Origin of the sequence: Bacillus sp. MYb56, from assembly GCF_002976445.1 — a bacterium.
Classification (GTDB): Bacteria; Bacillota; Bacilli; order Bacillales; family Bacillaceae_G; genus Bacillus_A; species Bacillus_A mycoides.
Genome location: NZ_PCOH01000002.1, coordinates 230,687 through 288,357 on the forward strand (window position 1 = coordinate 230,687; position 57,671 = coordinate 288,357).

At 36.2% G+C, this 57,671-nt stretch carries 46 protein-coding genes, 3 pseudogenes and 3 other annotated features (1 of these 52 cut by a window edge); of the genes and pseudogenes, 13 read left to right on the forward strand and 36 right to left on the reverse strand.

Annotated features, from left to right (window positions below; translation table 11 throughout):
- Positions 1 to 102: 102 nt before the first annotated feature.
- The 14 genes from CQ058_RS33040 to CQ058_RS03810 all read right to left on the reverse strand — a co-directional run bounded on the left by CQ058_RS33040 (position 103) and on the right by CQ058_RS03810 (position 20,854).
- A complete protein-coding gene (locus tag CQ058_RS33040) occupies positions 103 to 1,197 on the reverse strand; it encodes a hypothetical protein (protein ID WP_105589468.1) in 1,095 nt (364 codons plus the stop codon).
- A 125-nt stretch (positions 1,198 to 1,322) separates the two neighbouring features.
- Complete coding sequence (locus CQ058_RS03740) at positions 1,323 to 1,532, reverse strand: hypothetical protein (RefSeq protein ID WP_105589470.1); 210 nt, start codon at positions 1,530 to 1,532, stop codon at positions 1,323 to 1,325.
- Positions 1,529 to 2,200, reverse strand: a complete 672-nt coding sequence (locus CQ058_RS03745; RefSeq protein ID WP_105589503.1) for a hypothetical protein — start codon at positions 2,198 to 2,200, stop codon at positions 1,529 to 1,531. The genes CQ058_RS03740 and CQ058_RS03745 overlap by 4 nt, the downstream gene beginning before the upstream one ends.
- Positions 2,201 to 2,909: 709 nt before the next feature.
- Positions 2,910 to 3,890, reverse strand: a complete 981-nt coding sequence (locus tag CQ058_RS03750; protein WP_105589472.1) for a tyrosine-type recombinase/integrase — start codon at positions 3,888 to 3,890, stop codon at positions 2,910 to 2,912.
- 453 nt (positions 3,891 to 4,343) lie between these two features.
- Complete coding sequence (locus CQ058_RS03755) at positions 4,344 to 7,460, reverse strand: MMPL family transporter (RefSeq protein ID WP_002192828.1); 3,117 nt, start codon at positions 7,458 to 7,460, stop codon at positions 4,344 to 4,346.
- A 273-nt stretch (positions 7,461 to 7,733) separates the two neighbouring features.
- Positions 7,734 to 8,300: a TetR/AcrR family transcriptional regulator gene (locus tag CQ058_RS03765; RefSeq protein WP_002013443.1), complete on the reverse strand. Its 567-nt coding sequence runs from the start codon at positions 8,298 to 8,300 to the stop codon at positions 7,734 to 7,736.
- Positions 8,301 to 8,486: 186 nt separating this feature from the next.
- Positions 8,487 to 9,650, reverse strand: coding sequence for a GNAT family N-acetyltransferase (locus tag CQ058_RS03770; RefSeq protein ID WP_002189972.1), 1,164 nt, complete (start codon positions 9,648 to 9,650; stop codon positions 8,487 to 8,489).
- Between the two features lie 289 nt (positions 9,651 to 9,939).
- A complete protein-coding gene (locus CQ058_RS03775; protein ID WP_002189974.1) occupies positions 9,940 to 10,446 on the reverse strand; it encodes an STAS/SEC14 domain-containing protein in 507 nt (168 codons plus the stop codon).
- A 17-nt stretch (positions 10,447 to 10,463) separates the two neighbouring features.
- Entirely contained in the window at positions 10,464 to 11,753 is a 1,290-nt protein-coding gene (gene aroA / locus CQ058_RS03780) for a 3-phosphoshikimate 1-carboxyvinyltransferase (RefSeq protein ID WP_002189975.1), read from the reverse strand.
- Positions 11,754 to 11,769: 16 nt separating this feature from the next.
- Positions 11,770 to 12,870 carry a prephenate dehydrogenase gene (gene tyrA, locus CQ058_RS03785; protein WP_002189976.1) on the reverse strand — a complete coding sequence of 367 codons (1,101 nt, stop codon included), beginning with the start codon at positions 12,868 to 12,870 and terminating at the stop codon, positions 11,770 to 11,772.
- On the reverse strand, positions 12,863 to 13,963 hold the full coding sequence (hisC, locus tag CQ058_RS03790; RefSeq protein ID WP_105589473.1) for a histidinol-phosphate transaminase: 1,101 nt from the start codon (positions 13,961 to 13,963) through the stop codon (positions 12,863 to 12,865). The genes tyrA and hisC overlap by 8 nt, the downstream gene beginning before the upstream one ends.
- Positions 13,964 to 13,981: 18 nt before the next feature.
- A complete protein-coding gene (gene aroC, locus CQ058_RS03795; protein WP_002013434.1) occupies positions 13,982 to 15,154 on the reverse strand; it encodes a chorismate synthase in 1,173 nt (390 codons plus the stop codon).
- A 53-nt stretch (positions 15,155 to 15,207) separates the two neighbouring features.
- Positions 15,208 to 15,427: a binding site (T-box leader), on the reverse strand.
- A gap of 9 nt (positions 15,428 to 15,436) precedes the next feature.
- Entirely contained in the window at positions 15,437 to 16,513 is a 1,077-nt protein-coding gene (locus tag CQ058_RS03805) for a bifunctional 3-deoxy-7-phosphoheptulonate synthase/chorismate mutase (protein WP_002189979.1), read from the reverse strand.
- A 194-nt stretch (positions 16,514 to 16,707) separates the two neighbouring features.
- Positions 16,708 to 16,942: a binding site (T-box leader), on the reverse strand.
- A 54-nt stretch (positions 16,943 to 16,996) separates the two neighbouring features.
- Positions 16,997 to 17,233, reverse strand: a binding site (T-box leader).
- A 108-nt stretch (positions 17,234 to 17,341) separates the two neighbouring features.
- The gene (locus CQ058_RS03810; protein WP_002189980.1) at positions 17,342 to 20,854 is read right to left on the reverse strand and encodes a DUF4020 domain-containing protein; all 3,513 of its coding nucleotides are present in this window, start codon (positions 20,852 to 20,854) and stop codon (positions 17,342 to 17,344) included.
- A 150-nt stretch (positions 20,855 to 21,004) separates the two neighbouring features.
- Between CQ058_RS03810 and CQ058_RS03815 the strand changes: the two genes are divergently transcribed.
- On the forward strand, positions 21,005 to 21,442 hold the full coding sequence (locus CQ058_RS03815) for a YndM family protein (RefSeq protein ID WP_105589475.1): 438 nt from the start codon (positions 21,005 to 21,007) through the stop codon (positions 21,440 to 21,442).
- Positions 21,443 to 21,623: 181 nt separating this feature from the next.
- Here the strand turns inward: CQ058_RS03815 and CQ058_RS03825 are convergent, their stop codons facing one another.
- Both CQ058_RS03825 and CQ058_RS03830 read right to left on the reverse strand, forming a co-directional pair.
- Positions 21,624 to 22,148 (reverse strand): cysteine hydrolase family protein, encoded by a 525-nt coding sequence (locus tag CQ058_RS03825; protein ID WP_002013428.1) that lies wholly within the window; start codon positions 22,146 to 22,148, stop codon positions 21,624 to 21,626.
- 42 nt (positions 22,149 to 22,190) lie between these two features.
- Positions 22,191 to 22,731, reverse strand: a pseudogene (locus CQ058_RS03830) (GNAT family N-acetyltransferase).
- Between the two features lie 220 nt (positions 22,732 to 22,951).
- On the opposite strand from CQ058_RS03830, the gene CQ058_RS03835 reads away from it, so the two are divergent.
- The gene (locus tag CQ058_RS03835) at positions 22,952 to 23,452 is read left to right on the forward strand and encodes a kinase (protein WP_002142252.1); all 501 of its coding nucleotides are present in this window, start codon (positions 22,952 to 22,954) and stop codon (positions 23,450 to 23,452) included.
- Between the two features lie 29 nt (positions 23,453 to 23,481).
- Here CQ058_RS03835 and CQ058_RS03840 read toward each other — a convergent pair.
- The 3 genes and pseudogenes from CQ058_RS03840 to CQ058_RS03850 form a co-directional block, all read right to left on the reverse strand.
- Positions 23,482 to 23,781 (reverse strand): annotated as a pseudogene (locus CQ058_RS03840) (hypothetical protein); the annotation flags it as partial.
- A 56-nt stretch (positions 23,782 to 23,837) separates the two neighbouring features.
- Positions 23,838 to 25,286 (reverse strand): cell wall-binding protein EntB, encoded by a 1,449-nt coding sequence (entB, locus tag CQ058_RS03845; protein ID WP_258169446.1) that lies wholly within the window; start codon positions 25,284 to 25,286, stop codon positions 23,838 to 23,840.
- A 216-nt stretch (positions 25,287 to 25,502) separates the two neighbouring features.
- Complete coding sequence (locus tag CQ058_RS03850; protein WP_105589476.1) at positions 25,503 to 25,994, reverse strand: nitroreductase; 492 nt, start codon at positions 25,992 to 25,994, stop codon at positions 25,503 to 25,505.
- 261 nt (positions 25,995 to 26,255) lie between these two features.
- Here CQ058_RS03850 and CQ058_RS03855 point away from each other — a divergent pair, with 261 nt between their 5' ends.
- Entirely contained in the window at positions 26,256 to 26,636 is a 381-nt protein-coding gene (locus CQ058_RS03855; protein ID WP_002127880.1) for a VOC family protein, read from the forward strand.
- 52 nt (positions 26,637 to 26,688) lie between these two features.
- The gene (locus CQ058_RS03860; protein WP_002189989.1) at positions 26,689 to 27,174 is read left to right on the forward strand and encodes a GNAT family N-acetyltransferase; all 486 of its coding nucleotides are present in this window, start codon (positions 26,689 to 26,691) and stop codon (positions 27,172 to 27,174) included.
- A gap of 100 nt (positions 27,175 to 27,274) precedes the next feature.
- On the opposite strand, the gene CQ058_RS03865 is transcribed toward CQ058_RS03860, so the two are convergent.
- The 6 genes and pseudogenes from CQ058_RS03865 to CQ058_RS03890 all read right to left on the reverse strand — a co-directional run bounded on the left by CQ058_RS03865 (position 27,275) and on the right by CQ058_RS03890 (position 35,790).
- Positions 27,275 to 27,820: an NADPH-dependent FMN reductase gene (locus CQ058_RS03865; RefSeq protein WP_002189990.1), complete on the reverse strand. Its 546-nt coding sequence runs from the start codon at positions 27,818 to 27,820 to the stop codon at positions 27,275 to 27,277.
- Positions 27,821 to 28,374: 554 nt separating this feature from the next.
- The gene (locus tag CQ058_RS03870) at positions 28,375 to 29,811 is read right to left on the reverse strand and encodes a GntP family permease (RefSeq protein ID WP_002032821.1); all 1,437 of its coding nucleotides are present in this window, start codon (positions 29,809 to 29,811) and stop codon (positions 28,375 to 28,377) included.
- A 111-nt stretch (positions 29,812 to 29,922) separates the two neighbouring features.
- Positions 29,923 to 30,714: an enoyl-CoA hydratase gene (locus CQ058_RS03875; RefSeq protein ID WP_002032823.1), complete on the reverse strand. Its 792-nt coding sequence runs from the start codon at positions 30,712 to 30,714 to the stop codon at positions 29,923 to 29,925.
- 65 nt (positions 30,715 to 30,779) lie between these two features.
- A complete protein-coding gene (locus tag CQ058_RS03880; protein WP_105589478.1) occupies positions 30,780 to 32,384 on the reverse strand; it encodes an ATP-dependent acyl-CoA ligase in 1,605 nt (534 codons plus the stop codon).
- Positions 32,385 to 32,640: 256 nt separating this feature from the next.
- On the reverse strand, positions 32,641 to 34,380 hold the full coding sequence (locus CQ058_RS03885) for a sigma-54-dependent Fis family transcriptional regulator (protein ID WP_002032827.1): 1,740 nt from the start codon (positions 34,378 to 34,380) through the stop codon (positions 32,641 to 32,643).
- A gap of 363 nt (positions 34,381 to 34,743) precedes the next feature.
- A pseudogene (locus CQ058_RS03890) lies at positions 34,744 to 35,790 on the reverse strand (DUF2332 domain-containing protein).
- Positions 35,791 to 36,210: 420 nt separating this feature from the next.
- Here CQ058_RS03890 and CQ058_RS03895 point away from each other — a divergent pair.
- Positions 36,211 to 37,713, forward strand: coding sequence for a malate:quinone oxidoreductase (locus CQ058_RS03895; protein WP_002142270.1), 1,503 nt, complete (start codon positions 36,211 to 36,213; stop codon positions 37,711 to 37,713).
- Between the two features lie 63 nt (positions 37,714 to 37,776).
- Here the strand turns inward: CQ058_RS03895 and lsrB are convergent, their stop codons facing one another.
- Genes lsrB through CQ058_RS03915 form a run of 4 tightly spaced genes read right to left on the reverse strand, consistent with a single transcriptional unit; the run spans position 37,777 to position 42,270 of the window.
- Complete coding sequence (gene lsrB / locus CQ058_RS03900) at positions 37,777 to 38,820, reverse strand: autoinducer 2 ABC transporter substrate-binding protein LsrB (protein ID WP_002142271.1); 1,044 nt, start codon at positions 38,818 to 38,820, stop codon at positions 37,777 to 37,779.
- Positions 38,817 to 39,815 carry an ABC transporter permease gene (locus CQ058_RS03905; RefSeq protein ID WP_002189993.1) on the reverse strand — a complete coding sequence of 333 codons (999 nt, stop codon included), beginning with the start codon at positions 39,813 to 39,815 and terminating at the stop codon, positions 38,817 to 38,819. Before CQ058_RS03905 ends, lsrB begins: the two co-directional genes overlap by 4 nt.
- Positions 39,812 to 40,780, reverse strand: coding sequence for an ABC transporter permease subunit (locus CQ058_RS03910; RefSeq protein ID WP_002142273.1), 969 nt, complete (start codon positions 40,778 to 40,780; stop codon positions 39,812 to 39,814). Before CQ058_RS03910 ends, CQ058_RS03905 begins: the two co-directional genes overlap by 4 nt.
- The gene (locus CQ058_RS03915; protein WP_002189996.1) at positions 40,777 to 42,270 is read right to left on the reverse strand and encodes a sugar ABC transporter ATP-binding protein; all 1,494 of its coding nucleotides are present in this window, start codon (positions 42,268 to 42,270) and stop codon (positions 40,777 to 40,779) included. The genes CQ058_RS03910 and CQ058_RS03915 overlap by 4 nt, the downstream gene beginning before the upstream one ends.
- A 197-nt stretch (positions 42,271 to 42,467) precedes the next feature.
- Here CQ058_RS03915 and CQ058_RS03920 point away from each other — a divergent pair, with 197 nt between their 5' ends.
- From CQ058_RS03920 to lsrF, 4 genes are read left to right on the forward strand one after another with little or no spacing between them, the layout of a single operon-like run.
- Entirely contained in the window at positions 42,468 to 43,400 is a 933-nt protein-coding gene (locus CQ058_RS03920; protein WP_002165567.1) for a sugar-binding transcriptional regulator, read from the forward strand.
- Positions 43,400 to 44,962: an autoinducer-2 kinase gene (gene lsrK, locus CQ058_RS03925; protein ID WP_002032840.1), complete on the forward strand. Its 1,563-nt coding sequence runs from the start codon at positions 43,400 to 43,402 to the stop codon at positions 44,960 to 44,962. The genes CQ058_RS03920 and lsrK overlap by 1 nt, the downstream gene beginning before the upstream one ends.
- A gap of 25 nt (positions 44,963 to 44,987) precedes the next feature.
- Complete coding sequence (locus CQ058_RS03930; protein ID WP_000909986.1) at positions 44,988 to 45,350, forward strand: cupin domain-containing protein; 363 nt, start codon at positions 44,988 to 44,990, stop codon at positions 45,348 to 45,350.
- A 6-nt stretch (positions 45,351 to 45,356) separates the two neighbouring features.
- A complete protein-coding gene (gene lsrF / locus CQ058_RS03935) occupies positions 45,357 to 46,139 on the forward strand; it encodes a 3-hydroxy-5-phosphonooxypentane-2,4-dione thiolase (protein WP_002032842.1) in 783 nt (260 codons plus the stop codon).
- A gap of 166 nt (positions 46,140 to 46,305) precedes the next feature.
- On the opposite strand, the gene CQ058_RS03940 is transcribed toward lsrF, so the two are convergent.
- Positions 46,306 to 47,088 carry a class I SAM-dependent methyltransferase gene (locus CQ058_RS03940; RefSeq protein WP_002032845.1) on the reverse strand — a complete coding sequence of 261 codons (783 nt, stop codon included), beginning with the start codon at positions 47,086 to 47,088 and terminating at the stop codon, positions 46,306 to 46,308.
- Between the two features lie 233 nt (positions 47,089 to 47,321).
- On the opposite strand from CQ058_RS03940, the gene CQ058_RS03945 reads away from it, so the two are divergent.
- Positions 47,322 to 47,924 (forward strand): chorismate mutase, encoded by a 603-nt coding sequence (locus CQ058_RS03945; protein ID WP_012261172.1) that lies wholly within the window; start codon positions 47,322 to 47,324, stop codon positions 47,922 to 47,924.
- A 38-nt stretch (positions 47,925 to 47,962) separates the two neighbouring features.
- Here CQ058_RS03945 and CQ058_RS03950 read toward each other — a convergent pair whose 3' ends face one another.
- The 5 genes from CQ058_RS03950 to CQ058_RS03970 form a co-directional block, all read right to left on the reverse strand.
- The gene (locus tag CQ058_RS03950) at positions 47,963 to 48,670 is read right to left on the reverse strand and encodes a nucleotidyltransferase domain-containing protein (protein ID WP_002032849.1); all 708 of its coding nucleotides are present in this window, start codon (positions 48,668 to 48,670) and stop codon (positions 47,963 to 47,965) included.
- 180 nt (positions 48,671 to 48,850) lie between these two features.
- Positions 48,851 to 49,288 carry a VOC family protein gene (locus tag CQ058_RS03955; protein ID WP_002032851.1) on the reverse strand — a complete coding sequence of 146 codons (438 nt, stop codon included), beginning with the start codon at positions 49,286 to 49,288 and terminating at the stop codon, positions 48,851 to 48,853.
- Positions 49,289 to 49,472: 184 nt separating this feature from the next.
- Positions 49,473 to 49,799, reverse strand: coding sequence for a heme-degrading monooxygenase HmoA (gene hmoA, locus CQ058_RS03960; RefSeq protein WP_000469495.1), 327 nt, complete (start codon positions 49,797 to 49,799; stop codon positions 49,473 to 49,475).
- A 97-nt stretch (positions 49,800 to 49,896) separates the two neighbouring features.
- The gene (locus CQ058_RS03965; protein WP_002032855.1) at positions 49,897 to 51,111 is read right to left on the reverse strand and encodes an MFS transporter; all 1,215 of its coding nucleotides are present in this window, start codon (positions 51,109 to 51,111) and stop codon (positions 49,897 to 49,899) included.
- Positions 51,112 to 51,168: 57 nt separating this feature from the next.
- Positions 51,169 to 52,212 carry an ArsR/SmtB family transcription factor gene (locus tag CQ058_RS03970; RefSeq protein ID WP_002032857.1) on the reverse strand — a complete coding sequence of 348 codons (1,044 nt, stop codon included), beginning with the start codon at positions 52,210 to 52,212 and terminating at the stop codon, positions 51,169 to 51,171.
- Positions 52,213 to 52,567: 355 nt separating this feature from the next.
- Here CQ058_RS03970 and CQ058_RS03975 point away from each other — a divergent pair, with 355 nt between their 5' ends.
- Positions 52,568 to 53,059, forward strand: a complete 492-nt coding sequence (locus tag CQ058_RS03975) for a DinB family protein (protein ID WP_002189999.1) — start codon at positions 52,568 to 52,570, stop codon at positions 53,057 to 53,059.
- Between the two features lie 236 nt (positions 53,060 to 53,295).
- Here CQ058_RS03975 and CQ058_RS03980 read toward each other — a convergent pair whose 3' ends face one another.
- Positions 53,296 to 55,584, reverse strand: a complete 2,289-nt coding sequence (locus CQ058_RS03980) for a glycoside hydrolase family 3 C-terminal domain-containing protein (protein ID WP_002032860.1) — start codon at positions 55,582 to 55,584, stop codon at positions 53,296 to 53,298.
- A gap of 226 nt (positions 55,585 to 55,810) precedes the next feature.
- On the opposite strand from CQ058_RS03980, the gene CQ058_RS03985 reads away from it, so the two are divergent.
- A complete protein-coding gene (locus CQ058_RS03985; protein ID WP_012261174.1) occupies positions 55,811 to 57,046 on the forward strand; it encodes a helix-turn-helix domain-containing protein in 1,236 nt (411 codons plus the stop codon).
- 246 nt (positions 57,047 to 57,292) lie between these two features.
- Positions 57,293 to 57,671 carry the start of a NupC/NupG family nucleoside CNT transporter gene (locus CQ058_RS03990; protein ID WP_002190002.1) on the forward strand. 815 nt of this gene lie beyond the right edge of the window, so the window shows 379 of its 1,194 coding nt (coding positions 1–379); the start codon lies at positions 57,293 to 57,295; the stop codon falls past the right edge of the window.

The window sequence follows — 57,671 nt, forward strand, 5'->3', positions numbered from 1 at the left end:
GCCCAAATAAATGTAGTCACTTATTTACCGACTGCACTCTCGATAATCTACGTTTACTCTCGCAATACTTTCGCTATCCATACTCCGCCGCAAATGCCTTTGCTATTGTGCGTTCTCTTGCGCTTCCTTCTCTTCCATTTCTTTTAATTCATCTTGCCACTTATCGCCAATACCACCGCTAGGCGTATTCCATCGTTTTTCTTGACGTTGGATTCTTGCCTTTTCCGCCTCTGTTAGCGCTGGTGTACCATCATCTAAAAGCACCGTGCCGTTTTCATCATACTTGCGGTTTGCCTCTTCTTCGCGTTGTTGTGCCTCTTTCTGTTTGCGGTATTCCTCTTCCTGTTGTCGCAGATGCCTTTGGTGCGCTTCTTCATCAATAATCTTGTCGCAGCCGTGCGCTTCTTGCTTCGTTTCATCGTGTCCATGTCCGCAATAATCGTTAGGAATAGCAGACTTTGCACTCTTTGCAGGTGTATCCGCCTTACTAGGCGCGGGCTTGTCAGTAGATTTGCTAGTCGTATCTGCTACGCGATCATTCTTAGGTGTATCCTTTGCCGTATCCGCTCCTTGTCCGATGAATCCACGTTTATTGTCCAGCGTCGTTTGTTTCGACTCATTAGCGCGGTTTATTTCCGTACGACGTGCGCCGTATAACTTCAATTCGTCGTCTTCGTGAGTGAAATACACTTCAATCTGAGTTACTATTCCGTTATGTTCGTACTCATATGTGTACATTGTACCCTCCCACTTCTTGCCGTACTGTTTGATACGCATAAATGACGCATTACTAACATTTTTAGATAACGTTTCGGCGATCTTTTTCGGAGATATGCCGACTTTTAGCGATTTAAATGCGTCCAAAGATAAATTACCTTCCTCATTCGGCAGGTCAAATGTTAGTTTCTGCGGCTTCTTACCGTCAATTTTGATGTTAAAGTCAATAAAGAATTCACTGTTCTCAGATTCGCGTAATGCATTCAGTTCTTTTTCGACTTCCTTCGATTTCTTTTCGGCTTCGTACATTTCCTGCGCGATTTCTTTCGATGACTTTTCAGCATTGACTTCGTTAGACTGACTTTCGTTAGATTTACCTTCGTTAGTGTTACCTTCGTTGGAACCACCGCACCCACTTAATAGCGCCGTTGCCGTGATTCCTACTAACATTACTTTTTTAATTGATTTATATGTATTCATTATTGATATCCCCTTCTCTATGTCCAGTGCGTCAATTTCTCACGCATGATTATTTTGAATGTATTCATTTATGCACCGTTCATCGAATAACAGACTTCCTCCGCCTTCTTTCTTAAATCGAACCTTTATACGTCCTCTTCTTCTTTCCTTTTACTAATAAAATCGCCAACCCTAGCAGTAACAATCGATGCAGCTACCGCCATTGCAAACACTACCGCCAGTCCTCCTATAATGACGTTCCCTATTATCTTCGTAACTATCAAAAGTACGAACGCAACTATTAACAGAATTGCGGAAGGTTTCCGCCCCTTTTTTATTTTAATTTTTATCTTCATGCAATATCCTCCTTTCTAATATTTCTTTTTCGTATTCTCTGCTTAAATCCTCTCACCGCACCTCTAGCGGAATCAAATGGGCGATCTGTCTTCTTTGATAATACTCTAGAAATTTCAGCCTCTGAAACTTTATCGTAATTCTCTGCCGCATAGATCATTGCATCCAATACCAAAATATCTGCTTCTTTCTCGCATAACTTTGCGTATATCTCTTCGTATGTACTTACATTATAGATCGCTTTTTCTTCTGTATTATCTATGCAATCCCCTAACGATTCCAATACGCTAGTATCTCCGATCAACGTTAACGCACCTCGCTTCTTTCCTCTACTTCCGCAATACTGTCGTACACTCTGATACAATAACCATTTAACTCGACTGTCAAAGTCCCCTCGATATATATCAAACGTTCTGATCGCATATCTTATCTTACGGAAACAATCCTCGATAAAGTGTACTTCATTATTTACCTTATACCAGCTATCATTGGCCAGGTGTTCAATCAACGGTATGTAGTGCGCTTCAATTTTTTCTATATACTTATTATCACATATTCCAGTGTAATAATCTTCCACTTCTTTCTTAGCTAATATTGCGATTCTGTTTAATGTTGTGTCTATGTCTTCGCCTCTAACGGCATATTGTCTTATATTAAGTCTGCTTTCCATGCGTAAGTCTTCCACCTCTTGTAGCACCTGTGTCTACCTCCGATGTTTAACTCACTTCCGCTAGTGGCGTTTAATATCGAAGTTATGCTATTGACAATCGGTGACGCATCGACTAGCAGAGGTGAGGAAGTCGTAGGAAGCGGGGCGCAGTTTGAACCCCTATTTCGCAAAGATAAAAAATAACGAAGCATTTAAACTTCGTCAGATTTCGTATATATCAATGCGAATAGAGGTAAAGGCGTTAACAACTAGCGTCGGCTCGTTGTGTGAGGTTTTCAGTAACGCATTCCCCGTCCTTTACGATTTCTCGTAATATCGACTTTCTACACTACAAAACGTCCCATAGTGCGTAAATCTTTCGATACACCCTGTTACCGTAGTAACAACGTATTTCCACCCTTGCCGTACAATGCCCGCAATCGGCTAGACCTATACGACGCACGGGGAATGATATGCGTTGAATTGTATAGCGCTAGTGTTTGCAGCGGTCTAGCTCCCCTTTTACGTTTTTATAGCGGCACGGCTTCCGCTTTTTCGACTTACCGCATCAGTACCTAAAAAAGACAATAGGAAACCAAGCCTTGCACCCTTCGAATTTTTTCGATAGAATGAAGGTAGATGGTCGGGCTGATACGGCTTGTCCGTTATTTAGTTTCGATGTGTATAGTTTTGAGTCTCCAGTTGGCGCTGGGGACTTTTTTCTGTTTAATTAATCGCTTAATTTCCTTAATGGACTGTATTTTTTATGTAATTCTGTTATATCGTCAAACATAAAATGCGTGTATCTCCTTGTCATCGTAATATCGCTATGACCCATTATTTGTTGTAGTGAAAATAAATCTCCACCGTTCCTTAAATATATGGATGCAAATGTATGTCTAAAAATATGAGGACTACACCTAGATTGAATGTTTGCTAGTTTGGCGTACTTATAAATCATTTGTCTTAATCCACTACTTGTAAAAGCACTTCCAGATATTCCGCAAAACAATCTTTTTGTATACACCTCCCCTCTTATCAGTAACCATCGCTTTAGTGCGTTTTTGGTATTACCTGTAATCGGCACTTTTCTTTGATGATAAGTTTTAGTATGTTTCACTAATAGTAAATCTTGTTCCCATACTACATCTAATACACTAAGATTCAATATTTCATTTTGCCTTAATCCTGTCTCTATTAAAACTAATAAAATGGCATAATCTCTAATACCATTCCAAGTCTTTCTATCTACCTTAGAAAGTAGAGTTTTAAGCTGTTTTGGCGTAAGAACTTCAACTTCTTTTGTACGGGCTTTTAATTTTTTAATATCTTTTATTGGATTTATTGGAATATATTTGTTCTCAAATAGAAATTTTAAAAATGTTTTATTTGCCCTTATTACAATGTTGATTGTTGATGGCTGCAAATTTCTTTTTACTTTACAGAATACAATAGCATCCTCTATATGTTCTTTCGTTACCTCATATGGCTTAATTCCAACAGGTAATGCCCTTAAAAGTGATTTCAATTGGGCTTGATAGTGAAATAAAGTCGCTTCCCTCAATCCTTTTAAAATGCCCGCTTTGTGAAAAAGTTCAAAAGCCTCCTCCCAACTCTCGATATATTCCTCAGCTGCTTCCAATTCTCCGAGAACATCTAATTCTTCCATAGACAATCTGAAATTTCTTTTCGCTTTACTTTTTTTAACCATTAAAAAAACCCCCAGTTTACGATTCAATAAAGCAGAACCGCAAACTAGAGGTTGTTATAACTGGATTTATATAGGTTTTAAAGAGGATTCAAATAATTTGCGATCCGCGAAACGCAAACTAACGTTACTTACTGTAATCATTTGTGTCCTCCTACTAATACCGCTTATTTCAGCGTTTTCTCACCGATTGTCTTAAAAAATCGCATATTACGACTCAATTATTGTAGACTATAGCTATTATATAGTAGAAGCTGGATGAATAGCAACGGTTGATTAGCTTTCTACAACGAAATCGAATAGTTTTTATCCATTCCCCTAGCTATTTTTTGTATATCATCGACCTCTTTCTAATATCCCTATTTGCTTCTCATTCTGTAATACATTGAATCATTTTTTCATTTCATATTTTATATACAAAAAACCTGTAGAGAAAACATTCCCTACAGGTTTTTCTTATTTCGTATTCATTATTTTCTCTTTATAACTCTTCAATTTACTCGTCAATCCTATTAAAGCAGGTAACAATATCGGCATTACAATTAAAGCTAATAGTAAAAGAGCAACGCCAACAACGGATGCTACTTGTATAAGTGTCAATACTCCTGAAGGAATTAACGCTGCAAATGTCCCTCCTAAAATAAGTGCCGCTGATAATACGACTCCTCCTATGTGACGAGATGCATTTACAATTTTCGTTACTGAATCCCCTTCTAGCTCATTGTATCGCATCATAACGAAGATGCTATAATCCACTCCTAAAGCGACAATCATAATGAAGCTAAAGAATGGAACATTCCAGCTTAATGACCCTACGTTTAATACATGTGCACTAATTTGTTCACTTATACCAAGTGATGCAAAGTACGCTAAAATTAACGACCCAATAATAAAGATTGAGTTTAAGAATGAGCGTGTAATCACGATTAATACAAGCGAAATCCCTAATAACATAATCGTAGCAGTACGTAGGAAATCTTGCCCGGTTACTTCTTTTAAATCAACGTTTCTAGCTGTTGTCCCGCCAATTGCTTTTTTCGCATCATTTAGTTCTGTTCCCTTTAACGTACCATCTATCGTTTTATTAATTTCTTGAATGATAGGCATCGCTTCTTTTGAATACGGGTTTACGTCTAAAATAATTGTCATTTTAGCAATCTTTCTATTATGTGACATGTACGTATTCAATGCTTTTTGGAAATCTTCTCCTTCTAAAACTTCTTTCGGAATATAAAATTTCTCAGAGCTTTTCGACTCATTTAACTCTCCTAAATATTTTTGAGCGTCACCTAGACCGTTACTTACTTTTCCTAACCCCTCTGTACTTTTAGATAAACCTGATTGCAATTGCCCCATCTTTTCTTGTAAATCTTTCAGTCCAGTTAATAACTGTCCTTGCCCATCGTTTATTTTCATTAATCCAGATTGTAAGTCAGCCGATTTGTTCGAAATTTGTTTTGAACCTGTAGCTCCTTCGTTCAATCCATTTTTCAGTTCAGCAGCTCCTTTTTGTAGTTGCGTTACTCCATTGTTCATTTCCTTTAAACCATTATCTACTTTTAATAATGATTGATTTGCTTCTTTAAATGAACTCATCGCTGCTTTGTGCTGCGTCGCTAATTGATTTAATTCATTTGAAAGAACACTCAATTGCTTCTGAGCTTCTTTTGCAATTCCTAATGTTTGCTGCACATTAGGATCATTTGCTAATTCTGGTTTTGTTTGAATGAAATTGTTCATTAACGTTTCAATTTGTTCATATCCTTTTTTCGCACCATCAATCGCTTGAGAAATACTTCCGAAATATTGATCGTACGAACTTAAACCTTTTTCTAACTGAGCATAACCAGCATGAAGCTGCGAAGTTGCATTTGACAGGGCATTGATATTTCCGTTTAATGATGCTAGCCCATCCTCTATTTGCTTCGCTCCTTGTGCTCCATTGTTTATTCCATTCGATAATTGATTTAAAGCTGTCCCTAATGCTGATACGCCATTTTTCGCTTCATTTGTTCCATCAATTAACTTTTGAACATTTGCAAGACTATTTGAGTCATTACTACCCATTTTATCTTTCGCATCAGTTAATCCTTCATTAATTTCTTTTATGCCACCATTTGCATCTCCTAAGCCTGTATTCAATTCTCCGGCTTGTTTATTTATATATAATTCTTTAATCTTATCTCCAGTTGGACGCGTCGGTGAATATACTTCTGAGACTCCTTTAACTTTCGAGATTTTATCAGTAAGTTCATCTAAAGTTTGTAAAGAATTCGCCTCATCTAACTTTTTATCCGATTGAATGACTAACGTACTTGGTGAAGAAAAACCAGGCGGAAAATGCTCTTCTATTACGTTAATCCCCATTTTTGATTCATATTTATTATCCACTTCAAATAAATCATTGTAATTAAGCGTGTTAGAATATTTTAATACAAATGGAATCGATATCACGAATACGATAATTAAAGCGATAAATGGTCTTGCTACTGAATTTTTTGCAAAGAATCCCCATAAGCGACTATCCTCATGACCTTTAAATGTTTTAACTGGATAAAACATTCCTTTTCCTAAAAGCACCATGAAAAATGGATTTAAAGTAGTTAATACGAGTAGTAGTACTGCGACACCAATTGCTACCGCTGAAGTAGATTGATATAATTTAAAACTCGCTAAAGCAAGAGATGCAAAGCCAATTAGTACTGCTATCCCGCTATATAAAACGGTTTTACCTGCCGATTTAAACGTTTCTTTCGTAGCCAAAAATGCATTTTCTTGTTTACTTAATTCTTCTTTAAATCTCGTATATAATAAAATGTTATAGTCTGTTCCCACTCCAAACAGGACGACTACTACAAACACTTGCGTAAAGTTTGAAAACGGAAAATTAAATTGATCTACAAGATGGGCAATAATCCCCATTGAAATTAAATACGAAACACCAACTGTAAGAAGAGAAATAATCGGAACAACTGGTGAACGGAATACAATGATTAATACTACAAGAATGAAAATGATCGAAATAACTTCTGTCTTTTTCACGCCCTCTTGAGAGGATGTAAGAAAATCACCCGCTATTAAATCACTTCCTGTTAAGTACGTTGTAACTCCTTTCGTTTGTACTTTTTTATGAAGATCATTTGCAATTTTTGACATTTTACCATGTTTTTTATCTACCGATATTTGCGTTAAAATAGTCGTATTATCTTTAGAAACTAATTGTTTCTGCAGTTCTTTATTATCTAAATGTGAAACGACTTCCTTAATTCCTAATTGCTCTTTTTCATTTTGCAGGGCATTGATCGTTTTCGTTATTTCCTCTTTTTGCTCATTTGTTAAAGCCTTCTTACTTCCACTATTAAAGACAGCTATAATTTCATACTTTTCAGCCCCTTCTTTATCCATCTCCTTTATCATCTTGTCAGCAATACTGCTTTGTTCTGTATTAGGAATCGTGATTTGCCCTTTTTCCTTCACTAACTGATCCATATTAGGCATCGTTACGATCATTGCAATAGTAATAACTATCCATAATAGAAAAGATAAACTTCTCCAACTTTTTAGCTTGCTCATTTGAATCATCTCCTGTTATTAGAGTTTCATGGTGCATAGAGAATGAATATTCATTCCCTGTTTTTGAAAACATCATTTCGGAATGAACGTTCATTCCTATTATCCTATTAAATTATTTTTCAATTCTATTAAATTATTTTTCAATTCTATTAAATCACTCCTTGCGGAATGAATATTCATTCCTTTAATTGTACAGATATATCATCTCCTGTAATCGTTTTTTATATTTATTTAGGAATGAATGTTCATTCCTGTCCTTATAAAGCTATAGAATCAAATGATTCTAATAGCATTCCAAGAGCTTTCTTCCAATTCTTTTACTAATTCTTTTGAGTATTCTAACTGCCCTGTCGCCATTACTTTTATTAATTTTTCAAGCGGTTGATATACAATAATAATTAAAGCAATTATAGGCAATGGACGAAGAAAACCTTTTTCGATTCCATCTTCAATAATATTCATAAAGAAGCCTATAAAATCGTCAAATATTTTCTTACTCTGTTCATCAAGAAAATAACTATCACAGTGCGAATTTGTAAAAAGAAAAGCATCCACATTGTTTCTCGCAAATTCAAATAAACGGTTATACGTATGACTAAACTGTTCTCGAATATTTGCTTCAACAGGAAAATCAGTTTTTATTGTTTCAGATAGCTGTAGCATGCTTTTTGAAAATAATGAGTTAACGAGTGCCTCTTTATTTTCAAAATAGCGATAAATAGTACCAGCGCCGACATTTGCTTTTTCAGCGATCATCGGAATTGTCGTACCATCGTAACCACGCTCTGCGAAAAGTTTTATAGCAGCATCAAAAATATCCTCTTGCTTATTTTTAGCCATTTTTCTCACCTCAATTTTCAGGAATGAAAATTCATTCCGTTTATAATTATAAATTACATGAATTAAAAGTCAAGGGGTTAACATTCATAATGCTTCGTTAAAAGCAGCAATGTACTATAACTAATTATGTTTAATTATAGTACATTGCTATTTACACATTAGTATGCCGCACAAAGCTTTACAAAATTAAAAGAAATCATAAATAAACGGCTTACGCACCGGCACTACATTCTCAAATGCACGTATCTCCTCTTCGCTACCGCTTATTAAGTCTATTTCATTTAATTCTAGCGGTCGCTTGTAACCAAACATAATAGTAGATAACGCATTAATATCGATTTGAATTCCATTTTCTTTTGCTGTTTTTTCTTTAACGATTGTTATTTCATTATTTTTAAGTTGAACCGTTACGTTATTCCACGGTGCAAATGAATCTGTAATATGTAAAATTACTTCTTGCTCTTCGTTGTTCCAGTTCCATTCATATTGTTTGAAAAACTGTTCTACATCTACAATTCTTCCCATGAAATATGGAGTTACTTCTGCTTTTACTCGTGGTTCTTGTAATGTGTAAAGAAGTGGTTCTGTCTCACTTAGTATCATTTCTAGATCTTTAATCATAGAATCATGTTGGCAGATGAAGTTCCAAAGACCAATTCTTGCTTCATTATGTAATGGGACAAATTCTTCTACTTTCATTTTAGAATTCTCTATTTTGTATAAAATGTAACCAGCCGCCGTTTTATTTTCATCATAGTAAACTGCCAATGTTAAATCATGATACACCGCTTGTAGCCACCATTTACGTCCGCGAACTAACATACCAGAAAATCGTTCTGCAAATGTTTCATATAGATTCTCTACTTCTTCTGGATGATTATCTTTACTAAAACGTTTCACTGTACCATTCACTTGTTTTTTAATTATTAAATCGCTCTTTGTCATCTGACATACGATTCGATTCGCACAAAGTTCCCAGCCGTATTTACGATAAAATGAAACGGCAAATGGATGTAACATCGATACACTATATCCATCTCTTTTCATAGTTTGCAGTGAATGCTGAAGTAACTCTTTTACATATCCACTTCTTCTATATTCCGGATACGTCGCTACCCCCGCAACGCCGCCCATTTTAAACTTTTCTTTTCCTATGTAAATATGAAAAGGAATTAAGTGCAACTTTGCAGCTAACTCTTCTCCTTCCATAATACCGTATATTTGATGGCTTTCCTTCATTCTTGCAATTTTCTGCTCTATCCATTCTTCATTTGCTTTATATTGAAAAGCATATTCTGATAAACGTAATGCCTCTCTAAACTTACCTTCTTTTAATTGTATAACGTTCATATATTTCTCCTCCATTCCTCGTTTGAATTATATCATAATTCAAACTATTATAGTTCGGTAAGTGAAATTACGAGGATGTTTCAACAAAAGATATCGATTTAGAAACAATCTAACATAAAGGCTCTTTTCAACTGCTTTCTATTGGCGGCATAAGAATATTAAAAGCCTTGCGTTCTCTTGGGTTTGCGAAGCTAAGAGGTACCATTAAAAGTGATGAAACTTATGACAACGGCAACATTACGGGCATAAAAAAACCAGTTGATTGAGAGAAACTGGTTCAATAAAGGTTTTATATTGGATATTCATTCAACCAAATTAATGCTTGTTCATAATCATCGAAAAATTTTACGGATTCTTTTGTATTGGATTGTTGTAAATAATTCATTATCTCCCCTTCTTCAAGGAGAAACGCAATTGCCTTACTGTGATTCAAAATGGTTTCATTGAAGAACTTATCTTTCCATACTTTTTGAACAGAAAAATGATCTGGCGTGTATCCTTTTCTATCCACCAACAATTTGTATTTCTGACCCTCGGAAATGAATTGCTGACAAACCTGCTCGAAGCCATTAAACCATTCATAAACATCGGCTGTATTAATCTTGCCAATTAGATGGGTAACAATTAAATCCCCTGAAACTGTTGTGCTGATATTCTGTTTATTCAACTTGGAACCATCTCCCTTAGTTACAATTATGCGTAAAAATCTCATAAAATCAATAAGGATAAAATTCTTACGCAATAAAGCAACATTATTTACGAAAAAAGCCAACATAAAAAAGCAGATACACTGCATATCTGCTTCTCATCACTTTATTTAGCTAACGTTTGTAGTTCTTCAAAAAATGTAGGATATGATACACCTACTGCTTCTGCATCTTCAATTGTTGTTTCTCCCTCAGCAATACAGCCGGCAATCGCAAGCATCATTCCAATGCGGTGATCACCGTGACTATGTACTGTAGTTCCTTTTAGCTTACATTTACCGTAAATAATCATTCCGTCGTCGGTCGCTTCAATACGAGCTCCTAGTTTCGTTAGTTCAGCAACGACTGTATCAATACGGTTCGTTTCTTTTACTTTTAATTCGTGTGCATCTTTAATGACTGTAATTCCTTCTGCTTGTGTTGCTGCTAAAGCGATTACTGGAATTTCATCGATTAATCTTGGGATTATATCTCCGCCAATTTCGATTCCTTTTAGTGAAGACGTTTCGATTGTAATGTTTGCAGCTGGTTCAGATGCCCCTTCGTTAATTGACTCTACAGTAAATGTAGCACCCATTTTCTCTAAAACATCTATAATACCTGTACGTGTTGGGTTCATTCCTACATTTTGTAATACTAGTTTACTATTTGGGATAATTGCACCTGCTACTAAGAAAAATGCCGCTGATGATACGTCACCTGGCACATGAACGTCTGTTGCTGTTAACTTCTGTCCACCCGCTAGTTTTACAGCTTTCCCCACGCGAGTTACCTTTACACCGAACGCTTCAAGCATTCTTTCCGTATGGTCGCGGGAAATATGCGGTTCTGTAACAGTTGTTACACCTTCTGCGCGAAGGCCTGCAAGTAAAATAGCTGATTTCACTTGCGCACTTGCTACCGGTGAAGTATATTCAATCGCCTTTAAATTCCCGCCTCGTATTGTGAGCGGCGTAAACGTTCCTTCTTTTCGGCCATCAATTTTTGCACCCATTTGCTTTAGTGGATTTGTTACACGTTGCATCGGTCTCTTCGCAATTGAAGCATCACCTTGCATGCAAGAAAAGAATGGTGTGTTTGCAAGTATTCCTGACATTAATCGAATCGTTGTACCAGAATTACCAACATCTAATACAGCTTTTGGCTCTTGTAAACCTTCTAATCCTGTTCCAATTACCGTAACTTCGTCTCTATTTTGTGTAATCTCTACTCCCATTTCTTTAAAACAAGAAATAGTACTTAAACAATCCGCACCAGGAAGAAATCCTTTAATTGTTGTTTTACCTTCCGCGATTGCGCCAAACATGACAGCGCGATGGGAAATTGATTTATCTCCAGGGATTGTAATTGTGCCATTCAATCCGTTATTTACAGTTTGTACTCTTTTTTCTTTCACGTTGTCACCCTCCTCATTAAATTGTTTCATACGTTTGGTATTCTTCTTTTCCGAGCGCAATTTTTGCCTGCGTTCGATCCTCTTCTCTTTGGAAACTAATTCGTAAAACTCCGAGCAATCCTTCTCGCGCTTCTAATATTTGCAAGTTCGTAATACTAATTTCTTCTTCTGCTAGAATGCTCGTGATATGGGCTAATGCCCCTACTTTATCTAAAACGTCGACGTATAAGTCGTGATAGGCAGGAATCGCCCCTCTTTTTCGAACTGGTAAAGAGTCACGATATTCTTTCGCATCTGCAAAATAACTTTGTATTTCTCCTGCATCTCCTTTAGAAACCGTCTTATATAGCTCTTCCATTTCTGAAATCCATTCTTCTAATAGTTCCAATAAATGCCCGCGATTTTGCTTTACGATATCACTCCACATTTTCGGACTACTTGATGCAATACGTGTTATATCTTTAAATCCGCCTGCCGCTAGTTGATGAATAAGCGGATTATCACCAGCATGTTTCTCAACTTGTTTTACTAATCCTGCTGCAATTAAATGTGGGAAATGACTAACTATTCCTGTTACATAATCATGTTCTTTTGTATTTAATACAAGAAAATGAGAGCCTGTTCCTTTTAACCATTCTTTTAGCTCGTCTACTTGATCCGCCTGCACGTGATTCATTGGCGTTAAAATGTAAAATGCGTTTTCAAAAAGGTGTGCCTTTGCACTTTCAACTCCTGTTTTGTGAGAACCTGCCATCGGATGACCGCCGATAAATGAAACTTTCTTTGTTAATAAAGCTTCCGCTTCATTCATGATTGTCCCTTTCGTACTTCCTACATCGGTAACAATGACATCTTCTCGTAAATGAAATGATGCAAGTTTGTGTAACAACTTTTTCGTTTCTTCAACTGGAGAGGCAAATACAATTAAATTTGCCTCCTCACATGCACGCTGTAAATCTACTGCTACTTCATCAACTACATGTAATTCTTTTGCGCGCTCTACTTGCTCTTTAAATATGTCATAACCGATAATCATTACATCGTGCTCTTTTTTAATCGCTAATGCAAGAGAGCCTCCTATTAATCCAGTACCGATTAATACTACCTTTTTACACATTTGCCTCATCTCGAGACTTACCTTTTTTATTTTCAAAGTGTTGTTTTAACACTGAAATCACTCCTTCATTTTGTTCCCTAGTTCCGATTGTAATACGGACACCATTTGGGAACGGACGAATAATAAACCCTGCATGCGCACAAGCTTCATAAATTTCCCCAGCATCATCTACCGGCAAGAAGATAAAGTTCGTTTGCGACGGATAAAATGGAATTTCATTTTCCGTACAAAAACTCTCGTATTGTTGTAATCCTTCTGTATTAACACGAACTATTTCTTCAATAAACGCTTCATCGTTAAAAGCAATCGTCGCTGCTTTTTGCGCTAATGAAGATACGTTAAATGGCAAACGTACGACATTTAATTTCTCGATTAACTCTTCCTGTCCAATCGCATAACCAACGCGGAAAGAAGCTAATCCGTACGCTTTAGAAAACGTTCTAAGTACAAGAATGTTGTTATGTTTTTCTAGAAGCGGTAATGTCTCAGGGAAATCTTTTGCTGTTACGTATTCATAGTACGCTTCATCAATGACAATTAACGTATTTTCACTAATGCTTTCAATGAATTGAGTCAATTTTCGCTCATTCACATATGTGCCTGTCGGGTTGTTCGGATTACAAATCCATACGATTTTTGTATGTTCATCAACTGCTGAAGAAATTTCATCTAGATCATATACACCGTTCTTTAAAGCAATTTCTTTCACTTCACAGCCTTCAATAATTGCATGATGACGGTACTGTGGGAATGTTGCACCAGCCGTAACAATATTATCTCCTTTACATAGTACTGCACGACTTATAATTTGAATTACTTCATCAAGACCACTACCACAAAGCACTTGTTCCATTTGAACTTGTAATTTCTCTGCAATAGTTTGACGGAGTACTTCAGCACCTCCGTCAGGATATAAAGCATGTTCCTCCCACGATTTTTGTAATTCTCCTAAAACACGAGGTGAACAGCCAAATGGATTTTCATTTGATGCTAACTTAACAAATGAATGATTCCCGTATACTTCTTTCATTTGCCCTGGTGATTTACCTGGTTTATACGGTTGTAATGATGATAGTTGATCTTTTACTCGCATGTTAAATCCACCTTTTCATTAAAATTCTTTTGCGTATTTGTTATGTTGCGAAATATTTTGTTTTAGTAATTCCATGCGATCTTTTCCGAATTGCTCGACTAGTGCACCGGCAAGTTCCCATGCAACGACAGCTTCAGCTACAACACCTGCTGCTGGTACTGCACAGCTATCAGATCTTTCAATACTCGCTTGGAACGCTTCTTTCGTATCAATATCTACGCTTGCTAACGGTTTATATAATGTAGGAATTGGCTTCATTACGCCTCTTACGACAATTGGCATACCTGTTGTCATACCGCCTTCTAAACCGCCGGCATTATTCGTATTTCTCGTGTATCCTTTTTCTTCATCCCATAAAATTTCATCGTGCACTTTACTTCCTGGCTGTCTTGCCGCTTCAAAACCAATTCCGATCTCAGCACCTTTAAATGCATTCACGCTCATAATAGCACCGGCAAGTTTTGCATCTAATTTGCGGTCGTAATGAACGTAGCTACCAACTCCAATTGGCATTCCTTCTGCAATGACTTCGACAATACCGCCTATAGAATCTCCGCTACTTTTCGCATCATCAATCGCATTCATCATCTCTTGTTCTACTTCTTTATCTAAACATCGAACTGGTGAGTTTTCAGTTATCGTTTGAATTTCTTCAATTGGTAAGTTTGAAATACGCTTCGCTTGTACCCCACCAATTTCAAGAACATGCCCTGCAATTTCCACGCCTAATTCTTTCAAAATTTGTTTCGCAACTGCACCAGCAGCTACACGAACTGTCGTTTCTCTTGCAGATGAGCGCTCTAATACGTTTCTTATATCACGATGGCCATATTTAATTGCTCCGTTTAAATCCGCATGTCCTGGACGTGGTTTTGTAATTGTACGTTTCATTTCTTTACTTTCTTGCTCCGAAATTGGTTCAGCACCCATTACTTTCGTCCAATGTTTGAAATCATCATTTTTTACGATTAACGTAATTGGTGAACCAAGTGTCATTCCGTGACGTACACCACTTGCAATTTCAACTGTATCTGTTTCAATTTGCATGCGTCTTCCGCGCCCATGCCCTTTTTGTCTTCTTAATAATTCTTTATTAATATGTTCCGCTGTTAATGTTAAACCTGCTGGTACACCTTCTAAAATAACTGTTAACTGCGGCCCATGTGATTCTCCAGCTGTAATATATCTCATTTCTCTTGCCCCTTTACTATTTTTTTGTACAAAAAAGTCCCTACTGAGCGCTCAGTAGGGACGATGTTTATCGCGGTACCACCCTAGTTGTAGACTTCTTTCGTCTACCTCTCTTCTTCTTTAACGATCGTTTGACCGTCTTTCTCTCCAAAAGTTGGCGGGAAAGATGCTCCAAGGCTGTAATTCATGCTTACCTTTGTACTGATTCACACCGGCCATCAGCTCTCTTTAACAGTGAGATAAGCACTACTGTTTCCTCTTCAGCGCATTTATGATATGGAATTAAGATAATTTATTTTTGAAACCTTTTAACTCATCCATGAATCTATGGAATTCTGGAATATCCATTTGTTGCGCAGAATCTGATAACGCAACTGCTGGGTCTGGATGTACTTCCGCCATTACTGCATCTGCTCCAATTGCAAGTGCCGCTTTCGCTGTTGGTAATAATAAATCTCTACGTCCTGTTGAATGTGTGACGTCGACGATAACTGGTAAATGTGTTTCTTTCTTTAAAATCGGTACTGCTGAAATATCTAATGTGTTACGTGTCGCTCTCTCGTATGTGCGAATACCGCGCTCACAAAGAATAATTTGGTCATTACCTTGTGCAATAATGTATTCCGCTGCATTAATGAACTCATCAATTGTTGCTGCTAACCCACGTTTTAGTAATACGGGCTTGTTAACTTTACCTACAGCTCGTAGTAAATCAAAGTTTTGCATGTTACGTGCACCAACTTGAATTACATCAACGTAGTCTAGCGCCATTTCCACATCGTTCGGATTTAAAATTTCACTAATAATCGCTAAGTCGAACTCATCTGCTACTTGGCGTAAAATTTGTAAACCTTCTACTCCTAAACCTTGGAAATCGTATGGAGATGTTCTCGGTTTGAAAGCACCACCGCGCATTAATTTTAAGCCTTGGTCTTTCATAGCTTGCCCTACTTGGCGAACTTGCTCTAAACTTTCTACCGCACAAGGTCCCATAATGAACGTTTGTGTTCCGTTTCCAATCAATTCACCTTTAACATTAACAATTGTATTTTCTTTTTTCTTTTTACGTGAAACTAGTAATGCTTTACGGTTATCATCTTCTTGCAATTCTAAGCTAGCTTTGAAAATCGTTTTGAAAATATGTTGAATCGTTGACGTTTCGAATGGTCCTTCGTTATGCTCTGCAAGCATATCAAGTACTTCACGCTCACGTACTGGATCAAAGCGTTTCGTACCTTGTACTTGTTTTTGCTCTCCAATTTTTTGAACGATTTCACCGCGTTTGTTTAATAGGTGTAATAGTTGTAAGTTAATTTCATCTACCTGTTTACGTAATTGATCTAATTCGTGATTTGCCATTTGGAAATCCTCCTCTAATGTTTTAAAAGTATAGTAAGAGAATAAAAAATTCTCTATTTTCTGAACTGGTTAATTATACAAATTTAAAGTGAAATCGATACCTCTTCTTATTTTAAACTAATAATTACCATAAAGACACTAACTACTAGTTAATAAGCCACTTTTTTGTACAAAAAAGCCCTACTGATTCAATCAGTAGGGACGATATTTATCGCGGTACCACCCTAGTTGTAGACTTCTTTCGTCTACCTCTCTTCATTGTTAACGATCAATGTGACCGTCTTTCCCTTCATAAAGATACATATCTTTACTACGAAAAAGATGCTCCAGGACTGTAATTCGCTCTTGTTTTTGTACTGGTTCACACCAACCACCAGCTCTCTGTTACAGGGAAACAACAACTACTGCTTTTCCTTTCAATGCATGTTTATTATATTTTCAAGTTGGACCGTCAAAATACAAAAAGTCCCTACTGAATAAATCAGTAGGGACGATATTTATCGCGGTACCACCCTAGTTGTAGACTAACTTTCCGTCTACCTCTCTTCACTGTTAACGATCAATTGACCGCTTTTTCTTCATAAAGAAAATACTATCTTTACTATGAAAAAGATGCTCCAAGACTGTAATTCATGATTATCCCTGTACTGGTTCACACCAACCACCAGCTCTCTGTTACAGTAAGACTAACCACTACTGTGATCTCTTCATTGCACTTTGTTTATTCAAATGTTTTTGAAATTGAATAAGTATGATTCGTATTATAGAACGCTTTTCAAAACACTGTCAATAACTTTTTATATATTTTTTAAAAATTCCACTTCCGCCCTATGATTCCTCTTGTAAATTCTCCGTTACGATTCCGATGCGAATTATTTCATTTTCTATTAAATTTAATACATGTCTTTCTACTTCATACCTGGTTAATAGTTCTTTTATTTGTATAATCTCACTTTCAAATAAATCGGCTTCTTGACACGTCTGAAGTAAAGTAAAAAACACATTTGCATACAATTCTTTATACGCTTTCATACGCTCTTTCTTTTCAAGTATCTCTATAAACAACTGTTTCATTTCTTCTTGATTAGATTGTCCTTCCACACCTTGAAATTTACTCGAAATAATATTTAATCCTTTTTCTAAAACCTCATCCATGCATAAAACAATACGTAAAAGCATCATATATTCTCTCGTTGTTATTACGCCCATTTTCGGACGTTCTCTTAAAAACACACTAAGCCACGCTGTCCAAAATTTTTGTTGTTCCTTACCACTTAACGTTTTTACGTAGTAGCATAAATACTGCATAAATTTAATTTTATTCTCTTCGTTTTCTTGCATCAAAAGTGGATATAACCAATCTGTTTTTTGCTCCCAATATAATACGCATTTAATAAATACAAAGCTAAGCCATTTTAAAAATGCTTCTCTCGTATATGGATGTAGTGCATCTAAATGTTCTACTGCATACTTAATATATCGTCTTATTTCTGTAAACAAAGGTAGATTAATTTGCGTATAACATAATCCCGCCCACGCATATTTCGTAAGCTCACTTTCTTTCTTTAAATCTAAGTAAGGTAATACATTTTTCCGACACCATTGCTTCTCAATATGGTATAAAAACGTAATATCTGCTGTTAAACGCGCAAACATGAAATTCGTTCTTTCCGAAGTAACCCTTACCTGCTCCTCAAATAAAAATAAATATTCATACACGTTGCGATCGTATAAATGATCATATGCTAGCAGTTTTAGTAATACAGCAGTCATCTTCCCAACAGGATGCTGAATAGATTCATTGTAAAACTCTTGTTTTCCAATCTTAAAATCCGATTCCCCTCTCATAACTTGTGGAAGTACAGAAAAAGCAAAGCGTTTTACAATCCTTATACTATTTTCATCTAGCTCTTCTAATCGATTACTAATTTCATATAGAAAACTACTAATTAACCAATGAAAAGCAGTATTTCTAATAAATTTCTGCAATAACGGAATGATTTTTTGAATTTGTTCATTCGCCAAATTCCGGTTATTTCGCCACTCTCTAATACATACAAACCATACTTCATTACTAATTTCGTGCACGCCTACTAGTTGATAAGCAAACGAAATACTCCACTCTACATTCAATTTACACGCTTTTGATAACATCTCTAAAAAATGGCGTTGCTCAAAAACACCGTCTCTTGAAAATTGCCGAACTTGCTCCATTATTTCATCGTCTTTCAGCTGCAGTAATCCATCAGCTGTTACATTGCATGTAATACGTTGTTCATTTGCCTCTTTCTTTGGAACACTGTATAGATCTGAAGAAAAATGGGGGTGTTTCTGTTTCATTAGCTCGTATCCTTCCGCCGTACACTTACTATTCGAATCACACGTGAATAGTAAGTCTAATACAAGACAAGCATCAAACGCCCTCTCTTCTGCAAGATACTCTAATACATGTTGAATTACTTCTTCTTTCGTTTCCTCTAAAGCATCTGCGTAATAATTCTTTAAAAGTTGAAACACTTCATGTTTACATGTGAAATCTAACAGAACATCCACATGTAACAACCACTTCAGTTTGTCATCCGCTGTAACGAATACATTATTAATCATTGCTTCAATTGCAATTCGCTTTTGAAGTACACTATCAGTTTCTATCATTTCTGTAATATAATGATTTGCTTTTTTCTCATTGTTTTCACATAAATATGTAAGACACTCTTTTACAATTTGAATTAAAAATGTAAAATCATTTTGCTGTAACTCCTGCTCTGAAATTTCTCTATCTCTTCTTTTCAGTGCATTTTGTCTTAATGACAATAGTTGTATCTTTTCTAACCCCGTAACCATAATCGGATTTGCGTAGTAAGCGATATGTGGTCTCATTTTCTCTTTCCAAATTCGCTCCACATGAGAAAAAATAGGCATCGGTATACGACTCGATTCCTCGAGTTCAATCGACTCTTGCGTATCATTTCCCCATCTTCTTACACGCTTCAATTTAAGTTTCCCGTCTAAAATAAACGTTAATAGCAACAAGCCAATTTCTTTATGCTCAGGGAAAGAACATTTTTGCAATAAATATGTGATCATTTCAATAGAGCTACTATCTTTCTCTGCTGTTTCTAATAAAAGCAATGTCCATCTTGCAAACAACAAAGGGTCCATCGTTTCTTTCGTTTCGTTTAAGTAAGTACAAATTGTTCGCCACCATAACGGGGATATTTTAGAATGATTTTTAAAAATCAATTGAAATAGTTCTTTTTGATGACTAAATAGAAATTGCTCCACCAACCATTCCGCAAGCAATTCATCTACTTCATCATAATTTGCTGTAAGCAGAAATAAATTTCTTAGTTTCCCTTCTGCTTCAAGCCATTCCACCCATTCATAATCACGAGCAAATTCAACGAAGTACCGAACGGTTTCAATTTTTTTTATTGACTGTTTTATATAGGATAATTGCTCCTGCTCTACTGATGGAGGAACGGTTACAATATCACGAATACGCATTCTTTTCGTAATATAATTATCCCCCATTAATTCCGCCCACCGCTTCACCGCTTTCACAAGCGCCTGATGATTATTTGCTTTATTCGGATACACAATCGGTCTTATCCCTAAATGCTCCCAATGATATGTATTATCACCTTGTGCGACGAAAGCATAACGCCTTGTACTCGGTGGTAAGCCTGTTGCTAAATATTTCATTACAGGATCATTATGACTATACCCAACGAATAAAACAGTGTAATTTGAGAATAAATCAACTAAAAATCGTCTCGCCCATCCTTCTGTTAAGTAAGCCCTTCCAAAATCACCATCCGTTAAAATTAAAGCTTCTTTCTCTTGTTCTACATTCCCATGTATGTAAGCCAACCCTTTAAACGCTCTCCCTGTCGGTAAAGCAGGTGCATAATAAATATTCAGCTCTCTATTCATTTCTGTAATTACAGACGTAAAATGTTGATCAAAGTTTGTCGTTACAATTCGAACATCCGTATCTAACGGAAACAGCTTTGGAATCGCATAGTGTAATGGATTTGGTTTTGATTTTTCTATATTAACGAGGTCTCTTGCAACTTGATGCACATCTTTCGTTTTCGCAATTTTACCGAGATAATAATCGTGGGGTTCTGTCATCTCACGCCTTTCGACATATAAAGCTTTCGAAATTTCATCAACTAAATCATCGAAATTCGGTAAGTTTGATTTCCCCTTCATAGAAACTCCTGCTCCAACGAATAATACTAACTTACCTTGTTCAAGGTGATCGATTAACTCATCTGGAATTTCTACTTCTGAAGTTATCCACATCCCGGATTCCCCCTTACCTAAAAATGTCATACGCTCTCATTTCACTATAACATTTTTTAATTGTTTTTTTAATATTTAGATAAAATTTCAGTATGATAAAGTTTTATATAAATTAAACCGTTCCAATGTATGAACTCCTGAATTTATTGTAAAACTATGTATAAATGGGAGGTGTAAATATTGAGTGATATTACTGTAATACTTATCAAATTTATATCATGCATCATCGCTTTTAGTATCGGACTAGCTCTATTTTTCCCAGCAACGCTCGTCCAAATCATTTCTTTTAGTCTCTTCGTCACAATCGTTTCTTATATGTTTGTTGATAAAATTATTTTAAATCGAATTGGCAATTCCGCTGCCATTATGACAGATTTCTTACTTACGTATTTAAGCGTTTGGATTTTTGGTAATATTTTATTAGACAACTACATGCAAATTGCATGGGGCAGTATCCTTTCTGCCATCGTCTTTACATTATCAGAAGTAATCGTCCATCGCTTTTCTAATTCCCACACAAGGCACAGCAATGATAACATTCGAATTAATCGCCAGTTTGCATATGGTACCGAGTTTGCTGAAGAACAGAATGTGTTGGATAAAGATAAGAAGAAATAACGTTTTGGTGAAGGAGTACCCTTGTTGATAATGTGGTACTCCTTTTTGTTTTTTTGTGATATCAATACGGTGAATGAAATTATATCAACGATTCGACAAGAAATATCGATTTATCGACAACGTTTGATAGCCTATCTTCAAATAAAAAAGCTGCCCCGTTAAGAGACAGCAACTTCTGTAATTACGCTTTTACTTTTAAATCTTTTAACGTAATAACATCTGCAAATGATCCAAATACAACATTATGATGTTTTACAATATCTTCAGCGCGTAATACATCTGTGTCAAATGTGCTATGTGCATCACTTACTAATGTTACTTTATACCCTTCACTAAACGCTCTTCGCGTTGTCGTATCAACACAGTACTCTGTTTGCATTCCTGAAATAATAACATGCTCAATCCCTTTTCCTTGTAACACTTCGTTTAAGTTTGTCTTATGGAATGAGTCTGGAGTCGTCTTTTCAACGACAAGCTCCCCTTCTCGCGGTGCAATCGCCGCATGTACTTTCCAACCATCTGTCCCTTTTTCTAATGGATGATCCTTAGGTCCATTATGTTGGACATAAATAACCGGAATACTATTTGAACGACATTCCCCAATGAGCTCTTGCAACGTTTCTAAAAACTTTTCCCCATTATGTACTGGGATTCCTGCTGTATACATACCCGCTTGCACATCAATAACTAGTAATGCCTTTTTCATTTCACACAGCTCCCTTTATTTTTATAAGCCCCTGCATATTTATTATAATTGTTTATATTCTACCATCCAACAATCTTCTAATTTCCCCTCATGCAGTTCATGTTTCTTTAATATCTTCACCTTTTTAAATCCGCACTTTTCCATAACAGCTTATCGCACGTTCATTATTTACTTTAGGATCCATCGCTATCGCTTTTGCTCCTAAGTTCTCCATTATGTATGCAATTGCTGCTTGAACAAGTTTTGTTCCAATTCCTTTTCCCCAAAAGATCGGTTCACCGATGAATTGGTCCATGCCCCATACATTTTGTGATTCTTCATATCCATATAAAGCTTTCCATTCAGTATCAACAGGATACATTTGAATGTAACCGATCGGCATTTCATCGAATTCTACTAAGCATCTTTTTTCATTACTGTTTGGATTATGTATAAAATGAGCAAGTACCTTTTCTACAGATTGCGGATTATCTCGTCCTTCGTAATACTGCAGGACTTCTGGGTCTGTTAGCCATTTTGAAATGATAGGTGCATCGTTTTTTATTACGTATCTAACTAATAATTGTCCCTTTTGGAATAACATAGGTCACCTCCTTATTAGTTACTCTTATAATAACCTTTCTATATGCGGATAGTAAATTTTTCAAACAGCTTTACTTGCATAATCCCACAATAAGAAATTATTCTGTTCAACTTATACTAAGTATCATAAACTATTATTTAACTAACTAAAAGAATGTTTCCCATAATGAAGTTCTTTTGTAACAGGACCTAAAAAACTAAAACAATTTGGAGATGAGACTTTGAAATCAACATTAATTATTCTTCGAGGAAACTCCGCAAGCGGCAAAACAACAATCGCAAAAGAACTGCAAGAGCATTTCGGGCAAGGAACACTACTAGTCTCTCAAGATGTCGTACGTAGAGATATGTTAAAAGTGCACGACACAATGGGTAACTTATCTCATGATTTACTATTTGAAATTACGAAGTACGGAAAAGGAAAATGTGAATTTGTTATTTTAGAAGGTATTCTAAACAGCGGTAGATATGGAGATATGTTAAAAGAATTAATACATTATTTTGACGACGCACATACATATTACTTCGATTTATCACTAGAGGAAACCATTAGACGACATAATACAAGAGAAAAACGACATGAGTTTGGTGAAGATTTATTAAGTAAATGGTATAACCCTCACGATACAATTGAAGTTGATAAAGAAACTATTTTTACAGATGATTTCATACAAAAAGACATCTTTCATGCGATTCTTAATGATGTGACACATCAAAAATAAGACTGACTTTTTATGTCAGTCTTATTCTTTTATGTTCCTTGAATTTCAGTTTTCATAACGGAACAATCTTTACATACATAATAATATATATTCATTTCCCAAAACTGGAAATCAACTACTGAAATAAGTTCCCGTTCTTCAAGATCTTGTGTAATTGTAGCAACATATTTCATCTCTTTCGAACAAGTTGGACATCCTAAATCTTCTGGAACATCACCATATAAAGGCGCTCCTAACAATCTACATATATATTCCGAACCGAATAAGTCAAAAGCTTCCCAGTAACTATCTTCATCAGTAGGTATATCTTCATTTTTCATATTCGTTAAAAATAAAAGCCAGTCTCAATAAAGAGAACTGACTTCTATTTGGATAACTATAATTATTATAAAACTTTTACTTTAACAGTTTGTCTTCCCCAGTTCATAGCTTTACTTTTTGAACCCATTAAAACATCAATACGATTTCCTTTAATAGCACTACCAGTATCACCAGCAATAGCTTCTCCATAGCCTTCTACCCATACTTTAGATCCTAATGGAATTACCTTCGGATCTACTGCGATAATTCTCATATTAGGATTTGCCGTTAAATCATGACCCATCGCAGTTAAAACGCGTCCACCATATGTACCATTTTCACTTGGATCAGCAGTATATGCTGTCGCTACTACCGTTAATTCACGTTTAGCAGACTGTGTGTTATTTTTAGATACTTCTTGTGTCTTTGTTGCTTCTTTTGCTTTCGCTTCTTCTTTCGCTTTTTCTATTTCTCGTGCTTGCGCTTCTTCCTTAGCCTTTGCTATTTCCTGCGCTTTTGCTTCTTCTTTTGCTTTTTCTATTTCTCGTGCTTTTGCTTCTTCCTTAGCTTTTGCTATTTCTTGCGCTTTCGCTTCTTCTTTTACTTTTTCTATTTCTTGTACTTTTGCTTCTTCCTTGGTCTTTGCTATTTCTTCTGCTTTCATTTCTTCCTTAACTTTTACTCTCTCTGTTACTTTCGCTTCTTCTTTAGGCTTTACTATTTCTTCTGCTTTCGTTTCTTCCTTAACTTTTACTCTCTCTGTTACTTTCGCTTCTTCTTTAGGCTTTACTATTTCTTCTGCTTTCGTTTCTTCCTTAACTTTTACTCTCTCTGTTACTTTCGCTTCTTCTTTAGGCTTTACTATTTCTTCTGCTTTCGTTTCTTCCTTAACTTTTACTCTCTCTGTTACTTTCGCTTCTTCTTTAGGCTTTACTATTTCTTCTGCTTTCGTTTCTTTCTGCTCTTTTGTTGTTTCTTTCGCTTTTGCTATTTCTTGTACTTTTGCTTCTTTCTGCGTTTTTACTTCTTCCTTTGCTTTAACTGCTTTTTGTACTTTCGCTACTCGCTTCGTTTTCTCTTCAGCTTTCTTTTCCATTGGTGCTGTACTTGATAGGAAAGAAACATTTGCATAAGCTGTTTTTCCTTTATACTCAAATTGCAGCCATCCGTCTTTTACTTGATGAGTTGATTCAATTACATCATCTTGTTTCAGTCTGCCAAGAATTTCTGATTCTGTGTTTGCTTCAGAACGTACATTTAATAGGTTTGCTGTTACATGATAAATATCTTTTGTATACTCCGAACTTACAAACAATTCTTTACCATTTAAATCAATTTTTGAGCATCCCTCTTCAGTATGTATGACCTTTAACTTTTGTCCTTCTTTTACTTTTTCGACAACTTTTGATTCCGTAGTTGGCTTTTCACGTACGTTGAGTACATCCGCTGTTACGATAGTTTCTGCGATAGCAGATGTGGTAAAAGCCCCCAATCCAAGAACTGTTGCTGTTGCTGCGCCAATTATTTTTTTCATAATAGCCTCCATTGCGTTTTTTTGAGTTCTATCAAATGCTTCCATAAAATTAGGGAATTCCACAGAGTATCAAAACATTTGTAACAGTATATTAATACCACTTAATATATTGTTTTTAAAACTTTCCACTCCAATATTATCAAATTTTCATTTCTAATTCTATACATTATAAATCTACTTATCTTCTATAAACTCTTCATGACCTTCTGCTTCACACTAGATAGTTGTCGCAATTCCTGCCAAAAATAAACTTACAATTGCTAAAAATGGCGTTCCAGCTATTGCACCTCTTAAGTGAAACTTATAGTCTTTATATCCTTTCATTCCCTCAGTACTAGGAATAACAACACACCTCGGAGTAATCCAGCAAAATATAAGCCAATCGATTATTAATAAATCTACTAAATTGAAAATCATTACAATCCCAAAAGTATGTAAATAGGCTTCAATATACAATAATTTCCCATGGTGATGTAGTATATATGTAGAAACTAAAGGCGTTCCGAAGAGAATAATATTGTAAATAATTCCGAAATAAAATGTTTGTTTTTTTTCATTTATCGATTTTGGCAAAACTACTTTTTGAATATCTTTCGGATAATCATTTAACCAAAGGCGAGGATTATAATATATAGACCCTAATATCATAATAGATAGTATAAAAGACATGGAAATACCGACAATCACCATTTGTTCAAATTGCCCCACAAATGTCCCTCCTTATTTGAAATTTTGACGTACGTAATTCACTTAATTAGACATTGTATGCATGTTATGACTTAAAAATTATCTAATACCATTAATAAAAATTTTTCATTACAATCCGCTTTTTCCTAACGTCCATTCTTATTTCTTGCACTATGCATGCAAATTTAATAAAGTGAACATCTAATTAGTGTTGTTGAATTTCGCTAATTATTACAGAGTACATATTTTTTAATTTACATAAAGAATGGGTTGGTGAAACGAATGAAAATCGAACATATAGCAATTTGGGTAAATGATTTAGAATTAATGCGTACTTTCTATACAAAGTACTTTAACGGTAAAGCAAACTCTTTATATCATAATGAAGCGAAACACTTTGAATCTTATTTTATTACGTTCGAATCTGGAGCGCGCCTTGAAATTATGCGTAAGAAAGGCATAGAAAACGAGCCTAACCTAAATATAACTGGCTATGCACATATGGCTTTCTCTGTTGGTAGTGAAGAACGTGTAAATGAACTAACAAAAACGTTAAAAGAAGCTGGTTCTCCTTTATTAAATGGACCACGTTTCACTGGAGATGGCTATTACGAAAGTGTAATTAGTGATCCGGAAGGCAATCAAATTGAAATTACGATTTAACAATCGTTTATCTTTTCTGAAGAACAATTAAAAATTCGTTTGGAGGAATCCGATGCATAAACTACATTTCAAAAAATTTGAAGCAACAGATTTTAATCCATATTTCCAGCTCGTATCAAATGAAAGAGTGATGGCACAAATTACAGAGCGTGCTATTCCGCTAGAAGAGGCACAAAACGACTATGAAAAATTGTTAAGGCGCAATGAAAAGCATAAACTGTTTGGGTCTTATAAAGTTTATGACAGTGCAACAAATGAATTTATCGGCCTTGGACATGTAACAGTGAATGAAGATAATGTAAAAGAAGCTGAAATTGGGTATATGATTTTGCCAGAGCACTGGGGAAAAAGATATGGTAGTGCAATTGCAAAGGAATTAATAAATATAGCGAAGCAGACAGATGTAAGCGTACTAAAAGCAATTATCGATCCGAGCAATACCCCCTCTCGGAAGATTTTACTAAACGTTGGTTTTACATCTGAAAAAGTTTGCGAGATTGATGGATTGCCTGGGGAGATTTTGAGTACATATATTTAACTATATAAAAAAGCAATGCTACATTTGAACTAACCGTAGCATTGCCTTTATCTTTTTTTATTATAAAAGTCCCATTTTCACCTTAATACGAACTAAATCACTATTTCTTTATCTCGTCTACTACACTTTGAACTAAAGAGATAAGAGCTTTCTTTGTATCCTCATCTGTTACTTTTGCATCATCACTAAATTTAGTTCGCACAGATGGGATTAATAACGAGCCATTTTGAACGACAATTGTATCTAGCATACCTAGTGTAAGTAATAAAGATTCATGGGCTTTATCCCCTCCCGCAATTGATGGTGAAGCTGTTATAATAGCCACTGGCTTTTTATAAAGTTCCGCTGATGAAACAAGCCATTCTAAAGCATTCTTCAAAACTCCTGGAATACTTTTTGCATACTCTGGTGTACAAATAATAAGTGCATGTGCTTCACTTAATGTCTTTCGAAATTCTTCAACAACAACCGGTGCTCCAACTCGATCTACATCCGGATTAAAATGAGGTAGTTCCTCTATCCCATTATAAATAGTGTAATCTATACCTTCTGGAATAAATGCTGCTAAAGTTTTTAATATGTTTGTGTTGGATGATCCTTCCCTAATACTTCCTGAAATCGCTATGATTTTTTTGTGTATACTCATATGATCCCCTCCTACAAACATCATACTTATGCAGTCAGAGAAAAATCAAAAATATTGAACTATTTAACAAGCTGTACATTCATCAATTTTGTTTACATAATAATATTATGGTTTATTTTTAACCTTTTATAAAATAGGTAAGGAAACTCCATATTTGTTATCCTATTTGAGAACGGACAAATCATGTTTGTAAATGGTTTTCACGACTATTATGAATGTTGGCCAGCTGGGGTCCAATGTGAGGATTTGCTTGTAGTTGCTGCACCTGTTATCAAAGGTGAAAAGTGGGTTATGACGCAATGGATGAGTAGAAGAGCATTGTTGTAACAAGTAAATTTACCGACTTTATCATTTTAACCGAGAAGCCCTCCTCCTCTAGACCAAGTGAAGGTTGGGATAGTTCAATTCCAATCTACAATTGAAGTTTTTTGTGAAATTCATTAAAAACATACAAACAGCCATCGTTTCATGGAATGATGGCTGTTTCTGTTTACCATTATACATAATCTTAACTTGGTGGCTGCGTTATTTATAACAGCCGATCAACCTTCCTACTATACAATAGAAAACATCATGTACACTCCAACAACGAAGAAAACGGCTAATGTCTTAATTATCGTAATACCAAAAATCTCTTTATAAGCTTCTCGGTGTGTTAATCCTGTAACTGCAAGTAAAGTTATAACTGCTCCGTTATGAGGGAGAGTATCCATACCTCCCGCTGCCATTGCAATTACACGATGCAGCACATCTAACGGAATATCAAAGTTCGCTGCCGCTTCAATATATTTATCTGCCATTAAACCTAATGTAATACTCATTCCACCCGAACCTGATCCCGTCAGACCGCACAAAATATTCGTCATGACCGCTCCGCTAATTAAAGGGTTTGAAAATGTACCTGTCAAAGAATTTTGAATCATGACAAATCCGGGTAAAGCTGCTATAACGGCACCAAATCCATACTCGGCTGCAGTGTTCATGGCAGCTAAGATTGAACCACTTACGCCCAGGCTTGTAATAGATTGAAACTGTTCTTTTACCGCTTGGAAGTTTAATAATATAGCAGCAAGTATTCCGATAAGAAGTGCCATTTCCACTGACCAAATACCTACGACTTGTCCCATATCAATCGTTCCGTACTCCTTCAAACCTATAGATGCAAAATCAAATCCCTTTGTATACCAAACCGGGATGAATTCTGTAAAGACTTTATTCATCACTCCGACCAGTACAAGCGGAAGAAAAGCTACCCAATAACTAGCTGGAATAACATCGCTGGAAACAATAGGCGCTTGCACCAATTGTGCGCTAGTTGTGGCAGCCAGTTCAGAAGTGGCACCGCCTTTTCCGAAGTACCCCTCTCCCTTAGCAGCAGCCTTCTTCCTACACCTTTCCAAATACAGCATGCCACATATAAAGATAAACAGTGCTCCGATAATCCCTAATGTAGGAGCTGCATAAATATCTGTTTTAAAGAACGTAGTTGGAATAACATTTTGGATTTGAGGTGATCCAGGAAGTGAATCCATCGAAAACGTGAATGCACTGAATGCAATTGTCGCTGGAATGAGACGTTTCGGAATATCCGCCTCGCGAAATAATTGCGCCGCAAACGGATAAATCGCAAATACTGCGACAAATAAACTGACACCACTGTATGTAAGAATCGCTCCCATTAACACGATGGAAAGAATAGCTCTTTTCACGCCTATAAAATGGATGATAATTTTCGCGATTTTTTCTGCTATTCCAGTGATTTCTACCACTTTACCGAATATCGCTCCAAGCAAAAATACAGGAAAATATAATTTTATGAATCCGACCATCTTCGCCATAAAAACATTAGAAAAGAATGGTAAAACATTCGCCGGTTCCGTTAAAAATACAGCCAACAAAGCACATAACGGAGCGAATAAAATGACTGAGAATCCTCGGTAAGCTACAAATATAAGTAAGCCAAGCGATAGCAATACAATCAATAAATCCATAACCGCATTCCCCCTCAATAAAATAGATTCTCTTAAATTTACTTTACACCCTTTTATATTTATATATATTATTGCAACACCTGCCAGAGGCAGGCATTACTTTTTGTTATTTTATTTATGATGAAAAAGCGGTACCCTCTTTTCTATAAAAGCCTCCACTCCCTCTCTTACATCACTCGTTTGAAATACATGGCCGAAATTCTCAGCTTCTATTTTTAGCCCGTCCTCAAGAGAAGAAGATAATCCCTTATTGATAGATTGCTTCATCAAAGATAAAGCAGGAAGGGAAAATTGAGCCATCTTCGCGGCTAGTTCCTTCGCCTTATTCAGCGCTTCGCCACGCGGAACAACATGATTCACCAAACCAACTCGCCAAGCTACCTCGGCAGTGAACGGTTCACCAGTGAACATCATTTCTTTCGCACTTGCAGTTCCTATTAATCGAGGCAAACGTTGCGTGCCTCCCGCACCTGGAAACAATCCTAACTTCACCTCTGGAAGTCCGATTTGGGCATGTTCTTCTATAATCCGTAAATCACATGATAAGGCTAATTCACACCCGCCCCCAAGCGCTAATCCGTTAATAGCAGCGATTACAGGCTTCGACAATCTTTCTATTTTATTTAATGGATTCTGAAGCCACAATGATTTTCCCTCTGCATATTCATTCCCTTTCCCAATCCATTCCGGAAATGACTTGATGTCTCCTCCTGCAACGAAGGCCTTTTCTCCAGCGCCAGTTAGAAGTACAGCAATTACTTCATCATCCCGTTCGATTTCATCGACCACCACCGTCAGTTGCTCAACCACAGCACAGCTCAGTACATTCACAGGAGGATTATCAATGATAATCGTCGCGATTCCTTTTTCTTTCGCCCATGTAACAACCCGCTTATTTTCCAATGAAATCCCTTCTTTCCAATATGTAATGAGATAAAAAGCAAACTGTTTTACTACCCTTCAACACATCAACTCGTTCTTTTAATTACATAGCCGACCTGTTCGCGATCCCAAGCAGTACTGATTCCTTCCTCCTTCAGCTTGAACTTCTGAATCCGTTCCGTCGCGGTTTTTGGGAAAGTTTCACTGAACTGAACATATCGCGGCACCATGAAGTAAGCCATACGTTCTTGACACCAATCTATAATCTCTTCATGGGACATCGTTTCTCCTTTCTTTACAATCACATATAATTTGACATCCTCTTCTCCCACTTCCGATGGAACACCGATGGCCGCTGATTCAAGTACTTTCGGGTGATTATTCACGACTTTTTCGATTTCCCAAGAGGAGATGTTTTCTCCACGCCTCCGGATACACTGTTTGATTCGATCGCAAAAATATAAGTAACCTTCCTCATCTAGATAACCGCGATCTCCTGTATGGAACCATCCCTCATTCATCGCCTCCTCTGTTTTATCCCGCATTTTATAGTAGCCTTCCATGAATGCTTGTCCCTGTAAGGAACGTATAAAAATCTCTCCAATTTCACCAGTCCGCGCTTCATTTCCATCCTCATTGACAATCTTCGTCTCTACGTAAGAATAAGGCTTTCCAATAGAAGGCGGCTTATTGGCATTCAATGGATTCGTTACACAAAAACCCGTCGTTTCCGTTAATCCGTAACCTTCTACAATCTGGACGCCAAACCTCTCCTCAAACGGCTTCCAAAATTCCTTAGGCGTAGCAGCACAAGCCGTCACCCTTACAAAATTTTCATTATCGTTTTCCTTTTCTGGTTGCTTGCAGAGAATAGGAATCATAGATCCTAAAGAATTAAAAATGGTTGCGCCATGACCGCGAATTTCATCCCAAAATCCAGAAGCACTAAACCGCTTGCCAAGAGCAATTGTCGCATTGGAAGAAATAGCACCGAGTACTGTATGGGCCTGGGCGTTAATATGGAATAACGGCAGCGCTGTAAATAAAATATCTTTCGAACTTGCGCCAACCATATAGGTGGCAAATGACTGCGCAGAATTTACATAGGCAGAATGACTTAACATGACCCCTTTAGGTAATCCAGTCGTTCCAGAGGTATAAAGAATACTGTTAATAGAAGAGGAGGAAACAAATTCAGTTGGAAGGTGATGATTATTTGTATTCAGTACATCTTTCAATTCGATTACCAGCGGTTCTTTACCATCGTTCAAAATAATTGCGCTTTCATCATTTCCGTAAACGACAATTTGAATGTCCCTTTGTATAAATGGCAAACAAGAAGCAATTTGAGGAACAAATTCCTTATCAACGATAATCAGCTTGCAATCAGAGTGAGATAAAATATACTGCAAACCTTCCCCTTTTAAATGCACATTCAGAGGCACCGCAATTGCTCCCATAAAAGATAAAGCAAACCATACATCCAGATATTCAGGAGCGTTATGAAGCATAATACAAACCTTATCCCCTTTTTGAATACCGAGCTCACAAAATCCCGCTGCAGCTTTTGTAATTCGATGATAGAGCTCCTCATACGTAACTCTTTGTCCTTCAAATTGTAAATAGACCTTACTTGGTGTTTTTTCAATACTTTGCATAATAAAATGTGGCAAACTGTGATTTTCCAGCATTGAATTCCATCCCTTCTTGCTATAATCTTTTTTATTTATATAGCAAGAAACATGCCAAAAATCGACTCATTCTCTATTCCCTTATTCCTTCAGGGACATACCCCAAGTCTCCCTTACATGTCCACCTTCACATGTCGCATTTGCGCTACAAATGATTACGATCATGTCGCATCTATAAGAAAGTGTCGCAAAAAAGAGACAGTATGTATTACTGCAAACCAAACAAAAAAAGGGCCTGTTTGCCCTTTGCTTCCTTTCACGAAATTCCATATTTTTCTATTTTACGATATAAGCTAGCCCGATGAATCCCTAAAAGCTTGGCTGCCTCTTTTATATTTCCAGCTGTCTTTTCCAAAGCCCTTGTAATCGCCCGTTTTTCAGCCGATTCCACTTCCTCCTGCAGTGAATAACTCATCTCATTCTTCTCTTGATCCACCGCAAATATTTCATGATATAACTCTTCTTCCAAATCTTTTTTCCGCAAATATACAGGAAGATGATGCACTTGAATAATCATTCCTTCTATAACATTCATCGCTCGTTCTAACACATTCTCTAGCTCCCTAATATTGCCTGGCCAATCATGCTCCATGAATATATTCCTTACTCTCTCATCCAATGAAAGAACGCTACTACCCAGCTCCCCATTCAATTTCCGAATTAAAAATTCCATTATATGTATCATATCTTCCTTTCTCTCTCGTAACGGAGGAATATCGATCGCAAACACATTCAACCTATAATATAAATCCTCCCTAAATTCCCCTCTTTGCACCATTTCACGAAGATTTCGATGTGTCGCCGCAATGAAACGGACATCAATCTTTTGAATTTTCGTACCACCAATTCTTTCAATCTCTTTCTCTTGCAACACACGCAGCAACTTCACCTGCATGTCCAAAGACATATCACCGATCTCATCTAAAAACAACGTTCCCTTATGGGCCAACTCAATCTTCCCAGGCTTACCACCTTTTTTCGCTCCTGTAAAAGCCCCCTCTTCGTATCCAAATAATTCAGCCTCCAAAAGATCCCTCGGAATCGCAGCACAATTCAAACGAATAAATGAACCCCTAGCACGCGGACTTGCACGATGTACCGCATGCGCAAAGAGCTCCTTCCCTGTACCGCTCTCTCCTCTTATCAAAACGGTAGACCGACTTTTAGAAACCTTCAAGGCCATCGTTTTAACTTCTTTCATTTTCGCACTCTCTCCTATAATACTTTGAAAGGACAACCTACCTTCTTGCAACCGCTGTAATTCAGTTTGATAGTAAGATAACTTTGATTCCATTGCACTAATCTGATCCCCCAAAGCTTTAAACTGCTGTATATCATGAAACATAATTTTACCAATCGCACCAATAACCTCACCGTCCTTAACAATAGGTATACGAGTTGCGATAATATTCCGATTACTTATACGCTGGATATGCCCAATTTCCACCTGTCCCGTCTTCACGATAATATGCATCCTCGTATTCTCAACAACCTCCGTACAATGCTTACCTATCGCTTCCTTTGGATCATCAATCCCTAAAAATTGTGCATAAGAACCACTTAAAAAATTGACAATCCCTTGTTCATTTACCCCTAGAATACACTCCGACAGTAAATTCAAGGCATTTTCATACCGACTGATGATACTTTCCAAGGACTGTATACTTTTTTCCTTGTTTTCCAAAATGGCAATTGATCCATCTTCTTTCCCGCTCTGATATACACGGGATTCATTTATAATCAATACTTGGTTGCCCACCTTACACTCGTACTTGTACAAACTATCATTTTGATTCACTACTAGCTTTTTACGATCAGGAATAATCGTTGATATATGCTTACCTATTATTTCATTTTCTTTTTTATGTAACATGCTGCAGAATGGTTGGTTGCTGAATGTGATGATTCCATCATGACTTATGACAGCAATTCCGTTATTCATTACCTGAAGAGCCTGGCCTGTTAACTGCAAATTCATTCTTTCATCCATATGCATTTGGAAGCCCCCCCTATCAAATTGTGCTCTTTCTCGCATGTATTATATATTCATTTTAAACATTTACTTTCCTTCGGCTCTTCCGTTTGAAGTAATAATTTCTTGAACCAGTAATATAGCTGATTAACCGGTAGGTTCTTTTTTGACACCTGTCAGGTTTTAATAATCCAATTTCTTTAAATCCTTGGATGTAAGAAGATGAATCTCATGGGCTATTTACAACTTGTAGGTGAGGAATATTTGACGCTTACCTTAGATACCTAATGAGTTTTATGAAAAGTAAAAAACAGTTGATGGAGTGTCTTCCATCAGCTATTTTAATTACGAATTTTGGTGATGAAACCCATAATTATTAGATTTACTTTAGCATAGCTTCTTATCCCCCAATCCCCAACTAAACCATCTCCCATGCCCTTCCGTTTCCCCAACAGTTTCACAATATTCGTTTCCGTTAATATAATAATCAATATGAAGGTCCCGGTCCCACATATTGTTATATAGGTGGAATACATCACGTTTTGCACCGATTTCTTTAATTTGTTTTTCTAGCGCATGTTTTACTTGCTTAGGTATTTGATTTGCGACGTGTGTATGGAAAATGCAGATAACAGCATCTTCACTTATTTGTTCAATAATAGATGGCAACAGCTCTACACCGTCTCCTTCTATTAATCAGACGGATTCATTTTTAACTAAAGATGCTGCTTGATCGAACAGTTCAAGTCTTTCTTTATGTTCTGGCCAAATTAGTGCACGTAGCCATAAATAATCTTCCTCATTATGTAAATCATTCACATGTAAATCAAGCCCGATTCTTTCTACGACAGGTGGACTTTGTTTTAGAAAACGGGGCACATTCTCCCCTCTTATTTCAGAGGTTAAATGTACATTCGAATTTATATTTCCATATGTTTCATCTGTTCCGTACGAATAGCTATATTGGTCCCAGAACAGTTGTAATCCAGAACTTGTACCAATTTCAATTACCACTAACGGTTTATTCACTTTGTTAAATATGTAGCAGAAACTTGGGTATAAGTATGCACATCGTCTTACTTCATTCGTTTGAACGAGTTTCGTTTGTAATAAAGTAATGATTTCTTCTCGGTACTCATTACAGAAATCTTTAAATTGTTCAAAAGCTTTATCTAAATTTGTTTTAGCATTTTCAACTAAGCTACTATAATACGTTTTTAAATGATGGTCTTTCCCTTTTAGCAATAAATAATGTACTGCACCTAATAATAAGTTTGGGATTGGTTGTCCTACTTGAGCGTAGGAAGATAGTGTAAGCACTTCCTCATCTTCAGAAATCTTCATTGATAAGTATTCGTATAAATCACTTGATCCTTTACATTCCTTGATTGAAAAATTTCGAAATAAGTTTGCGACTTGTTCTTTTGTAAGCATTGGTATCCCTCCTTGATTATTTTCAGAATAATCTTATCATTTATTTGTTATTTACTCTATTTTTTCAAATTAGATGTTACAAAAATAGAATTTTACTAGTTTTCAAAGATAAAACATAAAAATAGAAGCTTTTTTGAGATAACATCAAAATGGAATTCTTCTCCAAATTCCGCTTTACTACTATGCTTTTTACCCTTATGACAGAAGAATTCTATGAAATAAAACGTTAAATAGTTTAAAATTATCAGATAACACTAGATATTTTAGTCTATTAATTATTATAATAGACTATGAGATGGTTATATAATTGAGACAAAAAAGGTAAGTACCTAGGTGGGGCCTAGGCGGTGTTTTCTTTTTACGGCTTAGATATAAAAACACCTACTCTTTTTTGCCAATATAGGGGATGGAGAGATTATCATGAGCAACATGCAGCAAAAAACAGACGTTATCTTAATTGGCGCAGGAATTATGAGCGCAACGTTAGGATCATTACTTAAAGAATTGGCACCTGAATGGGAAATTAAAGTATTTGAAAAACTCGCTAATGCCGGAGAAGAAAGTTCTAACGAATGGAATAATGCTGGTACAGGACATTCTGCGCTATGTGAGCTTAACTATACATCCGAAAAATCTGACGGGTCTATAGATATTGGTAAAGCTGTAAAAGTAAATGAGCAATTTCAACTTTCAAGACAATTTTGGGCTTATCTTGTAAAAAGAAACTTAATTCGTAATCCACAAGATTTTATTATGCCACTACCTCATATGAGTTTGGTGCAAGGGGAAAAAAATGTAGAGTTTCTAAAAAAACGTTTTGAAGCGCTTTCAAAAAACGCTCTATTCCAAGGAATGGAATTTTCTGATGCACCTGACACATTAAAAAAATGGCTTCCACTCATTATGGAAGGTCGTAATTCTAATGAAGCTATGGCTGCAACGAAAATTGACTCTGGAACAGATGTTAACTTCGGTGCGTTAACGCGCATGTTATTTGATTACTTAAAAACTAAAAATGTTGAGCTAAACTACAAACATAGTGTTGAAAATATTAAACGCACGAAGAATGGTTTGTGGGAAGTAAAAGTACATGACATGAATAGTGGCAAAATCGAACATCATACTGCAAAATTCGTCTTTATCGGCGGCGGTGGCGGTAGTCTACCTCTACTTCAAAAGACTGGTATTCCTGAGTCAAAACATATTGGAGGATTCCCAGTAAGTGGACTATTTATGGTATGTAAAAACCAAAAAATTGTAGAGCAGCATCATGCAAAAGTATACGGAAAAGCTAAAGTTGGTGCTCCACCAATGTCTGTACCTCACCTTGATACGAGATATATAGACAATAAAAAAGCTTTACTGTTTGGACCATTTGCAGGCTTCTCACCTAAATTCTTAAAAACTGGCTCAAACCTTGATTTAATTGGTTCTGTAAAACCGAATAACGTCTTAACGATGTTAGCCGCCGGTGTAAAAGAAATGGGATTAACAAAATACTTAATCCAACAAGTTATGTTATCACACGAAAAGCGTATGGAAGAATTACGTGAGTTTATTCCGAACGCTAAAAGTGAAGATTGGGATACTGTCGTTGCTGGACAACGTGTGCAGGTAATTAAAGATACTGATGCAGGTGGTAAAGGAACACTTCAATTTGGTACAGAAGTTGTTAGTGCAAATGACGGATCAATCGCTGCGTTACTTGGCGCTTCTCCAGGTGCTTCTACTGCTGTTCACGTTATGCTTGAAGTATTAGAAAAATGCTTCCCAGAACGTATACTAGAATGGGAGCCAAAGATAAAAGAAATGGTCCCTTCTTACGGCGTGTCACTTACGGAAAATCCAAGACTGTTCCAAGAGCTTCACGCTTCAACAGGACGCACACTTGGGTTAAATGAAAAAGAAGCTGTTCACAATTAATGAATAGATTAAAAAAACGACATAATAAAAACGTCCGATATATTCGGACGTTTTTATTTTCTACTAGAAAGTATACTTATCAATATTATCCTTCGTAAATACAACTCGTTCAGGTAATACGATAATACCATTTCCTTCTGCCTCATAGTCATACCCTTGAATAGAGTTCGGCTCTACTTTCACTTTTCCGATTCCTTTTACTTCAAAGCTATCCCCGACTTTTAACTTCTTCCCTTTTACAACAATTTCATTTGCAACATACGTTGCGAGGGCACCTTGTTGTTTTACATCCCATAATCCAAATTGTTGTACTGTTCCTCGTTTTACATAATCACGCATAACGTTCGGTGTCGAAAATCCCGTTACGACTACTTTCTTATCCATTTTCAAATTCTCAGCTGCTTGCGCCATTGCTGGTAGTGCTGTTGCATCTGGACATATTACTGCGTTAATATCTGGATACGTTTTTAAAATACTCTCCCCTACCGATAAAGATTTTTGCGCATTATTTTCACCGTATTGCGTCGTTACAATTTCCCAATTCGGATATTTTTCTTTAATAATCTCTTTCGCCTTCGTTACCCATTGATTTTGATCTGTTACAGTCGGGCTTGAATAAAAGAATGCGACCTTCCCTTTATCTCCAATTTGCTTAGATGTCATTTCTATTAATAACTTTGCTAGTTGGTCTGGTGTACCTTGGCTAATATAAAACGAACGGTCTTTCGGATTCACATCAGAATCCCACGTTAATACGGTCATCCCCTTTTTCTTTGCACGTTGTAATGATTGCGAGAGACCATCAACTGACGTAGATGAAACCATAATTGCATCGTAGTTTTGATTAATAAAATTGTTTATATATTTTACTTGCCCTGATACGCTCGCTTCAGAAGGTCCATCATATTTCACTTGTACACCTAACTTATCTCCCATCTCTTTTGCACCTTCACCGCCTGATGTAAAGAAGCCAACTCCCGTTAATTTCGGAATGAATGCAAATTTCACATCATCTGCTTTTTTCTTGTCCGCTGTTTGGCTAGAACAAGCAATTAAACCGATTAAACAAATACACATAATAATAACAATCCCCAGTTTTCTCTTCATGACATTTCCCCCTTATGCAAATTCCTTCTTTTCCCCGTAGTGAATCGTTGTAATTTAAAATGTCTCATAATAACAGAAACAATAAGGATAATACCTATTACTACATTAGATTGTTCATTCGTTAAGCCCGTCATTTGTAAACCGTACTGCATGAGTCCTATAAAAATACTCGCTAGTACTGTCCCAATAATACTCCCTTTTCCGCCTGTAATAAGTGTGCCGCCTAATACAACTGCCGTAATTACTGGCAAAATCGTTTCACTTCCAATATCTGCACGAGCTGAACCGAAATAAGCTGTTAAGAAAGCTCCTCCTAATCCACCTCCTAACCCAGAAAGTACGTAAGCAATAATTACTACTTTCTTCGTTCGAATGCCGGAATATCTCGCCGTACTTTCATTTGCGCCAGTTAATTTTGCGTAGCGACCATATGTTGTACGGTGAAACAATATCGTAAATACTATCGTTAAAATGACAAGGAGCCATAATAGATTAGGTATACCGATAAAACTACCATTTGCCATTTGCACATACGAATCTGGTAAACCACTTATTCCTTCATAGCCCGCTGCACCCGAACCACCTGAAATAACAAGGGCGATTCCTGCATATAAAAACATCGTTCCAAGTGTAACGACAAGAGGTTCTACATCTGTCATTTTTATAATAAGTCCATTTAATCCGCCCGCTATGCAACTTATTACGAGCGCAATGATAACGGCCAACAGTATAGGCATGCCATTCATCCAAAGTGCTCCGATAAGAATCGAAGTAAGCCCCATAATAGATCCTACTGATACATCAATTCCGCCAGTTACAATGACAAATGTCATCGGAATAGCCGCGATTGAAATAATGAGGAAATCGTTCATACTAAAAAGGAGGTTACTAATGTTTAAGAAATCACTATTTATGAAACTAAAGAGAATGAGTTCTACGAGAAGCAATATGAGAAGAACCCCTTCCCATCTATACAAACTACGTATTCCCCTCATAGATTCACCCTTCTTTCTTCTAGTTGCCGGAGTTTCTTCCATTTTTTCAAGACACTATCTAATATGATGATGAGTAAAAGTAAAAATCCTGAAATAGCACTATTCCAAAATGCAGGTATTTTTAAAAAGACGAGTGAACTGCTTATCACTTCTAAAAAAAATGCACCTAATGCCGCTCCAAATATAGAACCTGTTCCTCCTTTTAAATGTATACCACCTAAAACAGCAGCGGCGATAACTTGCAATTCTATCCCTGTACCTGTTTGATTTGGAACGAATCCAATATTCATTACGAATATACATCCAGCGAGCCCAGCGCTTATGCCTGATATGATAAACGCGTATATTTTCACTTTATCTACATGTATTCCAATAAGCCTTGCACCATCTTCATTATCACCGACAGCATAAAAATATCTTCCAATTTGTACTTTCATTAAAAAGAAATATAGTAGTAGTAATATGATAAGAACGGTCCATACCGTTACCGGAATGCCTAACATCATAATAGAAGAAATTTGTTTATACTCATTCGGAATATCTTCAATCCACTTTCCGCCCGTGAATAGTAACATTGCACCTCTAATAATACCGAGCATTCCTAATGTCATAATGATAGCTGGCACTCGAAATTTCGTAACGCCAATTCCATTTACCATACCAATAAGAGCACCAAGTATAATTGCCACAAATATTGAAATAAAGGCACTGTATCCATCTGTTAACAACATCCCGCAAACCGCAGCGCTTAATCCCATAATAGATCCTACTGATACATCTATGTTTTTCGTAAACAATACGAAAGATTGACCAATTGCCAAAATAACTAAAATAACGCTTGATTTCATAATTAAAGATAAAGAGCTAAACTGAACAAAACTAGGATTCATTACTCCAACGAAGGCTATGTAAAGAAGTAATAAAATAATAATAGACGTCTCATGCATTTTAAATAAACGGTTCACTCCGTTACACCTCCCTTTCCTCCGTACGCAAGGCGTGTAACTTCATCAATACAAATTTCCTTCTTCTCCAAATGAGAGACGAATCCTCCGTTTCTCATCACATAAACACGATTCGCTAATTGAGCGATTTCTTCCATATCTGAAGAAATTAATATGAGCGCAAGTCCCTTTCTCTTCAAACTTTGTATCGTTTCGTATACTTCTAATCTTGCTTTCGCATCAATACCACGGGTCGGTTCATCAAGAATAATCACTTTCGGATTACATGCAAGATATTTTGCTAGCACGACCTTCTGTTGGTTCCCACCTGATAAAGACGTCAGCTCTTCATTCATATGAGGGACAACAATTCTAAACTGTTTTATATACAATTCGGATAAAGCGCTTTCTTTTTTACTATTTAAAAAGAAGCTACTCATACTGTTTAAAGATGCAGATGTTATATTTTCCTTAACAGACGCAATTGAAAAAATACCATTCCCTGCTCGATCCTCCGGTACATACACCATACCTTCCTTTATTCGCTTATGTACCGAATACTTTGTAATGGATTTCCCATCTAATAAAACAGAACCTGATTTCAAAGGCTTTAATCCACATAACGATTCAGCTAGTTCAGTCCTACCTGATCCAACGATCCCAGCAATCCCAACAACTTCTCCAGCGTGTACAGTAAATGATACATTTTGAAACGCATAGCTTGATGCATTCGTGACATCTAATAGTTTTTCCGAATGCTCTGTTTCCTCTTGTATGATCTCTTTTTTCTCCTCAAATTTATATCCTTTCGGTAATAACCCCTCCATTAGCATGTCATATGTATACCTTGATACATCACCTTGACTTACAATAATTCCGTCACGTAAAATTGCTATTTTATTCGCAATTTCAAAGATTTCTGGAAAACGATGCGTAATATAAATCATGCCAATTCCTTTTTCTCTTAAACTTTTCATCAACACAAAAAGACTCTTAATTTCGTGAGTTGTTAATGTCGATGTTGGCTCATCTAAAATAAGAATCTCAGCTTCTCTTATTAATCCCCTCAATATTTCTACTAATTGTTGCTGGGCGATGGATAACGATACCCCTAGCTCACGAAGTTGAATGTTCCACCCTAAGTCTTCTAGCAACTTTTTAATTTTATTTCGAAGCTCTTTCTTTTTCGCTTTCATTCCGATACAAATGTTCTCTTCAATTGTCATATGAGGAAAGATGAGCGGCTCTTGTGGTATTAAGTAAATACCATGTTGATGCGCCTCTGCTGTGTTTGAAAACTTTTGTATTTCCCCCTTCACATACATTTTGCCAGCATCGTATGAATACAAGCCCGTTAGTATTTTCATTAACGTTGATTTCCCGGCACCATTTCCTCCAACTAAAGCGTATATATCTCCACGCTCTAATTGTAAATTGACTTCTTTTAATACGAGTTGATCTGCAAATGATTTACTCATCTTTGTAACTTGTAATAAGGGCACGCTCTCCACATGTTGTCACCTGCCTTTATGCAGAACATTTTTTGAGAAAATGATTTTTTGTTCTACTTGTTTTGTAGCATTGTATATTTCTTTTTTCATATCTAGAACACTTTTTTCACTGGGCTATTTATCGCCTCAACTGGAATAAACAAAATAACGAGCACATATGTTTAAGCAGTGGTCAATTGTTGAAAGGGATGAAGAGCATGTCACAGCTGAACTTTGAAGACAATTTGTTAACAAAAGTAGCTTGGTACTATTATAAAGATCAATTAACCCAGCAGGAAATTGCTTCACTTCTTCACATTTCAAGAAATAAAGTCGTTCGGTTGTTAGATAAAGCACGGACGGAAGGTGTCGTCACATTTCACGTAAAAGGTACTGGTTTGCACTGTTTAAGCATCGAACGTGATCTTATGAAAAAATTCCATCTAAAAGATGCTTTCGTTATTCCAACTCCAACTGAGGATTATGCATTTTCACTCGGAAAAGCTGCCGCACAATATTTAGAAACTCAGTTGCAACAAGGTGATTTACTTGGGATTGGCTGGGGAGAGACGATAAGTAAAATGCTAGAAAACATTCATTTTGATAGCTCTATGAGTCTTTCAATCGTTACTCTTACAGGAGGCGTAAATCACTATATTCCAAGAAATCAAAGCTATTTAAACTACATGCAAGGCGATCTTCATATTATTCCTACCCCTTTTCTAACATCTACAAACGAAATGACACAAATTATTCTATCTGAACCGAGCGTGAAAGATATGCTTCACGTCGCTTCACTCGCTCATACAGCAGTAGTTGGCATTGGCAGCTTATCTCAAGACGCCACAATTGTGAAAGAAGAAAAATTAACACTACGTGAAATGACTTATATACGTAGTCAACACGGGGCTGGAGATATTTTAGGGCAATTTTATAATACTGACGGAAAACAATTAGAACTTCCCCATCATAACCGTCTTATCGGCACACCACTCTCTGTTCTTCAAAATATGAAACATGTCGTTGGTGTAGCTGGCGGTACGGAAAAGATAGCTGCAATTTACGGCGCCTTAAAAGGAAAGTTCATTCATACATTAATTACCGATGAAGAAACTGCCCTCTCCTTATTAAGAAAGGAAGGTGACTCTTAATGTCTACTCTATTAGCTTACGACGCTGGTACAGGGAGCATTCGAGCAGTTCTTTTTGATTTAAACGGTAATCAACTTGCTGTTAGTCAAAAAGAATGGATTCATAAATCAGATAGTCGTTATCCCGGTTCTATGAATTTTGATGTGAAAGAAAACTGGAAACTCGTTCAAGAGTGTACGAAGGATGTTCTTCAAAAAAGTAATACGTCCCCCTCTTCTATTAAAGGTATTAGTGCAACGAGTATGCGTGAGGGCTTTGTTTTATACGATAAAAACGGGCAGGAAATATGGGCTTGTGCAAATGTTGATGGCCGCGCGTCAGCGGAAGTTAGTGAACTAAAACAAATTCGTTCCGAAATTGAAAAGGATTTATATAAAAAATCCGGTCAAACTTTTTCATTAGGTGCTTTACCTCGCTTACTTTGGATTAAAAAACATGAACCCGACGTGTACAGGAGCATTCATTCTTTCACGATGTTAAACGATTGGATTTTATATAAATTGTGCGGCGTACTACAAATTGATCCTTCAAACGGATGTACGTCCGGTATATTCGATTTACAAAATAGAGCTTGGGATAACTGGGTTGCTGAGCAATGCGGTCTTACTCTAGCCTTTTCTCCAAAAGTAAATGAAGCTGGTACAGTTATCGGGAATATCACAAAACGAAGTGCTGAGTTAACAGGATTACATGAAGGAACACCGGTCGTTGCTGGCGGCGGAGATGCACAAATGGCATCACTTGGAACTGGAGTTGTAAAGCCTGAACAAACATTTATATGCGGAGGCAGTTTTTGGCAACAAGAAGTAAATATAACAAAACCAGAAACTGATCCAAATGCGGCACTTCGCGTAAATTGCCATGTCGTTCCTAACCTATGGCAATACGAAACAATCGCTTTCTTCCCTGGCCTTGTTATGAGGTGGTTTCGAGATGCCTTTTGCCATGAAGAAAAACGGCTCGCTGAAAAACTCGGTGTAGATGCTTATGAATTACTAGAAGAACAAGCGAAAGAAGTTCCTGTAGGCTCACATGGCATAATCCCCACTTTTTCAAATGTAATGAATTATATTTCTTGGCGACATGCTGCACCATCCTTTTTAAATTTGAGCTTAGATGCTGATAAATGTGGGAAGAAAGAGATGTTTCGTGCAATTGAAGAGAATGCGGCCTTCGTTACACTTGGCAACTTGAAATTAATTGAAGCTCTCACTGGTAAATTCCCTTCTGAAGTAATCTTTGCTGGCGGTGCTGCTAAAGGAAAACTATGGCCACAAATTCTTTCAGACGTACTCGGAATTCCTGTGAAAGTACCAGTTGTAAAAGAAGCAGCAGCTTTAGGAACTGCAATTGCTGCTGGGGTTGGTGCTGGCATATATTCATCTATGGCAGAGACTGCCGAACAGTTTGTACAGTGGGAAAAAACATTTGAGCCAGTCACTGAAAATCATGAACTATATAAGGAATTCTATGAAACATGGAAAACTGTGTATAACAGTCAGCTCGCTTTAGCCGATAAAGGGCTCACCTCACATATGTGGATTGCACCCGGTGCTCTGTAACACATTACATAAAGGAGTGAAATGTATGTTAAAAGCGAATGAAAATGATTTCTCCTATCGCTTCGGTGATAACGGGCCTAAATATTTAATACAAGGTCCAAATATCGATCTTGGCCTAGTCGTGATTCAGCCTGGGCAAGAGTTTCAAAATCACTATCATACAACGTGCGAAGAAGTCTTCTATGCGTTAGAAGGCGAAATAGATTTCTATGTGAATAACGAGAGAGTTCCGATCAAACAAGGGGATGTCTTGCAAGTTCGACCTCATGAATCCCATTATCTTATTAACCATTCTGATAAGCCTTTTAAAGCTGTTTTTATAAAGTCACCACATTTACCAAATAAAGATACTGTACAAACTGAAAATCCAACATTAACGAAGGAGTGATTCCTAATGACTTGGGGATTTAAAAATCGATTAAACACAATTTTACCTGACGGCAGAGCGGTTATGTTAGCGATAGATCACGGCTACTTTTTAGGGCCAATTCACGGACTTGAACAACCGTTAGAAACAGTTAAAAACTTGCTTCCATATACTGATTCCCTCTTTTTAACACGAGGCGTATTAAGTTCCTGTATTCCTGAAAACTGCAACACACCGATGGTTATGCGTGTATCAGGCGGGGCAACTGTAGTCGGCAAAGATTTAGCGAATGAAACAATTGTTACACCTGTGAAAGAGGCAGTAAAACAAAACGCAATTGGCGTCGGCGTTTCTGTCTTTGTTGGATCAGACTATGAAACACAAACTGTTTCAAATCTCGCAAACGTAGTCTCTGAAGCTCACGATTACGGCCTGCCAGTACTCGGTATTACCGCCGTTGCGAAAGAACTACAAAAACGTGAAGCTCGCTTTCTAGCACTCGCCTCCCGCGTATGTGTTGAAATGGGAGCTGATATTATTAAAACGTACTACTGCGAAGGATTCGAAAAAATCACAAGCACATGCCCTGCTCCAGTCGTAATCGCGGGAGGACCGAAACTAGATTCAATCGAAGACGCATTAAACATTACGTACAATGCGCTGCAAGAAGGCGCAATCGGAGTAGACATGGGCCGAAACATATGGCAATCCGAACATCCAACTGCGATGATTCAAGCGATTCATGGCATTGTAAAAAATAGATTGAATGTGAAAGAGGCGCTGGAACTATATAATGATGTGAAAAATTAATGTGAAAAGATGGACTATTTATTATAACGGGTTCAGTTAAGAGGAGTAAAACTTGTTTTGACACTCAAACTACACAAGGAAAAGGATGGCAAGTGCCATCCTTTTTGACATACATTGAACTTTTACTGTTTTCAAGTTTCCTTCTTCGACTAACGAGCCAAAAATTTTAATCAACCTTTAACTTTATAGCTTTTGTAGCAATAAAAGTTTTAATATGCTTATCTAATATCCTTGTTCCACCAAAATCATCCTCGTAAAAACCCGTTATAACAAAACCAGCTTCAACTTGACCTTGGATTTGATCTTCTAGAGTATGTGCGTATTCTATTGTTTGATTTAAATTAATATAATCTTGAACTTCATCCTCTGGTAAATAATCCAATGTTGATGAAGGTATTGAATGTTTAACATCCAAAATACCTTTTTGTTCTTGGTTGTCATCAAAAATCCATAGTAAAGGATTTGTAAATCCAGAAATAAGAATACCTTTATTCTTTAAAACCCTTGAAATCTCATTCCATACAAGATGAACATCTTTTACAAACAAATTAGAAACAGGATTTACGACAATATCAAAATATTCATCTTCAAAATCACTAAGATCTGACATATCTCCTTGTACTGTTTTTAAAGTTAATCCATCCCGTTCCGCTACCATTTCATCTTGTTCCAATTGCTTCTTAGATATATCAGTAACTGTTACATCTGCTCCAGCAGCAGCCAGTACTGGTGCTTGTTGCCCTCCACCTGATGCTAAACAAAGTATCTTTAATCCCTCTAATGACTTTGGAAACCAATCTCTAGGAACTGATTTTTCTGTGGTGACTGTGATTTCCCATTCACCTGATTTACTTTTTTCAATAACCTCACTACTTACAGGTTGAGTGTATCTAGAACCTTCTTCAACCTTCTTATCCCATGCATTACTGTTTTGTTGTGTAATATCCATTATAATCATTCCTCCTAACTATCTAGTTGCATTTTAATTGTGACATTATTAACTATTTACACCCTTTTTCTATTAACCTGCCGATAGTTAATAAATAGTTTTCTATGTTTATTTTAACACATAAACATCCTATTTTTCTAAATATTTAAATTAATTGATTATATTGTAAAAAATGAGAATTGTTTCAGTTATAATAAAATATGAAAACAAAATAAAGGAAAAGGGAAATGATTATGCAACGAATGCCTTTTGAACGCCCTACTGATCATTATGATGAACGCTTATCTTCTATTGATGAAAAAATTTGCTCTTTATTAAAAGAACGGAAAGAACTTTCGAATGGGAATCCGGGTTTCCCACCAGATGAAGCCATTTCTAATTGGGCAAAGCAGAACGGGTTATATCCCGATTATTTAAATTCATTATTCTCATCTATGATGGACGAAGATGAGTTTAAACCTCGCGTCGAACCGACTAAGTTTAAAAAACATATACCCGTTTTAAAAACTTATGAACATAAAGAAACTGTGTATACTGTAACCTTTATTCGTCAATATTCTAACGCTAGTGTAATTAATTTATATAAGGAATGGGATCCAAAAAACAATACACTTAATGAGAATAATACACATAGCCTTGTTGAATTATCGATAAATGATACATACGATTGCTGGGCAGAAGGATGGACTGGAACAGATGGACATACAAGTTACCAATTCGTCATTTCTCCTGCTCTTCCTGATAACCCGTCTGGTATTAGCTTTTTATTTACAGAACGTAGTATGCCTTTTTCGGACAAGCATGAACGGCTTGAATTTGAAATTAAGTTAGATTAGATTAAAATAACGGACATATTATACGGTTAATATGTCCGTTATTTTTTGTTCTCTAGATTCACTAAAACCCACTCAATCACGATAATTGCCGAATGAATACGTTCCTTCGTATCCCCTAAGAACACTTTATTAAGCAAATCATCAAAATTAGTCGGTCTACTAGGTAATGCTTGAATATACCTTAAAGCAGATCCAGCTGGAGGTGTTGGTCTGTTATTAATAGCCCATATTCCCTCTAGCAATGTCCACATTGATGTGTGAACTATGTATGAAGCTTTTAACTCATCTTTTGCTTTCAAAGCAGCCTGAATTTTAATAAGCGAACTATGTAACCAATGAGAAATGCCTTTTACTTTATCACTAGAAACAGCATAATTTTCATAATTATGTTGAGCTATTTCCTTTAACCTTCTCAACTCACCGTTACTATCAAATAAAATTTCTCCTTCTAAAAAAGAGTATAATTCCATTGGATTATTTTTAAGGTTTAATTGAATTCTATTAAAATCTGCATACTTATATTCAATTAAAATACCTTCTCTCATTTCTGAATGAAAATCCTTCTTTTGTCCATTCTCTAAAAGAACATATACGTCTATATCGGATTCGGGGTATGCGTCACCTCTTGCGATAGATCCGATGAGCATTAACCCACTCACTTCATTCCTAGCGATATATTCATTTAGAATTTTATGTACTAACTCTTTATGGCTTTCATATGTAATAAATGAAAGATTTTCTAACATTTCTATCCTCCAAGTTATCGATCTATTCTTATAAGAATAGATCGATATTTCTCAGTTTCTAAAATAAGCAAACACCTTTTAAACGATATTGAATTATATTTTTTCTCATACATTTCCATTATACACACTGCTAATTTTACATACCGAGCTCTATTTTATTTTCACATACTTGTGAAATGCTTAGTCGCATTGCTTTCTATTAATTCTTTGTGCAATTGTGTGATCATCCTTTAGTTGCAGTAGATCCCATAAATTCCCGTATAAGTCCTTAAATACTGCAACAATTCCGTATGATTGCTCTTTCGGCTCTCTCACAAATTCTATTCCTCTTGAAATCATTTCATTATAATCTCTCCAAAAATCGTCAGTATTTAAGAAAAGAAATACTCTACCGCCTGATTGGTTACCAATAAAGGGCTCTTGCTCAGGTTTAGATGCCCTGGCTAGTAATATTGTTGTGCCGACTGAACCTGGAGGAGATACCACTACCCACCGTTTGTTTTCTTCTGGCTGATAAATATCTTCAACTAATGTGAAATTTAGTTTCTTTGTATAAAATTCTATTGCCTCATCATAGTCTTTTACTACTAATGCGATATGAACTATCGATTGAACCATTATTGTTCCTCCTAATCTTACTCACTGATCGAGTTTATATTATAACATTTCTAGTTTTAACTTATCCGTTAATTCTTCTTACATCACATGCGAATCATTCTCTTTATTCAATATAAATAACCATCTATCAGTAAGCAGATAGATGGTTATTTATTCGAAAGAATATAATTAAACAAATGTATTTTTACGACTGTTGATAAGCCGATTTCGATGATTTCACATAATAAACCCCGTGCTCAACCTTAATGATATGATCTGGTTTTGGCTTACCGCGGCCCGCTCTATGTCCAGCTAAGTGCTCTTCACTCGTTTCCCAGTTCTTCCATGCTTCTTCCGATTCCCACCGAATCATAACTACAACTTCTTCGTCTCCGCGTCTTACTTTTTTAACGAGAACACTTAAGTCGATGAATCCTTCAAATTTTTCAATAATGCCTTCTCCTGTGAAACGCTCTACAACTATATTAGATGTACCTTCTTTTACTGTAAATGTCTTCGTTTCGATAAACATATATTCCACTCCCTCTTTGTAATACGAATACTAGTATTCTTCTATTATAATTGATTATGATAATTGTTTTCAATTATAAAGTTTCAAATCTTTAGAATTATGCTGACTTCTCCTCAATCGCCTCATCTAAAAATTTGAAATACGGTAGCAATATCCCTATTAAAGAAGTGACACATATAATCAAACCAATGATAAAGTATAGTACTCTCACTCCCCACATTTCACTCAGTATGCCTCCTAATAACACCCCTAACGGCATAGCTGATCGTATGAAAAATAGTCGCACTGAAAATACTTTTCCTATCATATTGTTTGGGACTGTTTGTTGGCATATCGTCGTATTATGAACATTGAAAAATGAAATACAAATACCTGCAATTACTTCAATAATTACCGCAATTATAATACTGTGATTGAACCCTAAAGAAATGTATGTAAGGCCACCTATAAACAATCCTCCAAGCATAAGTATTCGCCGGCTTTTATATGTTACTTTTCCGACTAATATTGATCCAACTACATAGCCAAGTGGGAAACCTGCCATGAAGTAACCGTACTCCGCATATCCCGCTGACAGCTCATCTTTTATATAAGGTAGGTTTGTAACCATCGTTACCCCAACTCCAAATTGAACGAAAGTAAGAAATATACCGAGCCAAACGATTATTGGTTTTGTGAAAAAGTATGTAAAACCATGAAGAAACTGTTCTATCCACGTTTTTCGAATCTCTTGCTGTACCCTCTTTTCTTTTATGAAAAGCAATAATCCTCCGCTTATAAATAAACACATACATACGAAAGATAGCGTAAGTTCGATTCCAATAAATTTAATGACGATACCACCTATTACTGGCGCGAGAAACATCATAAGACGCGTCATTCCATCAATATACGCATTCGCGTCTTGAAGCTGCTCTTTACTTACAATGCTCGGTGTAATCGCTTGACTGGCGGGTGTATACAGCGGCGTAATGAGCCCTACTATAATTTGGACAACGTAAATGTGCCATACTTCTACACTGTTAGTAACTAGCATTACTAAAGGCAGTAAGAAAACAGAGGCCCGCATCCATTGCGAAAAAATCATAATCCACTTTCTGCTCCATTTATCAATATATGGCCCGCTTATAAGTTGTAGTATGAGCGACGGGATAAAATATAGTAACCACATGCTACTTAATGCTGTTTTTGATCCTGTTAATTCATAAACGAGAATTGAATTACATAACGTCCCGAAAGCCCCGCCTAATTCCGAAATTGCACTACCAATCCACATAAAAAAGAATGAACGATTTTTCAATACACTATTCACTATAGCTCACCAACTTTTCTATTAAATTCCTCCCTTTATGTACATTCTCGTTGTATATTATCTATTCAAAAATGCATCTAATTCTTTCGCTAAAGACTGCACTGCTTTCTTTCTCAATACATATTTTCCGTCTTGAATATCAACTAACTTTGCTGAACGTAACAATTTCAAATGATGATGTACTGTCGATTTTCCTAGTTGTAATCTTTCCGTTATTTCTTGCAGCGTACGCTCTTGTTCAAATAGTAGTTTTACAATACGAAGCCTTGCCTCGTCTCCGAGCGCCTTATGTTTATGAACTAAAAAATAACTCGGCTCATACGGATCTTCTGGATGTATACTTTCATTTGCGACTGGATAATGAAACACTTTCGTATCTTCAATATCAGCTTCTATGTTCCACGGTCTGTATGTAATTTGCGGGATAAGAAGTACGTGATGAACACTTGGCTCTGGCATATATGTAACGCCACCTGTTGCCCACTCTACAAACTCTTCCGGTTGCATCTTTTTATTCATTTCATTTTTCGCTTCATAATCTCGCTCTAGTATAGAAACAATTTTTTCTGCCTCTTTTTTAACAACACTGTCATACCACCCTGTCATAACGGCAATTAAATGCGTTTTTAGTTCACGCACATCGGCATGACATACAAACTCTATATACGTAGAGAAAAACTGATGATCATGTGTCAGTTCCTTTAGTTCGTGTATTACAGATGCTTCTCCGCTTGCGGCTAAACGTCTTTTTTCTTGATGGATTTCTCCTAAAAACGGTAAACACACATATTTAAAATCTACTTCCGATAACGAATTGATATTATGAATAAACTGAGTTAAATCCGTAAAATCTCCATCATACAGTAACTGTAGCAACGCTTTCCACGTATTATGCCTCTCGACAAATTGTAAATGTTCTATCATTTCATGAGGTAACGATTTTCTAATTTCTTCCCATTCACTTTGAGTCTTTTCAAGAGTATCGATTAACCTCTTATGAGTAATTGCCGCAATGCCAAGTGCACATTCGAAAAGTATCGAATACTTCATTTGAACGTTGTACGTTTCCCTCTTTCTACTCGTTACGTGAAAGACTTCCATTTTATCCCCTCCTTATTTGCTATGTATTAAATTCTATATTTATCGAATTATACCTTCTAATTTTTTAGAATTTCAAAACTTTCTGAAACTTTATATTGCTACAAGTTTTTAAATTTAAGCTATAGTTAATTTTCCTGTTCAACTATGAGGCAGGTTTATTGAAGAGAAAGGAGAATTTATTACGTTTATAAAAATGATTTTGAAAGCATAAGTTTATTTCTGCAATTACTACAACGGCGCCGTATTGTTCTTTTAGAAACTTCCAAACATCAATCAGATGATAAGTAGGTACGTTTCTACCTAATTTATCTAACACTTATTGTTGGTCTATCTCATAGTTAAGGAGGCTATACGAATGGGTAAAAAAGAAATATTACAAAATGGGATCAAGCAAGTTTTTTACGAAGAAGAATGGTATCCACCGATATCAGAAGCGTTAAAGAATCTTACTGCTGCACAAGCATGTTGGCACCCAGAAGGAAAGGCCAGTAATACGATTTGGGAAAATGCAAACCATTTACTAACCTTTAAAGAGCGTTTACTTTCCCGCTTACATCAGGATGACACATTTGTTGCTCCACAAAATAATGATGACACGTTTGTCCAAAGTGGACCTAATGATGATGAAGCGTGGCAACAAATAGTGAAGCGAACGCTTCAAGTACATGATGCCTTACAATCTTCATTAACATCCCTTCAAGAAACAGAACTGGATCAACCAAGTCCTTCTCTACCAGTTTGGCAACAATATCTGAATATCCTATTGCATGATGCTTATCATACAGGTCAAATTATACAACTTCGTAAACTCCAAGGTTCATGGCCATCTCATCGTTCATATTTATAAGCAATGGTTAAAGATGATAGACAAGCATATGATTCTACATTTAGCAGAATAAGTACAAAAAAAGCAAATGAGATTCTAACTCTCATTTGCCTTTTTGCATGCTGGAGAAACGTCCTGCAATGATTTATTAAGCTTAATTAAAATTCAACAAAGAATGTTCAATGGATAAAGTAAAACTTTAATTAGGCATTTACGGGCCATTATCTCCCGCCTAACTTCCTCGCATTCGCCGCTTATCAATTCATCTGCGCATCGTTCAATATCCCAATTATTTCACTTAACATTTCTTCTGTAAAAGCACCTGCGCTAAAGTTCACTAATGCTCGTAATGGCATATAGTTCAGCATAGCGTCCATCATTTCAGATGCATCACTATCCCCTTCAGTCATACTACCAAACGGACTGTCTTTTAATGCTTTTTCCATAAGCCCTTTTGCGATTGGTGCTAAGATTGGGTCTGTAAATATGTCCCCAAGTAACGTATTACGATGCACTGGTTTTTGAGTTATAGTCGTTGATTGAACATACATGCTATCATGTAAAACGATCTCTTTTGAAGACTTTCCTACTAAAATCTCAAATTCACCTGTTTCAACATGCCAGTCCTTTAATTCAACATTATAATAAGCAAATGATCTTTTATTTAAAGTAAAGCTAACCGTTTTTTCTTCTCCCGGTTGCAATTCTACTTTTTCAAATCCTTTTAGCTCTTTTTCAGGACGAGTCATACTGCTTTCAACATCTTTTATATAAAGCTGAACAATTTCTTTCCCTGCTCTACTACCAGTATTTTTCACGTTAATACTGACAGAAACAGTCTCCGTATCCGTTATTTCTTTCTTATTTATTGAAAGATTACTATACTCAAAATTTGTATAGCTTAACCCAAAACCAAATGGGAACAACGGTTCAATATTTTTCGCATCGTAGTAACGGTATCCGACGAACACACCTTCTTTGTATTCCACTTTGTCCCCTTCACCAGGGAAGTTTAAGTAAGAAGGATTATCGCTTAACACTTTCGGGAATGTTTCCGCTAATTTCCCGCTTGGATTCGCATCACCAAATAATATATCGGCAATCGCCCCGCCTAATGCTTGGCCACCTAAATAGCCTTCAAGTATTCCTTTTACTTTACCTATCCATGGCATTTCAATTGGAGCACCGTTACTTAAAACTACAACGATATTACTTTGAACTTCAGCGATAGCCTCAATTAATTGCACATGATTTTCTGGCATTTGTAAATGTTTTCGATCAAAACCTTCAGATTCATAACGATCTGGAAGTCCAACAAAAAGGACCGCTGTATCTGCTCGCTCTGCTATTTTTTTCGCTTCATTAACCATGCTTTCATTTACATCATCACTGGCAATGTCATAGCCTTGGGCAAATAATATGTTCGTTTTTTCACCTGATACCGTTTCAATTTCTTCGAGAATACTTTCAAGATTTGTTGGATTGATATGGGAGCTTCCGCCACCTTGAAAACGTGGTTGCTTTGCAAATCCTCCAATTACTGCTACCGTTCCCTCTTTTTTCAGCGGAAGAATGGAAGCTTCATTTTGTAACATAACCATACTTTCACTTGCAACTTCTCTTGCAAGCTGATGATGCGCGTCCTTACTATACGCAGCGTTTTCTAATTGGTTATCATAAGCTTTAAAAATAATGTATAGAAGACGCTCTGCCGCTTGATCAAGCTTTTCTACAGATAGCTTACCACAGTTAACTGCGTCGACAATTTTCTTCTCACCAATTCCAAAGCTTGAAGGCATTTCTAACTCCAAACCGTTAGCTAAACTTGCAACACGCTCATTTACTGCACCCCAATCAGAAACGACAAAACCTTCAAATCCCCATTCATCTTTTAAAATATCATTTAATAAATAGTTATTTTCCGAAGCGTATTCACCATTTACCTTGTTGTATGCGCTCATTACTGTCCAAGGCTGTGCCTCCTTAATGACATATTCAAAGCTAGCAAGATAGATTTCACGCAATGTTCTTTCATCAACAATTGCATCTACAGACATTCTGCGATGCTCCTGATTATTAGCAGCGAAATGTTTTAATGACGTTCCAACCCCTTGACTTTGTACGCCTTTAACATGGTTTGCAGCCATTTGTGATGATAAATACGGGTCCTCTGAAAAATATTCAAAGTTTCTTCCGCATAGCGGCGAACGTTTAATATTTGCACCTGGTCCAAGGAGAACTCCTACATTTTCAGCCTGACATTCTTCTCCTAATGCAACTCCTACTTGTTTTATTAATTCTTTATTCCATGTACTAGCTAATCCTACTGCTGATGGGAAACAAGTCGATGGAATACTGTTATAAATCCCTAAGTGATCTGCTCCCTCTGCCTGTTTTCTAAGGCCGTGTGGTCCATCAGTTACCATAATTGAAGGAATTCCTAATCGCTCAATCCCTTTTGTATTCCAAAAGTCTAATCCAGAACATAGACTTGCCTTTTCTTCTAATGTCATTTGTGAAATGATTTTCTTAATATCCCTTTTCATGATAGCCCTCCTAAAAAATAATTAAGTAAACGCTTTCTTAATGTTATTATAGTTATTATTTTTTAGATATTATGGTATATTTTTTAGAATAATGGTAAAAATTTTAACTTATTATATTTATGGTTATACCGTACTCTCTTTCGCTCTTATTTTAAAACCTTTGCTTAGGAGAGGATTTTAACTTGTACATATATAGGCCAATGTTTAAAGAATAGAGGTTAAAATAATGAATTGCTCCAAACTTGAAGATTTATATTATATTTGTAAGTTGGTCTTTGACATACATAAAACACCTATCTTTTTCATTGATAACAAAGGGGATTTGGCATTTGAAATCTCGCCCCATTTTCAGCATAACCCATTGTATTCTTCAAAAGAGGTGTTACTTAATCAAGTATTTAGAGAAAATCCTCCCTATACTTTTCCAGTACTTGAAGAGACTGCCTTTCTTGAAAATTTTTTCTCAATTAACTTACGTTTAAACGATCAACTTAGCGGGAATATCCTCGTTGGACCAGTCCTTTATTCCAGGTTATCAGAAACCTCAATTAAAGGAATCGTTAATGATCTTCAACTAAAAATAGACAAAGAGGAAATGATTCGCTATTATCAATCTCTCCCTGTTTTAAGCAATTTGCAATTTTTAAATATAAGCATGGTTCTTTATTACATGCTGTATCAACAAAAATTAGACATTGCTGATATTTTGCAAAAAAATATACTGTTAAAAAAGGATGATTTTGAAATTGAACAGCCCGCTATACATATATCGGAGCAACGTCAAAGTACACTAACTCATATCGATCCACTAGTTGAAAGGAAAATATTTGAGTGTATTAAAGAAGGAAAAAAGGATGATTTAATTAAAAATCTAAGAAAATTACCTGAATCAGGAGATCTTGGGGTGTTGTCAAAAACAAGCCACCTGCGAAGCCAGAAAAATTCTGCCATCGCAGCAATTACACTTGCGACAAGGTCGGCTATAGATGGCGGACTATTCCCTGAAATTGCATATACCCTCAGTGATTTATTAATTCAAAAACTCGAAGAAATAAAAAAAAGTGAAGCCATTTCCCCATTTTTAGAGAATGCTTTACTTGAGTTCTCAGAACAAGTTAAAAACGGGAAAATGCAAAAACATTTAAAGCCTATAAACATATGTCAAAATTATATATTTACTCATCTTTACGAAGATATTACACTATCCCATCTAGCAGAAATAGTCGCATTAAATCCTAGTTATCTATCTTCCCTTTTCAAAAAAGAGGTTGGAATTTCATTAGGCGAATATATTCAGCGCGCTAAGATAGATGAGTCAAAAAGCTTAATGACCTATACAAAACATTCTATATCAGAAATCTCCACACTATTAAATTTCCATGACCAAAGTTATTTTACAAAGGTCTTTAAAAAACATACTGGTATTTCACCTAAACAATTTAAAAATGGATACAGTTATTAGTTTAGAAAATTTCATCATACTTCCAATAATTGTTGTCCTTCGTTCTACCAATAGATTTATTTTGTTGCTTTACATTATTAATACATATCCTTTATAAAGCGAAAAAACATTAATTTTTAGTACATAAATTGAAATAGACTAATCCCAAACATAATTTACATTCTTCATAACTTCTGATCATAATCCAAATTTGGAAGAATAGGGGCTTTTTTATATACAAATAATAAGCCTCAAGGAGTTGTTGACATGCATTTCATATTAAATATGTTAGGGATTTTCGTTGTAATATTAATCGTTTTCCTATGTTCGCCTAATAAAAGAAAAATAAAATGGAGACCCATCGTTATTCTAATAATATTGGAGCTTTTTATTACGTGGTTTATGTTAGGCACGAAATTGGGCAGTATTATCATTAATAAAATTGCGTCATTTTTCAGTTGGCTACTATCATGTGCGAATGAAGGAATTCGATTTGTATTTCCTTCAGCTATGGAAAATCAAACAGTTGATTTCTTCTTTAGCGCCTTACTTCCTATCATTTTTGTTATCACTTTCTTTGATATTCTTTCGTATTTTGGAATCTTAACTTGGATTATTGATAAAGTTGGTGCAATCATTTCAAAGA

What these genes read in the sequence shown, in the direction of transcription:
- CQ058_RS03775 (WP_002189974.1), bottom strand. Translation starts at nt 10,446, where the DNA reads ATGCAGTGTATCTGCTTTTTTATGTTGGCTTTTTTCGTAAATAATGTT.
- CQ058_RS03970 (WP_002032857.1), bottom strand. Translation starts at nt 52,212, where the DNA reads ATGGAAGTCTTTCACGTAACGAGTAGAAAGAGGGAAACGTACAACGTT.
- CQ058_RS03885 (WP_002032827.1), bottom strand. Translation starts at nt 34,380, where the DNA reads ATGCATATGGATGAAAGAATGAATTTGCAGTTAACAGGCCAGGCTCTT.
- CQ058_RS03950 (WP_002032849.1), bottom strand. Translation starts at nt 48,670, where the DNA reads ATGTTAGAAAATCTTTCATTTATTACATATGAAAGCCATAAAGAGTTA.
- CQ058_RS33040 (WP_105589468.1), bottom strand. Translation starts at nt 1,197, where the DNA reads ATGAATACATATAAATCAATTAAAAAAGTAATGTTAGTAGGAATCACG.
- CQ058_RS03940 (WP_002032845.1), bottom strand. Translation starts at nt 47,088, where the DNA reads ATGGATATTACACAACAAAACAGTAATGCATGGGATAAGAAGGTTGAA.
- CQ058_RS03865 (WP_002189990.1), bottom strand. Translation starts at nt 27,820, where the DNA reads ATGAGTATACACAAAAAAATCATAGCGATTTCAGGAAGTATTAGGGAA.
- CQ058_RS03920 (WP_002165567.1), top strand. Translation starts at nt 42,468, where the DNA reads ATGTCACAGCTGAACTTTGAAGACAATTTGTTAACAAAAGTAGCTTGG.
- CQ058_RS03860 (WP_002189989.1), top strand. Translation starts at nt 26,689, where the DNA reads ATGCATAAACTACATTTCAAAAAATTTGAAGCAACAGATTTTAATCCA.
- lsrK (WP_002032840.1), top strand. Translation starts at nt 43,400, where the DNA reads ATGTCTACTCTATTAGCTTACGACGCTGGTACAGGGAGCATTCGAGCA.
- hisC (WP_105589473.1), bottom strand. Translation starts at nt 13,963, where the DNA reads ATGCGAGTAAAAGATCAACTATCATCATTACAACCGTATAAACCAGGT.
- CQ058_RS03825 (WP_002013428.1), bottom strand. Translation starts at nt 22,148, where the DNA reads ATGAAAAAGGCATTACTAGTTATTGATGTGCAAGCGGGTATGTATACA.
- tyrA (WP_002189976.1), bottom strand. Translation starts at nt 12,870, where the DNA reads ATGTGTAAAAAGGTAGTATTAATCGGTACTGGATTAATAGGAGGCTCT.
- aroC (WP_002013434.1), bottom strand. Translation starts at nt 15,154, where the DNA reads ATGAGATATATTACAGCTGGAGAATCACATGGGCCGCAGTTAACAGTT.
- CQ058_RS03930 (WP_000909986.1), top strand. Translation starts at nt 44,988, where the DNA reads ATGTTAAAAGCGAATGAAAATGATTTCTCCTATCGCTTCGGTGATAAC.
- hmoA (WP_000469495.1), bottom strand. Translation starts at nt 49,799, where the DNA reads ATGTTTATCGAAACGAAGACATTTACAGTAAAAGAAGGTACATCTAAT.
- CQ058_RS03985 (WP_012261174.1), top strand. Translation starts at nt 55,811, where the DNA reads ATGAATTGCTCCAAACTTGAAGATTTATATTATATTTGTAAGTTGGTC.
- CQ058_RS03880 (WP_105589478.1), bottom strand. Translation starts at nt 32,384, where the DNA reads ATGCTGGAAAATCACAGTTTGCCACATTTTATTATGCAAAGTATTGAA.
- entB (WP_258169446.1), bottom strand. Translation starts at nt 25,286, where the DNA reads ATGAAAAAAATAATTGGCGCAGCAACAGCAACAGTTCTTGGATTGGGG.
- CQ058_RS03805 (WP_002189979.1), bottom strand. Translation starts at nt 16,513, where the DNA reads ATGGCAAATCACGAATTAGATCAATTACGTAAACAGGTAGATGAAATT.
- CQ058_RS03905 (WP_002189993.1), bottom strand. Translation starts at nt 39,815, where the DNA reads ATGAGGGGAATACGTAGTTTGTATAGATGGGAAGGGGTTCTTCTCATA.
- CQ058_RS03740 (WP_105589470.1), bottom strand. Translation starts at nt 1,532, where the DNA reads ATGAAGATAAAAATTAAAATAAAAAAGGGGCGGAAACCTTCCGCAATT.
- CQ058_RS03750 (WP_105589472.1), bottom strand. Translation starts at nt 3,890, where the DNA reads ATGGTTAAAAAAAGTAAAGCGAAAAGAAATTTCAGATTGTCTATGGAA.
- CQ058_RS03870 (WP_002032821.1), bottom strand. Translation starts at nt 29,811, where the DNA reads ATGGATTTATTGATTGTATTGCTATCGCTTGGCTTACTTATATTTGTA.
- CQ058_RS03855 (WP_002127880.1), top strand. Translation starts at nt 26,256, where the DNA reads ATGAAAATCGAACATATAGCAATTTGGGTAAATGATTTAGAATTAATG.
- CQ058_RS03945 (WP_012261172.1), top strand. Translation starts at nt 47,322, where the DNA reads ATGCAACGAATGCCTTTTGAACGCCCTACTGATCATTATGATGAACGC.
- CQ058_RS03765 (WP_002013443.1), bottom strand. Translation starts at nt 8,300, where the DNA reads ATGGCTAAAAATAAGCAAGAGGATATTTTTGATGCTGCTATAAAACTT.
- lsrB (WP_002142271.1), bottom strand. Translation starts at nt 38,820, where the DNA reads ATGAAGAGAAAACTGGGGATTGTTATTATTATGTGTATTTGTTTAATC.
- CQ058_RS03895 (WP_002142270.1), top strand. Translation starts at nt 36,211, where the DNA reads ATGAGCAACATGCAGCAAAAAACAGACGTTATCTTAATTGGCGCAGGA.
- CQ058_RS03755 (WP_002192828.1), bottom strand. Translation starts at nt 7,460, where the DNA reads ATGAGCAAGCTAAAAAGTTGGAGAAGTTTATCTTTTCTATTATGGATA.
- CQ058_RS03975 (WP_002189999.1), top strand. Translation starts at nt 52,568, where the DNA reads ATGGGTAAAAAAGAAATATTACAAAATGGGATCAAGCAAGTTTTTTAC.
- CQ058_RS03770 (WP_002189972.1), bottom strand. Translation starts at nt 9,650, where the DNA reads ATGAACGTTATACAATTAAAAGAAGGTAAGTTTAGAGAGGCATTACGT.
- CQ058_RS03810 (WP_002189980.1), bottom strand. Translation starts at nt 20,854, where the DNA reads ATGACATTTTTAGGTAAGGGGGAATCCGGGATGTGGATAACTTCAGAA.
- CQ058_RS03980 (WP_002032860.1), bottom strand. Translation starts at nt 55,584, where the DNA reads ATGAAAAGGGATATTAAGAAAATCATTTCACAAATGACATTAGAAGAA.
- lsrF (WP_002032842.1), top strand. Translation starts at nt 45,357, where the DNA reads ATGACTTGGGGATTTAAAAATCGATTAAACACAATTTTACCTGACGGC.
- CQ058_RS03745 (WP_105589503.1), bottom strand. Translation starts at nt 2,200, where the DNA reads ATGGAAAGCAGACTTAATATAAGACAATATGCCGTTAGAGGCGAAGAC.
- CQ058_RS03955 (WP_002032851.1), bottom strand. Translation starts at nt 49,288, where the DNA reads ATGGTTCAATCGATAGTTCATATCGCATTAGTAGTAAAAGACTATGAT.